Raw genomic sequence first — 41772 nt, 5'->3', positions numbered from 1 at the left:
AAATAAAGGAGGAGGCCGCAGGCCGGGGGACATTCGCGGAGAAAGGTACCCCGTCGGCGGGTGCGCCGCCCTGAACAGCAGCGTTCCTACAACCCAAAAGCTCCTACATCGACGCTTCGAGCATCGCCCTGTAGTCGTCGCGCGTAGCGAGCCGAGGATTGGTCTTGTGGCAATGGTCTGCCATCGCGCCGTCGATGATCTTCTCGAACAACTCGGGCGTCACGCCCACTTCGGCCAGCCCCTTGGGCATGCCCAGCCGCGCATTCATGTCGCGGATGGCCTCAGCCAGATCGCCGGCCGAATCGAGGTGCATGGCCCGGGCCATGCGTTGCAGCCGCTGTTCCTTTTGCACCGACTCGGCACCCGCATTGAAGTGGATCACCGCAGGCAGGAAGAGGGCGTTCAGCGTGCCGTGGTGCAGGCGTGGATCGACGCCGCCCAGGCTGTGGCTCAGCGAATGCACGCAGCCCAGGCCCTTCTGGAAAGCCATCGCGCCTTGCATCGATGCGCTCATCAGGTTAAGTCGCGCTTCGCGGTCGCTGCCGTCCTTGGTGGCGCGCTCGATATGCAGCCAGGCACGCTCCAGTCCGTCGAGCCCGATGCCGTCAGCCGGCGGATTGAAGGCCGCCGACATGAAGGTTTCCATGCAATGCGCAATGGCATCCATGCCGGTCGCAGCCGTGAGGCGGGGCGGCAGGCCGAGCGTGAGCTCGGGGTCGCAGATGGCCGCCTTCGGCATGAGAAACCAGCTGTGAAAGCCCAGCTTGCGGTGGTCGTCCACGATGACGATGGCGCCGCGCGCCACCTCGCTGCCGGTGCCGCTGGTGGTGGGCACCGCGATGATCGGCACCACGCGCTCGGTGATCTTGGGCGAGCCGCCTTCGATGGTGGCGTAGGTCTTGAGCGGACCTTCGTGCGTGGCCGCGATCGCCACGCCCTTGGCGCAGTCGATGGCGGAACCTCCGCCCACGGCAATGAGCCCGTCGCACCGGCCGCTGCGGTACAGCTCGACCGCCGCGCGCACGGCGGCCTCGGTCGGGTTGGAAGGCGTCTGGTCGAACACCGCCACCTCGAGATCGGCCACGGCGTCGAACGCCTTCTGCAACACGCCGGCGGCGCGCACGCCCGCATCGGTCACGATCAGCGGGCGGGTGATGCCTATGCGCGCGCATTCGCTGGACAGCAGCTTGATGGCGCCGAACTCGAACTGGATCTGGGTGAGGTATTGGATGAGGGCCATGGGCGTTGATGCTTGGGGCGGTACGATTGCCGACCATTCGAATCTAACAAGAGCAAACAGTCTTGCACATGAACAAAACCCTTGCCGCTGTCGCGTCGGGCACATTGCTGACGGCCAAGATGGCGAGCGTGGTCGAGCGCATGGCCCGGGCGGGCCATCCGAGCCTGGACCAACTCACGCCCGACGAAGCCAAGGCTTCCTACGAAAAGGGCGCCGGCGTGCTCGAAGTGCCGAAGCCCGAGCTCGCGCGCATCGAAGACTTCAGCATTACAGCGCGCGACGGCTTCGAGATTCCGGCCCGGCTCTACGCGCCGTCGTCGGCCAGGCTGCCGGTGCTGGTGTACTTTCATGGCGGCGGTTTCACGGTCGGCAACATCCGCACGCACGACACGCTGTGCCGCGTGCTCAGCCTGAAGAGCGGCTGCGCCGTGGTGTCGGTTGATTACCGCCTGGCGCCTGCGCACAAGTTTCCGACCGCTTCCGACGACGCCTGGGACGCGTTCGCCTTTGTTGCGAAAGAAGGCGCGCGCCTCGGCCTGGAAACCAGCCGCCTTGCAGTGGGCGGCGACAGCGCCGGCGGCACGCTGGCCGCGGTGTGCGCCATTCTTGCGCGCGACGCGGGCCTGCCGCTCGCGCTGCAGATGCTGATCTACCCCGGCACCACCGGCCACCAGGACACCCCTTCGCACCAGCTGTACGCCAACGGACCGCTGCTGACCAAGGCGCTGATCGACTACTTCTTCGGCCAGTATGTGCGCACGCCGGCTGACCGCGACGATTGGCGCTTTGCGCCGCTGCTGGCGGACGATGTCGAAGGCGTGGCGCCGGCCTGGATCGGGCTGGCCGAATGCGACCCGGTGGTGGACGAAGGCATTGCCTACGCCGACAAGCTGCGTGCCGCGGGCGTGGCGGTCGATCTCGAAATCTATCGCGGCGTGATCCACGAATTTCTGAAAATGGGCCGCGCGATTCCTGAAGCGCTGCAGGCGCAAAACGACGCAGCGCGCGCACTCAAAGAAGCACTGAAGCCATGACCCAAGAAGCCGTACCCCAGAGAAAAGACTTCCGTTTCTTCCATCGCCTGCGCGTGCGCTGGGCCGAGGTCGACATGCAGAAGATCGTGTTCAACGCGCACTACCTGATGTACTTCGACACTGCCATTGCCGACTACTGGCGCGCGCTTGCGCTGCCTTACGAAGAGGCCATGCATACGCTGGGCGGCGACCTGTATGTGCGCAAGGCCACGGTGGACTTTCAGGTCTCCGCCCGCATGGACGACGTGATCGACGTGGGCATGAAATGCGCGCGCATCGGCAATTCGTCCATGGTGTTCCAAGGCGCGCTGTTCCGGCAGGACCAATACCTGGTGGGCTGCGAACTGGTCTATGTGTTTGCAGACCCGGCCACGCAGACCTCCAAGCCGGTGCCGCCACTATTGCGCGAAATTCTCACGGGCTTCGAGGCCGGCGAGCCGATGCGCACCGTGGAAACAGGCGACTGGAAAACCCTGGGCGAAGGGGCGAGTGCGTTGCGGCGCGCCGTCTTCATCGAGGAGCAGAACATTCCCAAGGAACTGGAGTGGGACGAGCACGATGCGGTGGTGCTGCATGCGGTGGCGCGCAACCGGCTCGGCCAGGTGATTGCGACCGGCCGGCTGCTCGATGCCGTCGACGGCACGGCGATGCTCGGCCGCATGGCCGTGCACCGCGCGCTGCGCAGTGGCGGACACGGCGCCGCGGTGATGCAGGCGCTGGAGGCAGCCGCAAAGGCGCGGGGCGATCGCGAGATCGGCCTGCACGCGCAGCGCAGCGCGGAGCGCTTTTATGCGCGGCTGGGCTACACCGTGCATGGCGAGCCGTTCGAGGAAGCCGGCATCCCGCACATCGAGATGCGGCGCGCGCTGAATCAATAACGGGCCGGCGGGTCGGGCACATAGCCCATCTCCGAACCCGGAAAGGCGGACGGGCCTTCGGGACGCGGCCAGCGCGGCGGAGGCGGCACGGGAATGACGCCGGCCGCGATGAGGTTCTCGCGGCTGTCGTAGCGGATGCGAACCACCTCGTCGGGTGTGGACTGCGCGCGCTGGAAGGTGGTGTAGCCCACATGCGATGTCTCTCGCCGGCCATGGCCGGTTCCCAGGCTTGGCGATGGCCGGGCGAGCCCACCCTTGGCCGCTGCGGTGGATTCGGCGCCCAGGGCGCTGTCGGCGGAGCGGGACTGTGCCGCAGGTGCGGCCGGCGCGGCCTCCGCAACGGCGGACGGCGCCTCGCTGCGGCGCTCCATCTCGCGGTTGTTGCCGTAGCCGTCTCGTTGCGGCAACACGATGGGCGGCGCGGGCACCCGCTCGCGGAACAGCGCGACGCCGATCACCCCCACGTCGGCCGGCCGGCCGGTGCGGCTCGCGTACGAATTGCCGATCGACGTGAATTCGAAGGCCGCAATCTGCGAGTCGCTCTTGCGCCAGCCCGTGATGTCGCTGCGCTCGCCGCCTGAAAAAACGTAGCCGTTCTGGAGCACGCCCGCGGTTTCGCCGGTGACGATGTTCACGCCATCGACCGACATCACCGCCATGACGCGCTCGCCCATCGCATTGCGCGCGCGAATTGCGTAGCGCGAGCCGGGCCGGCCAGCCACCCAGTATTCACCGCGGTGGCGATAAATGGGCAGCTCGCGGCCCGTGGCGCGGTCGACCACGCTCACCTGCATGAGCGAGCCGAGGCGGTCGTAGGTCAAGGGCGGCGAGGGCGGCCGTATCGGACTTTCAGCGCAGGCCGAGAGGGTGGCCAATGCGAGGGCTGTTGAAAAGATGAGTCTGCGCTTCATGGTGGTCTTCCTTGCCGGGAGTGGATCGGTAGGGCTTCTACGGAGCAGCACCGAAGGCAGGGTTAAACGCGCGCAAAAAAATAGCGCTGCCTCTTTCGGGGCAGCGCCGGGCGTCCGTCTGCAGGGACGCTGGGGTTGGCGGCAAGACCTAGATGTCTTCGAGCAGCGGATATGGCAGCGGCTCGACCGTGAGTGCCGGGCCGTCGGCGCCGCCCGCGCGCAGGCCGCCGGTTTCGAGCGCCGATATCTGAATGGAGATCAGCGCGGCCCAGCCGCCGCCGGGGGCGGGTGCGGCCTGTGCCACCGTGCCCACGGGTTGATCGGCGTCGCTGGCGGCAAACACTTCCTGGCCTGCGCTCACCGGTGCACCGGCCTGCACAAGGTAGGTGCGGCGCTTCAGCGTGCCGCGAAACTGGCTGCGCGCCACGATCTCCTGGCCCGGGTAGCAGCCCTTCTTGAAATTGACGCCGCCGACCGATTCGTAGTTGATCATCTGCGGCACGAAGGCCTCGATCACCGGGGTGGTCACCGTCACGATGCCGCTGCGGACCTCGCTCCATTGCCAGAGCTCCGCGTCGAGCGACGGTCCAGCGGGGGCTGGGTTGCCTGCGGGGGCAATCCACAGTGCGCGCGGCACGCCGTCGGCCGGGTAGAGCGAAACGGAGCTGATGTCCGTGCCGATGGCGGTGCGCTGGCCGGGCAGGGCGGCGGCATCGAGCCCGTTGCCGGTCAACGCGGTACCGGCAAGGCCGTACAGCGCGAACTGGTCCGTGGCATCGGTGAGCTTGGCCTTGGCGCGCAGCACATACATCGACAGGCGCTTGAGCGTGGCGGCCAGGATGTCCTTGCTGCAGACCAGCAGCACCAGGTCGGGCTGCGGCCGAATACCTATGAAGCTGGCAATCACGCGGCCCTTGGCGGTGCAAAGGGCGGCCAGGCGGGCCTCGGTGGCGCCGAGCAGCGAAAAGTCCTGCGTGAGCTGGCCGTGCAGGAAGCCGGCGGCATCCGGTCCTTCGGCGCGAATCACGCCAAGGTGCGAGAGGGCGGTAACACCATTGAGAACGACAGTAGTCATCGCTGAATTATCATGGTCGAAGCCGTTCCGTCCGGCCTGCAGGGAAACTTGCCGTTGTTCCCGCAGGGCCACCGACTTTTCGCACCGATTCCTCGAGTCGTTTTTCTTTTCTCCGCTATTCCATCGGACCCGTGCGCCGCTTTTTTCTTACGCTCTTTCTGCTCGCCGCCCTGGGTGCGCTCGGCCTCGGCGCCGCCGGGCTGTGGTGGGTGCACCAGCCGCTCAAGCTGCCCGCGCCCAGCCTCGATCTTTCCGTGGAACCGGGCACCACGCCGCGCGGCGTTGCGCAGGCGGTGGCCGATGCCGGCGCCGACGTGCAGCCGCAGTTGCTCTATCTGTGGTTCCGCGTCTCGGGCCAGGACCGCCAGATTCGCGCCGGCAGCTACGAGCTGGAGCGCGGCATCACGCCCAAGATGCTGCTCAACGTGCTGGTGCGCGGCGAAGAAGCCACGCGCAGCCTGGTGCTGGTCGAAGGCTGGAACTTCCGGCAGGTGCGCGCCGCCCTTGCCAAGGCCGAGCAGCTCAAGCCCGAGACCGTCGGGCTGCCAGACGACGCGCTGATGGCCAAGCTCGGCAGGCCCGGCGTGCACCCGGAGGGGCGCTTTTTTCCGGACACGTACACCTATTCGAAGGGCTCCACCGACATCGCGCTGCTGCAGCGCGCCATGCGGGCCATGGACAAGAAGCTCGAAGCAGCCTGGGCAGCCCGGGCGGCCGATTTGCCGATCAAAACGGCCGATGAGGCGCTTATCCTGGCCAGTATTGTCGAAAAGGAGACAGGAAAAGCCAAGGACCGCTCCGAAATTGCCGCGGTGTTCGTCAACCGGCTGCGCACCGGCATGCCCCTGCAGACCGACCCGACCGTGATCTACGGCATGGGCACCACCTTCGACGGCAATCTGCGCAAGAAAGACCTGCAGGCCGATACGCCCTGGAACACCTACACCCGCGGCGGCCTGCCGCCCACGCCTATTGCCATGCCGGGCAAGGCCGCGCTGCTGGCGGCGGTGCAGCCGGCGCAAAGCAAGTCGCTGTACTTTGTCTCGCGCGGCGACGGCACCAGCCAGTTCAGCACCTCGCTCGACGAGCACAACCGCGCGGTGAACCGCTATCAGCGCGGGGGTGGTGGCAGCAATGGCGAACCCAAACCGAAGGTTGCGCAATGAGTGAAGGACTGTTTCTGACGCTAGAGGGCATCGACGGCGCGGGCAAGTCCAGCCATCTGGACGCGATGGAGGCACTCCTGAAAGCGCAGGGCCGCACGGTCGTGCGCACGCGCGAACCCGGCGGCACGCCGCTGGCGGAAACCTTGCGCGGGCTCATCCTCGAGCAGCCGATGGATCCGCTGACCGAATCGCTCCTGGTGTTCGCGGCGCGGCGGGACCACGTCGCGCAGGTGATAGAGCCAGCGCTGGCCCGCGGCGACGTGGTGCTGTGCGACCGCTTCACCGACGCCACGTTTGCCTACCAGGGCTCGGGCCGCGGCTTCGATGCGCAGGTGCTGTCGACGCTGGAGCAGTGGGTGCAAGGGGGCAGGGGAGCGGCAGGGTTGCTGCAGCCCCACATCACGCTGTGGTTCGACCTGGCGCCCGAAATTGCGGCCGAGCGGCTGGCCGGAGCGCGCTTGCCCGACAAGTTCGAAGCCCAGCCGGTCGAGTTCTTCCGGCGTGTGGCGGCGGGCTACGCGGCCCGCGCGGCCGCCGACGCGCAGCGCTTCGTTCGCATCGACGCCAGCCAGACGCGCGACCAGGTCTGGCAGCAGGTGGAAGCGGCGCTTGTCGCGCGTGGCGCATTGGCACCCGCGACTGGAGTCACGCGATGAGCACGCCGCAGCTTTCGCCCTGGCTCCGCCGGCCGCTCGCAGAACTGCTGCGCCAGCGCGGCCATGCATGGCTGCTGCAGGGGCCGTCGGGCCTTGGCCAATACGAACTCGCGCTGGCGCTCGCCGCTGCCTGGCTTTGCGAACAGCCCAAGGTGGAAGAGGGCGGCACCGCCTGCGGCCAATGCCCCAGCTGCCACGCCATCGAGGTTCGAACCCATGCCGACCTTTGCGTGCTGATGCCCGAAGTTGCCATGCAGGAACTCGGCTGGCCGCTCGACGAAAAGGCCCAGGCCGACATCGACGACAAGAAGCGCAAGCCCAGCCGAGAGATCCGCGTCGAGGCCATGCGCGATGCGGTCGGCTTTGCCCAGCGCACCAGCGCCCGCGGCCGCGGCAAGGTGGTGCTGGTGTACCCCGCCGAGCGCATGAACACCATCACAGCCAACGCGCTGCTCAAGACGCTCGAAGAGCCGGTCGGCGACGTTCGCTTTGTGCTGGCCAGCGAGGCGGCGTGGCAGCTGCTGCCGACCATCCGCAGCCGCTGCCTCGGCTTTACGCTGCCGTGGCCCGCAACGGCCGAGGCCGAAGCCTGGCTGGGCGCGCACGACGTGCCCGCGGCCGATGCAACCGCCTTGCTGCGTGCGGCCGGCGGCCGGCCCAGCGATGCGCTGCGGCTCGCGCGCTCTGGCCAGTCGCCCAAGGCCTGGTCACTGCTGCCCAAGGCAGTGTTGCGCGGTGACGTCGCCGCACTGGCAGACCAGGCGCCCTCGCAAGCCATCGGCGCGCTGCAAAAGCTTTGCCACGACCTGATGGCCGTCGGCAGCGGTGCCGAACCCCGGTTCTTCGAGGCGGCAGACCTGCCGGCGGCGGTGCCTTCGCACCTGGCGCTGGCGCGTTGGTCCAAGTCGCTTGCCAATGCGGCAAGAACCGCCGAACACCCCTTCAATGCGGGGCTCATGCTGGAAGCGCTTGTGAGCGAGGCGCGAACCACCCTAAACTCTGCTCCTCGCCGACCATGAACCAACCAGCCGCCCCTGCCGCCGCCGCAACGCCTCAACGGCCGAGCGTGATCCAGCTCGCCATCAAGGAAAAGGGTGCGCTCTACGCCGCCTACATTCCGCTGTTTGCCGAAGGCGGCATCTTCATTCCGACCTCGCGCGAATACCGGCTGGGCGACGATGTCTATGTGCTGCTGACGCTGCCCGAAGACCCGCAGCGTTATCCCGTGGCCGGCAAGGTCGCATGGATCACCCCGCAGCGCGCCGCCGGCAACCGTGCGCCGGGCGTCGGCGTCCGCTTTCCGTCGGACGAAAAGTCGCGCCAGCTCAAGGCGCGCATCGAGGCGGCGCTCGGTGGCTCGATGGCCTCCGACCGCCCCACACAAACCATTTAGCTCGACTGCAGGCTCGCCCCCAGGCTGCGCGCACTTCGCGCCGCTACGCCAACCCCGGGGGCGACACCAGAGGCCCGGCAAACCCGGTTCCTCGGTGTCCCTGGCATCAGCCAGACAATCAGCGCCATGTTCACCGATTCCCACTGCCACCTCACATTCCCCGAGTTCGCGGACCAGATGCCGCAAATCCGCGCCGCCATGGCCGAAGCGCAGGTCGACCGGGCCCTTTGCATCTGCACCAAGCTCGAAGAGTTCGACGACGTGCAGGCCCTGGCGGCCCGCTACGACAACTTCTGGGCCAGCGTGGGCGTGCACCCCGACAACGAGGACATCGCCGAACCCACCCTCGACGACCTGGTGCGCCGTGCCGCCTTGCCCAAGGTAGTGGCCATTGGCGAGACCGGCCTCGACTACTACCAGATGGAAGAGCGAAAGGGCGGACGCAGCATTTCCGACATGGAATGGCAGCGCGACCGTTTTCGCGTGCACATTCGCGCCGCGCAGCAAACCCGCATGCCACTGGTCATTCACACCCGCGAAGCCTCAGCCGATACGCTGGCCATCCTGAAGGAGGAGGGCGAAGACGGCTCCGGCAAGGCCGCAGGCGGCGTGTTCCATTGTTTTACCGAAACCGCCGAAGTCGCCCGTGCGGCGCTCGACCTGGGTTTCTACATTTCGTTTTCGGGCATCCTGACCTTCAAGAAGGCGCAGGACCTGCGCGACGTGGCGGCCTTTGTGCCGCTGGACCGGATGCTGATCGAAACCGACAGCCCGTATCTGGCGCCCGTGCCGTATCGCGGCAAGACCAACAATCCGTCGTACGTGCCGTACGTTGCGAAGCAGATCGCCGAACTGCGCAAACTGCCCGTCGAAGCAGTCGCAGAAGCCACGAGCGAGAACTTCGAAACGCTGTTCAAGGGAGTCAAAATCAAATGAAGAAATACATTAAGAAGTTCGTGTATCTTGCTGTCGTTGCAGCAACTTTTTCTGCACATGCGGGTTCGTTCGAAGATTTTTTCCGGGCCGTGCGCGGAGACAACGCCAGCGGCGTGCGAACCCTGCTGCAGCGCGGCTTCGACCCCAACACGCGCGACGAAAACGGCCAGACCGGCTTGATCATCGCGCTGCGCGAACCGTCGCCCAAGGTCGCCCAGGTGCTGCTCGAGTCGCCGCAAACCGACGTAGACATTGCCAACGCCAAGGACGAAACCCCGCTGATGCTTGCCGCCATCAAAGGCCAGCAGGACATCGTCGCCCAGTTGCTCAAGCGCGACGCCGCCGTCAACAAGACCGGCTGGACACCGCTGCACTATGCCGCCAGCAGCGGCCAGCTGAGCATCATGAAAGTGCTGCTCGACAAGTACGCCTTCATCGATGCGCAGTCGCCCAACGGCACCACGCCGCTCATGATGGCCGCAATGTATGGATCGACCGAAGCCGTGAAGCTGCTGCTGGCCGAAGGCGCCGACACCACGATGAAAAACCAGCTCGGCATGACCGCGGTCGACTTTGCGAACAAGGCCAATCGCCCCGAGGCCGCACAACTCATCGCAGCTTCTGCCGGCGCAAAGCCGACCCCTCAAGCGATTCCCAAAGACGGCAAATGGTGAGCTCCGCGGCCGGGCTGGCTGCGGCTTTCGCAGCTGACACTGAGCAGCTTTCCTTCGACGCGAAGGCCTGAATCCGGCGCTCCGGCACAGGTCCGGCAAAACACCCAAAGAGGCGCCTGCGCAGTCATGCGAGACTCTGCGGAGAAGGAGAAGCAGAGATGAATACATTTCTATTCATGGTCTTTTTGTTGGCCATCGGGCTGCTGGTGTTCGTGGCGGTTGCCAGAAAAAGGTCAGCCCAAGGTAGCAGCGGCTTTGTCGACAAGCCCAAGGCACGGCCGCCGCTCACGGCGCGCGAACAAGCAATGTACAACCGCTTGGTGCAAACGCTGCCGGACTTGTTGGTGCTTCCGCAAGTCAGCTTTGGCGCATTGCTCACGGCCCGCACACGCGCCGCACGGAGCTCGTTCAGCCGGAAGATCGCCGACTTCGTCGTGTGCGACCGTTCGTTCAAGGTCGTGGCCGTGGTCGCACTCGGCGACAAGAACGGCAAAGGCAAGTCGCAACGCGACTCGGACCGGGATGCGCTGCTGGTAGAGGCCGGCTACCGCGTGCTGCGATATCCGCGAGTTCCGGATATTGGTCGTGTCGAAGCCGACTTCGATCCGTCCTTGGCGTCTGTGAGTCCGATGGGCTCTTGAGCGCGTTAGGCCGATTTCGACAAACACAATACGGCTTATATCAAGCGAAAGTGGCTTGAAAATTTGTAATCTTCGTTAAGTTAACATACAAAGCCCCCCCGTTAGAGGCCTTTTTTAATTAACGAAGATTACAAAAGCTTTTCGATCTTCGAAGAAACAATAGCCACAAGTATCGCTGACACGATCCCTGAAAACAAACGCAATAGCGCCATGGGCCGCTGTTTTTTTGATTCCTCGATGATCTTCTCATCGCCTCTATTGAGCTTCAGATACGAGAGTTCGGGATAAGTGTCTATCGCGCGCTCAATCAGACTACCCGACTTACCAGCCAAAACGATCAAGATGTAGCCAGACCCGAGGTATAGGGTGAAAAATTTCGCCCATAGCTCGGGCCCAGAAGCGGCAGAAAAGCTCGCGGGTACCCCTTGGAAAGCGTACCAAGTGAGGACGGCAGCAATGCCGAGTTGCACAAACTCTGGAACAAGATAGGAGCGCTGCCGAAGATGCCGGAGCAACTTGCTCTTTTGGGTGCACTTACAGCCTTTGATCCACTCATCGAACGCTTCTAAAAAGCCCCTTGCAATGACGTAGTCGACATACTCCACCGTAACTTCAGCGGTGTGCGCGAGCACATACCGATGAAATCCGCTGAACAAGAAGCCTGGCCCGTCATCGTCCTCCAACTGCTTCATCGCACCTAGGCGAGAAGTCAAGCGTATTGACACCGTGTATTCCTGTGGCCGCTGACGTCCGTTTGGAATAATCGAAAAGTTGTACTTCAGTAAAACATTGACAGTTGGGCTGGGGGCATTAGCGTTGTAACTTCTGAATTGATCAAAAGAGGTGAATTGCTCCGTGCGCTCTTTTTCGTGAAAAACCGAGATCGATTCCGTGTTAGCAATTACAGAATGAATTCCGCAGAGCTGCATAATTTTATGATGCAATTGCTCTAACTCGGACAAATCCACGAGGATGTTGTCGTTGTATCTCTTTTTTATCTTTTCGGTTTTTCCGGTGATTTGGTTGTAAATGTCCTTGTAGTCCTTCAGGGCAACTACTGTTTGATGCTCGCCCACACGCACCACACGGCCCTCACCTCCGCTCGCTCTGTCTCCATGTTCAACTATCTCTGTCATTGCCTCTCCTCGGTTGATGGTTTTGATCCATCATTTTGCCGTGGGCTTGTCGTTCTGTATCGTCGAGTAACACTTTTGTTGGGCCGCTTGGTGGAGACGACGCGTCCATCGAGGAATCTGCATCGAGCTTTGCTGTCCGGCCGGAGAGAGAGCAGGGGCACGTAACGAGCGCTACGCCAGAGAGCCGAGACCTTCGCCACAAGGGCTACGGCGTTTTGCCTTGCAGTAGTGAAGGCGCCTGCGCAGGGGCACGTTATTGCACCTGATCGGCATCAGGCGCATTTAGCCCAGGTCGTGCCGGCGCCTGAATTTCTTCCAGCCGTCGTAATTGATCCAAGCGAAAACAATCACCACGACCAAGACGAATGCCCACTGAGCCCAATTCATGATCAGCGAGCGGACGCGCGAGCACCGACAGGATCGCGCCAGCCGGGACCATCGATGACCACGAGGGTAGGGGCAGGGCGGTCAGATCGACCCTCAACCGCTTTTTCAGGGCCGGCTAAGGGCGAGGGTGCCTGATCCATCGGGGGCACCTTGTAGGGATCGAACGGCCTGTTGTCCAACCAGCCGCGGCATTCCGCTTCGGTCAGTCCAGCGTTGGTGCCCTGGTGCGTCACGCATTTGCAGCCATTGGCATTGCACAACGCGCCGGTGACGGTCGGCATGGATTTGACTTGGCGCAATGCGTCGTAGACCGGCGCGGACTTTGGCCGGGAATTGACGCGCGGGATCCACGCAGTCGAATCGTCGATCGCCGGCGCACCAGGTGCAAGCTGCGCCAGCCGATTTGCCGGAAGCGGTCGTGCTCGAGCTCGAGGTGGCCGCAATCGCGGCCTGACCTGTGACGCCTCGGTAGGCATCGGGCAACTTCCAGATCAACAGACCGATGGCAATGACGATGAACCACAGCACGCCGGGCATCTTGCGCGGCTGCTTGGTGTGCAGATCTGCGCTGTGGTGGAGCTTGAAAACCTTCTTGTTGTACTTGTAGGGCGATTTGGTGATGGCCTTCGCGAACAGCAGCTGGCGGTTCACGTGGTCCCATGCGTAGACCAGATTTTTTCGACGGTCACGGGTAGCGACCTGGTGCAAATCATTGTGCGAATAATACAATGTGCATTATGTTAAATCATGAATGATCGGATCGGCTACGGAGCTACGACTGCGTCGCGACGCTGCGCCTGAAAAAAGCGGCGCCCGGGATCAAGGGCCCGGCCCGCTGCTCCGTGCCCCGAATTGGTTGCAGAACTACTTGTGGAGCTTCGCGATCTTGTGAACGGCGCTCGGCAAGTCGGCAATGCTGTCTATGACGACGTGGGCGCCTGCCGCAGTTAACCGTTCTTCTGCGCCCTGACGAAGTTCATCGATTTCAGATGTCGTCAGGCGGCCAAGTGCTTGCTCTGTCAAGCCCACTTCATTGCCCGCCAAACTGATCCCAACGCACCACATGCCCGCGTTGCGCCCTTCCTGGATACCTGGAACCGTGTCGTCGACCTTGATGCACTTGCGGACATCACCAATTTTCAGTGCAAGCACGTTTGCCAGTGCCATGTACGGTCCCGGCCGTCCGCCGGCGGGCAGTTCGTCGCCGGCCACCACGTGGTCTGGCACGATGCCCTGCCTCGCCGCCAGCGGCAGCAAAATGTCCAGCACCTGCCGCGGGTAACCCGAGCACGATCCGACTTTCAGCCGTTGAGCGCGTAGCCATGCGAGGACTTCCACGGCGCCCTCGATGGGTTGGGAGTAGTCGCCTACCCTCTCAATCTGCATGGGCATGAAGCGCTCGTAGAGAGCATCGACGTCTGGCGCACCCGGCGACCTGCCGAAGCGCGTTTTCCATTGCGCACGGATCACCGGTTCCTCCAGCAGGGTACGAATGTGGTGCCGCTTCGACAACCCCATGGGACCGCGAGCCTGCGCCAGGGTAATGTCGATCCCGAAGGTGGCGAAGGCTTCCACAAATATCTGGGTGGGCGCCAGCGAACCGAAGTCAACCAGTGTTCCAGCCCAATCGAAGATGACGGCCTCAAGGTGATGCGGTGGGAGCGCGGCAAATGACGTGGACGGATTCATGATCGTTTTGGATACAGGTAGTTTGAATTCAGACGGCGGCTGCGATGAAGTTGCGACCGCGTGCGCCGGCCATTGCTTGCCCGATGCGTTCGTTCCACTCGGCTGCGGCGATGCCGTAGGCGGATGGGTCGATGCTGACGCCCAAGCCTTCCAGGAAAGCGCTCAGCAGGGCCACGGCCTCGTCCATGTCGCGGGCGCCGAACGCCGACAACAGCAGCGCGTCCAGCGCCGGATCTCGACCGGCGGCGAGCTGCATGATGCGCGGCAGGCTGAATGAGCACGCAATGCCATGTGGCGTGCCATGCCTGAGCGTGATGTCGTACGACAGCGAGTGGGCGAGCGCCGTTCGGGTGTTGGAGAAGGCAAGACCGGCCTGCAGCGCCGCCGTCGCCAGGCGCTCGCGCAAATCGGACCTTTGCGGGGCACTGAGCAATTCCGGCAACGTTTCGACGATGCTGCGCACCGCGCTGATTGCCAGACTGGCCGATACGGGATTGCGGTGTATGTTCCAGAGCGATTCGAGCGCATGCGACAGCGCGTCGAGCCCGCTGGCCAGCGTGGTCGCCTGCGGCAGGGTGAGCATCAGGTCAGCATCGACAATGGCGGCTTCGGGCCAGGTCCATGGAAGGTGCAGCGACAGCTTGCGTTTGCGGGCCTGGTCCCAAACGGTTGCCCAGGGCGTCACCTCGCTTCCGGTGCCGGCAGTGGTCGGAATGGCCAGCAGCCTGCGGTGCCCGCCGGCCGACGACACCGGGTGCGCAGTGCCTTCGAGCAGTGCCAGCAGTTCGCCGAAGCCGCCGTCGCCCGAACGGGTGAGCATGACCTTCGCGCAATCGATGACGCTGCCGCCGCCAAGTGCCACGATGCAATCGACATCGGCATGGTCCCGCCAAAGGCGCTCGTACATCGGCGCAAGCCACGACACGTCGGGATTGGGCAGCACATCGGTCTCGACGCCGGCGAGCCGGTCGCCTAGCAGGCCGCGCACGTGATCGACCAGTCCTAGTGCTTGCGCCTCCGGAAAGGTGATGAGGACGGCACGGCGCCGGCCGAGTAGCCTGGGCAGCGTCTCGACGGAGCCGGAGCCGGCATGCACGTCAACGGGGTTGTAGAAGGTCCACATGGTTTCGCTCGGTCAGGCTCGCGCCTCGGCGAAGCCGCCGAGAGGAGCAGAAGAAGAAAAAAAGAAGAAGAACTGGCGCGGCGCAGAGTCGCCGGACGATCAGGTCAGTGCGCGCCCTTGCGCTGGATGCGATGCCTCAGCTGGCTCGACAGCGTGTCGGCGACGACGACCATGAGCGTGATAACGATGATGCAGGTCGCTGTTTCGGGATAACGAAACAGCTTCAGGCTGCTCACCAGCTCGAAGCCGAGCCCACCGGCACCTACCATGCCGAGCACCGTCGCGGAACGGAGGTTGACCTCGAAGCGGTAAAGCACGACGGCGATCCAGGCGGTCACGACCTGGGGCAGCACCCCGAAGACGATCACCTGCAGCGGGCGGGCGCCGGTGGCGCGCAGCGCCTCGAGCGGGCCCTGGTCGATCTCCTCGATGGCATCGGCGAAGAACTTGCCCAGCATGCCCGCGCCGTGCAGCGCCAGCGCAAGTACCCCGGGGAACGGGCCCAGTCCGACCGCCGAGACGAACACCAGGGCAAGGATCAGTTCGTTGATGCTGCGCACGATATTCAGCCCCTGCCGCGTGCTCTGGTACACCCAACGATTGCTCTGGAGATTCCGCGCCGCAAGGAACGACAGGGGAATCGCGGGAAGAACGGCGAGTAGCGTCCCCCAGACTGCGATCTGGATGGTCTCGACGGCTGGGTCGACAAGCCGATTCAGGATGCTCAGGTCTGGCGGCAGCGTGCGGCTCAGGAAGTCGAGTATCTGCGGGATGCCCGCGGCCAGTTCGGCCCAGCTGAGCTGTGCACCGCCGGCGCTCCATTGCAGCGCCCACGCCGCCACGCCCAGGCCGAGGACGAGATTGAACCAGCTTCGCCGGCCCTCGGGCAGCGGGCCTGTCCAGGCGTACTTCGATGTCGGGGAACCCATGCTCATGCCCCTGTATGGGCCATGGCGGCCGTGGAGACTGGCGGCGCAGCGGCGGCGCGCGATGCGTCGGGCAACTGCTGCGGCTGGTAGATGTGGTCAATGTGCGCCTGGCGCATGGCCGCTGGCGCTCCGTCGAACACGACGCGTCCTTGCGCCAGACCGACGATGCGGTCCGCGAACTCGCGCGCGTAGTCGACCTGGTGCAAGTTGCACAGCACGGTGATGCCCAGGTCGCGCGACGCATCGTGCAGGTATTGCAGCACCTTGCGGGAGGTCTGGGGGTCGAGGCTCGCCACAGGTTCGTCCGCAAGAATCACGCGAGGCCGCTGCGCGAGCGCGCGGGCGATGCCGACGCGCTGCATCTGACCACCCGACAGCGAATCGGTACGCTCCAGGGCCTTGTGCGCAAGGCCGACGCGACCCAGGCATTCGTGCGCCAGTGCGATGTCGCTGCGGCTGAAGATGTGCAGCACCGACGCGAGGGTCGATACCGCACCCAGGCGCCCGGTCAACACGTTCTTCACGGCGCTCAGCCGCGGCACCACATTGTGGTGCTGGAAGATCATCGCAACGCGCTGGCGCAGTGCGCGCGTGTCCTCACCCCGGACGGCGTCCATGCCGTCGACATTCAGTTCACCGCCGTCCGCGACGGCAAGCCGGTTCACGCAACGCAGCAGCGTGGACTTGCCCGCCCCCGATTCGCCGAGGACGACGATGAACTCGCCCTTGGCGGCATCGAGGTCGACACCGCGCAGCACGGCGTTCTCGCCGTATCGCTTGGTGAGGTTCCGAATCCGGATCACTTCATGCTCCGCAGGTCGAGCTTGAGCACCTTGGCCGTGTCGCGCACGACGTTGTAGGCCGCGTCGTTGGTGGGCTGAAAGCCGTTGAGCACGCCCTGGTCGCCCCACGGAAGGTCCTTGACGTTGGCCAGCGCTTGCGCGATCTTCGCCTTGAGCGCCGGATCCAGATCCTTGCGCCAGACCATCGGCGACTCGGGGATCGGATTTGATGACCAGACGATCTCCAGGTCGTCCTGCTTGACTTGCCCTTTGGCGATGGCGCTTGCGAGGATGCGGTCTGCCACGGCGGCCGCGTCGACCTTCTTGTTGGCCACGGCCAGGATGCTTGCGTCGTGCGAGCCGGAGAAGATGACCCGCCCGAAGAAGGCATCGGGGTCATGACCGGCCTGGAGCAGGCCGGCCTTCGGGAACAAATGGCCTGAGGCCGAGGTCGGGTCGACAAATGCGAAGGTGCGGCCCTTGAGGTCCGCCGTCTTGGCGAAGCCGCTGTCCTTGCGCGCAATGATCACGCTCTTGTAGGCGCTCTGCCCCGTCTTCTTGGTGACCGCGACGGCGAAGGCTTCCACGTCCGCCACCGAACTGGCGAGAACATAGGAGAACGGGCCGAGATAGGCGACGTCGAGCTTCTTCGAGCGCAGGGCTTCGATGACGCCGTTGTAGTCGGTTGCGACGAAAGGCTTGACCTGCATGCCCAGCTGTTGCTGCAAGCTGTCGAGCACCTGGCGGCTGCTCTCAATCATGGCTTGCGAGTCTTCCGCTGGGATGAGGCCGATTGTGATCGGCGGCGCGGCCGCCGCCGGCGTGGCGGCCATGACGCAAAGAGTCAAGGCGATCAGGCTGCGACGAAGGCGGGACAGAGTGGTCATGCGGTTCTCAATGGGTGTTGAACGATGTCGATCGCGGATCAAGGACGGGGATGCCGAGGGGCAGCCACGAGGTTAAGAACGCTGTGTGACAGCCTCATATCAAATCGATCACGGATTTGTCATCTTTCTATTGAAATACTCTATGGATGTCCGCCGCCAAACTTCGCGCTTTTCTCGCCGTCGCTCAACATGGAAGCTTCAGTGCCGCCGCTCGAGCGGTGGGTCTGAGCCAGCCGACCCTGACCACTCAGGTGCAAGCCCTGGAGCGGCAGCACAACGTGGTGCTCTTCCATCGGCAGGGCCACCGGATCGAGCTCACGAGCGTCGGCGAGCACCTTCTTCCGATCGCGCGGCAGATCGCAGCACTCGAACTCGACGCATGGAATCTTCTGCACGACAGCGGCGACCTGCAGTCGGGTGAACTCAGGCTGGGTGCGGTTGGTCCTTTCCACGTAATCGAGATGGTCGATGCCTACCGGAAGCGCTATCCCCGCCTCGATGTCTCGATCCGCATGGGCAATTCCTCGTCGGTGTTCGCGGACCTCGAAACGTATGCCATCGACATTGGCGTACTGGCCCGCTTCCACGAATCGCCAGGCTTCAGCGCGACACCGTATGCCCGGCATGCGCTGATCTTGTTCGTGCATCTCGAGCATCAGTTCGCAAACCGCGGGCAGATCCGGCTTGAGGAGCTTCACGGGCAACCGCTCCTCCAGCGCGAGAGCGGATCGAGCACCCGTCGCGCCCTTGATGAAGCCCTGGAACGTGCAGGTGTTCGTCCCAAGGTGGCGATGGAGATCGGAAGCCGCGAGGCGATCCGGGAGGCCGCCGCTCGCGGCATCGGGATCGGTGCGGTGTCGGAAGCGGAGTTCATTCCGGATCGCCGCCTGCGCACCGTGCGGATCGAGGGCGATCCGGCAGTGACGCAAACCTACCTCTACTGCCTCCAAGTCCGGCGCGAGAGTCGGGTGCTGGCGTCCTTCTTTGACGTGGCACTCAAGCTTCGCAAGGGTGTGTTCGATGCGGATTCAAGCTGACGACCTGGGGAAGGGACAAGGCACTGGAGGCGATGACTTCCAGTGTTCTCCAACGAACACATTTGTGCAAAATGTGTTCCCAGTCCAGGTTCGGGAGGTCGTGATGTCAGGTTTGGATCGCCCTACTCCCCAGGCGCAAATGATCGAGCCTGTGCGGGTCACTTTCGAGTCGCAGGGCGTCGAATGCGCGGGATGCTTCTACTGGCCCGGGAAGCCGAGGACGCCCTTGCCGTGCGTTGTGCTGTGCAACGGCTTTTCTGGGACCATGGACTGGATGCTGCCGCAATTTGCGGAAAGGTTTGCTTCCGTGGGAATTGCGGCTTTCGTATTCGACTATCGCCATTTTGGTGAAAGCCAGGGTCGCCCGCGGCAGCTCGTCAGCGTCAGTCGGCAGCGGCAGGACATCATGGCCGCTCTTCGCTTTGTCCGCGCCCAGACAAACATCGACGCGCGGCGGATCGCGCTCTGGGGCACATCACTGGGCGGAGGTCACGTTATCGACATTGCCTCTCGCGATCCCGGGATCGTCGCAGTCATCGCGCAGGTTCCCGGAATCGACTTCGTACGCAAGGAGGCGCGCGCGACGATCGAGATTCCGCCCTCGACAGTCGCGAGGCTGCTTGCCGCAGCCGTATGGGACGGGCTGCGGGGATTGCTCGGACTGCCTCCCTGCTATGTAAAAGTGTTCGGCCGACCTGGCGAGCTCGCGATATTCACCGAACCCGCGCTGCAGGAGAAATTTCATGCCCTGGTCCAAGGAAGCCCGACCTGGCGCAACGAATTTACGCCGCGCTTCTATCTCGCGCCGCCCCGCTATCGCGACGGGACTGCCGAACGAATCAAGGCGCCCATGCTCGTCGCCATCGCCGAGGGGGATGTCTATGCCAACCCGAGGTTCCAGGCTTGGGTCGGCGAGCATGCGCCGAGCGGCGAAGTGAAGCGCTATCCCGGCGGTCACTTCGATGTCTACCACGACCTCTTCGAGGAGGTGGTGCGTGATCAGATTGCGTTTTTGGAGCGGTACGTCGCCGGGTAAGGCTCTTGACTTCCTTGGCTGTGTGACATTTGTGAACGTTCTTCACCGTTGAGATGTACGCGGCACCGCATGGCAAGGCGTTGGTTAGGCATCAGGGCTATGTCTTGCCCTCAGGAGTTGAAATGACTTTTTCCCGAGCCGCTTTCAAGTTGGGTGCCGCAGGCTTCGTCGCTGCCGCAGCCTTGTTCACAGCCGCATCGGCCAATGCGGGCACCAGTTGGTCCATTGGTATCAACTTGCCCGGCGTAGCCGTGAGCGAACCCGCACCGGTCTATTACGAGCCGGCGCCTGTCTACTCGAGGCCGGCTCCGACCTACTACCAGCCTGCGCAGCCGGTTTACTCCGTACCGGCGCCTGTCTACTACGAGCCTGGCTGGGAAGAGCGCCGCGCGGAGCGCCGTGAGTGGCGTCGCCAGCAATGGGAGCGCGAGCAGTACCGCCGCCACTACGAAGATCGCGATTGACGTTGGTAATGTCGATCCGTGGAAGTCTTCCGAGAAATCCGTTAGCGATGTGCTGCCAACCTCATTGGCTCCTTCACCTCAGAGGCTACGGCTTCTCCCGTCCATGGATTTGGCGAGCAGGCCGAAAAGAATCGGCACCGTGGTAAGACAAGCGATGGCGGTCCAAAGGCTGATGAAGGTGTACGCGTTGTGGCGGCCTGGATCGACTGCGAGCGCCTGTACCACGTCGGCGTCGTGCAGCGTCCCGAGCCCACGTGCCACCGCGAAGTCGTAGGCCGCGGAGCCCAGGCTTGCAAACGCGACGAGGATCGGCACGACGATCCCCACCAGGACCCAGGCTCCTCGCACCTTGAGCGCCTCGAGAAAAGCCGAAATGACGATCAATCCGCCGCCGATCAGAGTCAGTGCGGTCACGATGTAGTCGCGGGACAGCGGCAGCAGCCAACGCCACACATAGGGCAACGGCCATAGCAGCCACTCGGACCGGGGTGCCAGGGCGATCCTGGGCCGCGTGAAAGCACTCATGCCCATGGACTGCATGGCCGCGCAAACCAAGGCAGACAATGCCGCAACCACCGCAATCAACAGCAAGATGCCTTGGAGGGATGGCGTTCGCATTCGCCGACTTGGCTCCGGTGGCAGTGCAGTGCGCAATTGCACCTGCCGCAATGGCTGTCCCGGGGCACGCCAGATGGTGTGCGTGGTAAGGGTGAAGCGGGGGCCCGGGGGCATCGGTGGAACTGGCTTGGCCATCAGCCAGTGCCCGGTGGTCAAGGTGAGTGCAAAACCGGCCATCGCGGCGAGCCACGCACTGGCGCCCGGCATGTCGAGGAACCCGGCAGGCGTAAGCATCGCAAGATGGCCGTACACGATACCTGCCAGGCCATAGGCGAGCAGGATCGGTACGGCACATGCGAGCGCCAGCCGCACCAGCAAGCGACGGTCGTCATGTGCCGAACTCTCAAAAAGACCGTTTGACGCTCTCGACAACCAGTTCATTGGCAAGGAGCTTATCGCAATCGTTGCCTTGTCGAAGCTTCCCGGGTCGTCTGCCCCCTAAAACCGCGCGCCGCAGATCTACCTGCCGTTGCCTGGCTTGATCAAGCAAGTGCCAGTTCGCGGCGCGCCTCGTCCAACCTGAAGACACCCACCAATTGGGACAGGCTGCCCGCCTGGTCCTGCAGCGAGGCGGCAGCGGCTGCGGCTTCTTCCACCAGCGCGGCGTTCTGCTGGGTGACCTGGTCCATCTGCGTGATGGCCTGGTTGATCTGCTCGATACCGGACGTTTGCTCCTGGCTGGCGGCGGCGATCTCGCCCATGATGTCGGTCACTCGGCGCACGCTGGCGACAATTTCATCCATCGTCTGGCCCGCTTCAGCCACCTTTTGGCTGCCAGCCTCGACCTTGCCGACGGAGTCGTCGATCAAGCCCTTGACTTCCTTGGCCGCCGCGGCCGAGCGCTGCGCAAGATTGCGCACCTCTGCCGCCACCACCGCGAATCCCCTGCCCTGCTCGCCGGCGCGGGCCGCCTCCACTGCGGCGTTCAGCGCCAGGATGTTGGTCTGGAATGCGATGCCGTCGATCACCGCGATGATGTCCACGATCTTGCGCGAGGATGAGTTGATCGATCCCATCGTGTCGACCACCTCGCTCACCACGCTGCCGCCGCGCACCGCCACTTCAGACGCCGAGGCCGCGAGCTGGTTGGCCTGGCGGGCGTTGTCCGCGTTCTGCTTGACGGTAGAGGTCAACTCTTCCATGGAGGCGGCGGTTTGCTGGAGTGAACTTGCCTGCTGCTCGGTGCGCGACGACAAGTCCTGATTGCCGGACGCGATCTGGCCCGACGCGGTGGCAATCGTGTCGGTGCCCTGCCGCACCTCCCCGACCACCTTGGACAGGTTGTCGTTCATCGACTTGAGCGCCGTCAGCAACTGGCCGACCTCGTCGCGCGTGTTGCTGACGATCCGGGTGGTCAGGTCACCCGACGCCACCCGCTCCGCCAATCGGAGCGCATCGCGCATCGGACGCACGATGCCGACGGTCAGCCGCCACGCGCACAAGGCCCCCGCCAGCAGCGCAACGGCGGACAGGCAGATCACGACCCAGCGGCTGCTGCGATGGATCTCCTGGATCTCGCGGGCTTTTGCGTCGATCTGCACCCGCTGGTTTTCTGCGATTTGCTGCACGGCCTTGCCGTAGACCTGAAGCGCGGCCTGGTATTCGGTGTCCGCCAGCTTGCCGGCCGCTTCGCTGTCGCCGGCCGCCTTGAGCTTGTTGATCGTCGCGAGGTGGGCCAGCACGGCCTTGCGGGCCTCGACCACCTCGGCAAACGACTTCTTCTCTTCCGGCGTGATGAGCAGCCTGCCCATCTCCTCCTGGACCGGGTTGATCGACGCGACCCCCTCGGTCAGGTTTTTCTTGAAATAGGCTTCATTCGCACTGTCAGTGGCCTTGGCCATGCCGAAGGAATGAACGATGCTCGGGCCGAGCAGGTTGGCCCACCGGTTTGCGACGCGCTCCTTGACCAGCGCTTCGTCGACCATCACGCGGGCCGAATGAGCCACCGCATTCAGCCGGATCAGGGCGACGCCGGAAACCAGCATCATCAGCAACAAGATGGCGGCAAAGCCTCCGCTGAGGCGGACGCCGATCTTCATGTTTCGCAGGTGCATGGAACTCTTCTTTCACAAGTGATGGCGTGCCCGGTTGGGCAGTGGAACCCCGGCGCTGGGGCCCCAGGGCCGACTACATCTGGTTATCGGCAACTAAGCCGAAAGTTGAAGGGCCGCGGTGCGATGTAGGTCGAAGGCTCGTTCAGTTCGCACCATTGGCTGACGCGCGCTCCGGGATACCATGACAAGCCTGTGAGCATTCCAGACAGGAGACGTCTACATGGGTGAGTCCCGCGCAGCACAGCAGGCCCGCGATCTGCTGAATCCCTTGATTCAGGTGGCTGCGATGCTCGATACGGCTGGGCAGGCGGTCATTGTCAAGGACGAGGCTTCGCGGTTCGTGCATCTCAACCAGAGAGCCTGCGAGCTGCTCAACGTGTCGCTCGATCGCGCGCGCGGAAAGACGGACGGCGATTTCTTGCCCCGTGCGGAAGCCGATCGGATCAGGGCGCTCGATCTCCAGATACTCGCAAGCGACAAGAGCCGCAGTTTCGAGGAAGAGATCACCGCGCAGGACGGATCGACCAGAACCCTGGTCACGGTCAAACAAGCGGTCGATCTTGGCGATTCCAGCGGCAGGCTGCTCGTGGTCGTGATCTCCGACGTGACCGAACTGCGCACGGCCGAGCGGGTGCTCAAGGCCAGCGAAGCCCACTACCGCTCGTTCGTCGAACTGCACCCGCAGATCACCTGGACCGCCGATGCCACCGGCGCGATCACCGAAGTCGGGCCGGGCTGGCCGGCGCTCACCGGCAATTCGGTCGAGAAGACGCTGGGCTCGGGCTGGGAATGCGCCTTGCACACCGACGATCTCGAACGCGTCAAAACGCAGTGGATCGACTCGGTGGCGCGCGGCGTTCCCTTCGATGCCGAATACAGGGTGCTGAGCGCTGCAGACCGAAGATACCGATGGTTCAGGGCCCGGGCGGCCCCGCGTCGCGACGAGAACAATGCCATCGTGCGCTGGTACGGGCTGCTCGAGGACGTTCATCAGCGCCGAATCGCGATGGAAGCGCTGCGCGAAAGCGAGTCTCTGTTCCGCCTCATTGCCGACAGCGTGCCCGTGATGATGTGGCTCACGGACCCGAACGGCGAGGCGACGTACCACAGCCGGCTATGGCTCGAGGTAACGGGCCAGACCGAGACCGAGTCGCTGGGGGCCGGCTGGAGCCGCGCCATCCATCCTGAAGACCGCGCCTCGGTGCTGGAGCTGTTCAGGACGAAAACCGCGGAGCGGGTTCCGGTTCAGCTCGAGTACAGGCTGCGCCGGGCCGACGGCAGCTGGGCCTGGGTCATCGACACAGGTGCGCCCCGGCTCGCGCCCGACGGCGGGCTTCTCGGCTATGCCGGCTCGATACTCGACGTCACCGAGCGACGCCTGGCCGAATCCGCACTGCGCGAGAGCGAAGCCTCGATCCGGAGCATTTTCGACAGCAGCCCCGATTGCATCAGCATGCTCGACCTGTCGGGCAATACGTTGCTGATGAACAAGGCGGCGCGGCGGATGATCGGTCTCGATGTCTCGGAACTTGCGAACCGCGAGGCGCTCGAGACAATCTTTCCCGAAGGCCGCCTTCGGAAACTGAGCGCCATGTTCGACGTGGTGCGCGCCGGCGGCACGTCGAGGCTGGAGGTAGATGCCATCGACGCGGAGGGCGTGCACCGGTGGCTCGACGTCATCGGTGCCCCCGTGCTGGACGCATCGGGCATGCCGATCCGCATGGTGAGCATCTGGCGCGACATCAGCGAGGCCAAGGCCGCGCGCAACGACGCAGTGGTTGCGCAGCGGCAGGCTGAACATGCGGCGATGCGGCTCTCAGCGGTTCTCGAGAACACGATGGACTGCGTGCTGGTCGTCGACCATGCATGGCGCATCACGTACATGAACGAGAACGCCCGCCGGTTCCTGAAGCTCGGCGAAGAGGCCATGAAGGCAAGACTGTGGGACCTCTTCCCCGCCGAGGTCGAAAGCCTGTTCGGCGACTACTTCCGGCAGGCGACCGCGGGCAACAAGGCCGTGTCGTTCGAAGAATTCGTACCCGCAACGCAGGTGTGGCTAGAGGTCCATGCCTCGCCCACCGAAGAAGGCCTGTCGATCTTCTTTCGCGACACCAGCGCTCGCCGCAAGGCCGAGCAGGAGCGCGTGCAGGCCCAGAGCCAGGTCTCCCACATGGCCCGCCACGATGTTCTCACCGGCCTGCCCAACCGCTTGGCATTCCGCGAGATGCTGGAGCGGCACTTGAACGATGCGGTCGAGTACGGGAGTTTGGCAGCCGTGCTGACACTGGACCTCGACGGCTTCAAGGCCGTCAACGACGCCTACGGTCATCCTACGGGCGACATGTTGCTGCAGAAGGTCGCGCAGCGCCTGCGGCTCGGCCTGGCCGGTGACGAGCACACGCTCGCGCGACTCGGCGCTGACGAATTCGCGATCGGCTGCTATGGGCTGCCGCATCCCGACGCGGCAATCGAGGTCGCGCGCCGCCTCATGGGCATCCTGCTCGCGCCCTTCGACCTGGAAGGCAACAAGGTAAGCATCGGGGCGAGCGTCGGCGTGGCCATGGCACCGGAGGACGGCAGCACGGTCGACGAGATCAAGCGTGCCTCGGCCGTGGCACTCCACCGCGCGAAGGCCGCCGGCGGAAGAAGCCTCCAGAGGTACGCCAAGAGCGTGGACGCCCACCTGCAGACGCGCCAGGCCTTGAAGCTCTCAATGCGCGAGGCGCTCGCCCAAGGGGAGTTCGAAGTGCACTTCCAGGCGCTCGTGAGTCTCGCCTCCAATCGCTGCACCACCTTCGAAGCGCTGGTGCGTTGGCGCCATCCGGAACGGGGAATGATCTCGCCGGCCGACTTCATTCCGATCGCCGAGCAGACAGGGCTGATCGTGGAACTCGGCGAATGGGTCCTTGGCGAGGCCTGCCGCGAGGCCGCCACCTGGCCCGATGGCATCGGTGTGGCGGTGAACCTCTCGCCGGTCCAGTTCGGCGCCGGCAACCTGATCGAAGTGATCAGGAACGCGCTCGATGCTTCGGCGCTCTCGCCTTCGCGCCTGCAACTGGAGATCACCGAATCGGTGCTGCTCGGCAGCGACGACAAGAACCTGCGCACCCTGCAGCAGATCCGGCAACTGGGCGTGAAGATCGCGATGGACGATTTCGGGACCGGGTACTCGTCGCTGGGCTATTTGCGCAGCTTTCCGTTCGACAAGATCAAGGTGGACCGCAGCTTCATTGCCGACCTGCCCGACAGGAAGTCGCTAGCGATCATCCGAGCCGTGGCCGGCATCGGCAAGAGCCTGGGCATCGCCACCACTGTGGAGGGGGTCGAAACCGAGGCGCAGCTGCAGACCATCCGGCAGGAAGGCTTCGACGAGGCCCAGGGTTATCTGTTCGCGCGGCCAGTCCCGGCCTCGCAGGTACACGATGTGATCGCCTCGCGCAGGAATTGACTGAAGCACCACATTCGCGAATCGGCCATGCGGGCACAATTGTTCAAACCAACGAACATACTCGCCGCATGCCCATCGAGTTCTCACCCCAAGCCGTCGGCGCAGTCCTCGCAGCCACCATTGCTGGAGGCATGAGCTTTCTCGGGTCTGTGTTCAGCAAGGACCAGAAGACTTCGGAGTTCCGCCAGGCATGGATCGACGGGCTGCGCTCTGAAATCTCGCAGTTGATCGCGCACGCCAACGCGATCCGGGGTGCTGCGGCAGTCGGCTACCCGGCCCGGAGTGAGCTTTACGACGCGGCAAAGGATCACTTCGTGGGGATCACCGTCGCCAAGACCAGCATCCTCCTTCGGCTGAACCCGTCAGAAGAAAACAATGCGAAGTTGATCGGCCACGTCAATGCGCTCGAGAAGCTCATGGACATGAGTCCCATCGACCTTGCGGCTTGCCAGAAGGAAGAAGCGGCGCTTGTTGCGACGGCTCAGGCTGTACTCAAGGGCGAATGGAGCCGCGTCAAGCGAGGCGAGCCGCTCTTCTTCATGACCAAGATCATCGGCCTGTTCGTGTTTCTGGGAGCTCCTCTCACACTTGGTGCCCGCTATTTCGGGTGGTTCTGAGTGGCGCCCCGCATCGTTGATCTTCAAACCCGCGACTTCTCCGCATTCGCCGAGTACTTGAACGATCACATTTCCGACAACGGGACCGAAGGTGAGCCCCTGTTTCAGCCCATCGCCCGAATCGACTGCCACTTTGCAGGCGAGAAAGCAACTGGCTTTCGCCGAGCCTTGGATGTGGCTCCTCCCAATCCAGGATGGCGTCGGGCCTGGGTCGCTCTTTCTGGTGAAGACAGGATCGTCGGCCATGTCGACCTGAGGGCGCATCCGGCCGCCTGCATGGAGCATCGGTGCCTGCTGGGAATGGGCGTGCATCGCGAATGGCGACGCTCGGGCCTCGGACAGCGCCTCCTGGACGCCGCAGTCGAATGGGCCAAGGCCGATCAGCAGATGGCGTGGATCGACCTGCAAGTCATCGCATCCAACGATGCCGCCGTCAGGCTCTATGAGCGTGCCGGGTTCACGGGGACCGGCCTCGTTCAAGACTGCTTCCGTGTGGACGGGCGCCAGGTGGACTATCTGTCCATGGCGCTACCAGTTCAGGCGCGTTAGGCCCGTCAGCGCATCGCGCCCAAGCAGGCGTGATGCGGCCCCAAACCCATCACCCGACAACGGGAGCAGCCACGCGGTCCAGCGCTTCGATCGCATCGGCCGGCAATTCGAGCTTCCCGGCTGCCAGGTTTTCACGCAGGTGCCCAACTGACGAGGTGCCTGGAATCAGCAGGATGTTGGGCGAGCGTCGCAGGAGCCATGCCAACGCCACCTGCATCGGCGTGGCGCCCAGACGCTGCGCGACTTCGGAAAGCCCTGCAGACTGCAGCGGCGTAAAGCCGCCGAGCGGAAAAAACGGAACGTACGGAATGCCGTCGCGCGCCAGGTCGTCAATCAGCGCGTCGTCGTTGCGATGCACGAGGTTGTACTGGTTCTGCACGCAGGCGATGCGGCAGATGCTGCGCCCCTCCGCGACCTGTGCCGGCGTCACGTTGCTCAGGCCGATGTGGCGCACGAGGCCCTGGCGCTGAAGCTCGGCCAATGCCGCGAGCGGCGCTTCGATCGATCCCTCAGCCGGGCCGTGCACGTCGAACATGATGCGCAGGTTCACCACTTCCAGCACGTCCAGCCCGAGGTTGCGCAGGTTGTCGTGCACCGCCTGCGTCAGTTCCTCCGGCGAAAACGCAGGCAGCCACCCGCCTGTGTCGGAGCGCCGCGCCCCGATCTTGGTGACGATGACGAGGTCCTTCGCATAAGGCGCGAGTGCCTCGCGGATGAGTTGATTGGTGATGTGCGGGCCGTAGAAGTCGCTGGTGTCGATGTGATCGACGCCGCTAGTGACCGCTTCGCGCAACACAGCGAGCGCCGCTTCGCGATCTTTCGGCGGGCCGAAGACGCCGGGGCCGGCGAGCTGCATGGCGCCGTAGCCGAGGCGGTGGACCGAACGGTCGCCGAGGGTGTAAGTGCTGGGGGTCTGCGTGCTGGACATGATGTTTTTTCCTGAGTTTGGAGAGGTAGATGAAGTCGTGAAGCCAGTCTAGGCAGCCCGTCTCTGTTTGATAAGCCGCCATAATCGGCACGGGCTGTGCAGGATTCAGAACAATGAAAGTCGATCTCGAGGATCTCAACGCCTTCGTGGCCGTGGCCGGCGCCAAGGGCTTTCGCGACGGCGCGCGCCTGACCGGCGGCAGCGCATCGGGCCTGAGCGAGGCGGTGCGCCGGCTGGAAGCTCAACTCGGCGTACGCCTGCTCCATCGCACAACCCGCAGCGTGCGGCCGACAGAAGCGGGAGAACGCCTGCTCGAGCGGCTGAGACCCGCGCTCAGCGAGGTGGAGGCGGCGCTCGACGTGGTGAACGGCTTTCGCGACCGGCCCGCCGGCACGCTCAAGCTGAACGTGCCGATCAGCGCCGCGCGGCTCGTGCTGCCATCGATCGTGCCGGGCTTCCTTGCCGCCTATCCCGACATTTCTCTCGAAGTGATTGCCGAGGACGAGTTCGTCGATGTGCTGGCCACCGGTTGCGACGCCGGCATCCGCTATGACGAGCGGCTCGAGCAGGACATGGTGGCCGTGCCCATCGGCCCCCGCTTCCAGCGTTTTGCCGCGGCGGCCGCCCCCTCCTACCTCGACCGCCATGGCCGGCCCGAGCATCCGCGCGACCTGCTCGGCCACAACTGTTTGCGTGGCCGTTTCGCGAGCGGATCGATGCCGCCGTGGGAGTTCGAGCGCGACGGCGAAACCTTGCGCATCGACGTGACCGGGCAGTTGACCGTGCGGATCGGTGCGGCGGCAGATCTCTCGGTCGATGCGGCGCTGGCCGGTGCCGGCGTGGTCTACCTGTTCGAAGACTGGCTGCGGCCGCACCTCGACAGCGGCGCACTCGAGCCGATTCTCGAGCCCTGGTGGCCGCGGTTTTCCGGCCCCTTTCTTTACTACCCGGGCCGCCGCTTGCTGCCGGCGCCGCTCAGGGCTTTTGTGGATTTCATACAGCGCGCGCCCTGACTATGGCCGCACGCCCGGCGTTGAGGGACGCCGGACAGCAGCCGCTATAGACGATCAGCGCGCGCGTTGTCTTTGAAAAGACCGATGAAGAGATTCCGCATCCAATGGTGCGCGGGATCCGACTCGAACCTGCGGCTCCAGTGCAGCGACACGGTGAAGGCGCTGCGGGGAAGCTCCGCCGGAAGCACCGCATAGCGCTTCGGCTCGATGAACCTGCGCGCGATGGCCTGCGGCATGACGACAGCGAAATCGGTGCGCGCAATGATCGCCGGCAGCGCAAGAAAATGCGCCGAGTTGAGCACCAGCCTTCCATCGAGTCCGAGCTGCTGCAGGATGCGGAAGGTCTCCGAGTGCGAGCGCACGGCCACGTACTCCAGCCGCCGCAGGTCCTGGATTGTCATGCGGACATCCGACGCCTTCGAAGCCTTGGCCATCGGATGCCCCGCCCGAACCACCACCGCGTAGCGATCGCGCAGCAGTTCGACGCGCTCCGTTCCGCTGACCGAGGGCAAAAACCCGAGTGCGAAATGGATGGCTCCGGTTTCGAGGGCATCGGTGATCTCCCCGTGCGGCAGCGGAGTCGTGTGCACCCGTATGCCGGGTGCCTGGCGGTGCAAGGCTTCCATCAGCTCCGGCAGCAGCCGGGCCTCGCCGATGTCGTTCATATGCAGCCGAACGGTCATTCGCGAGCGAGACGGGTCGAAGGTGTCTTCGTCCCGCAGCACATCCTCGATGGCGGCCACGGCCGGCTGAACGACGCTTGCCAGCCGCTCCGCGCGCAGCGTCGGGCGCATGCGCCCGTTGGCGCGCACGAAGAGCGCATCGCCGAGCGCGAGCCGCAATCGCGTCAGGCCTTGGCTGGCAGCCGGTTGCGACAGCCCCAGCGCATCGGCGGCATGGCTGACGCTGCCGAGGCGGTACACCGCCTCGAACAGCCGAAGCAGGTTCATGTCCAGCTTTTCAGTATGCATACAGCTTATTTTGTTCTAGACATTTCATTGTATTGATGAATACCGGATGAAGCGCAAAACTGCGGACCTCATCTAGGAGCATTCATGGATCGACAGGTCGAACTTCCCGCGCAAGCGCCCTTCCCGGCCAGCAGCACCCTGACCGTGCGGGACGCGGTTTTCAGGCTGCTGCGCGCATTGGGCATGACCAGTGTGTTCGGCAACCCGGGGTCGACGGAACTGCCCATGTTCATCGACTTTCCGGAAGACTTCCGCTACGTACTCGGACTGCAGGAGTCCGTGGTCGTGGGCATGGCGGACGGCTACGCGCAGGCCACGCACAACGCGGCGTTCATCAACCTGCATTCCGCGGCAGGGGTTGGCCATGCAATGGGCAACATCTTCACGGCGTTCCGCAACCGCACGCCGCTGGTGATCACGGCCGGCCAGCAGGCGCGCTCGATCTTGCCCTTCGAACCCTTTCTGGGCTCCACGCAGGCGCCCGAACTGCCGAGGCCTTACGTCAAATGGAGCGTCGAGCCGGCGCGGGCCGAGGACGTTCCGCTTGCGATTGCGCGGGCCTACTACATCGCGATGACGCCGCCGCGCGGCCCGGTGCTGGTCTCGATCCCGTCGGACGACTGGGACGTTCAGACCCTGCCCGTCGATGCACGGGAGGTCAGCCGCCATGTGCGTACGGACCCCGACCTTCTCGCGCGCATTGCCGCAGCCCTCGATGGCGCCCGCTCCCCCGCCTTCGTGGTCGGTGCCGCGGTCGATCGCGACGAGGCCTGGAAGGAAGCGGTTGAACTGGCCGAGCGGCACAACGCCCGTGTGTATGTCGCGCCCATGTCGGGCCGATGCAGCTTTCCGGAAGATCACCCCCTGTGGGGAGGCTTCCTGCCACCGATGCGCGAGCGCATCGTCGAACGGCTCGCCGGCCACGACCTCGTATTTGCGCTTGGCGCGCCGGCGTTCACCTACCATGTCCCGGGCCATGGCCCGCACCTGCCCGAAGGGACGGAGCTGGTGCAGCTCACGGACGATCCTCAGGTCGCAGCCTGGGCGCCGACAGGAACCTCCGTGGTCGGCAGCATCCGCCTGGGATTGCTCGACCTGCTCGAGTGCAGCACGCCGAGCAGTCGTCCGGCACCACCTGCCCACGTGCGGCCGCCGCGCGTTGCAGACCCCGAGCCCGGCGAACGCCTGCCGGTTGCGTGGGTCCTGCAGACGCTGGCCGACGTGCGCGCGCGGGGCAGCATCCTGGTTGAGGAAGCACCGAGCGCACGGCCCGTGATGCATGGCCACCTGCCGGTCTTCGAGTCGGAAACCTTCTACACCATGTGCAGCGGCGGCCTGGGCTACGGCCTGCCGGCCGCAGTAGGCGTGGCACTTGGCAAACCGGGCGCGCGGGTCATTGCTTTGGTGGGCGACGGCTCTGCGATGTACGCCATCCAGGCGCTGTGGAGCGCTGCCCAACTGGCGCTCCCGGTCACGGTGCTGATCCTGAAGAACCGTCGCTACGCCGCGTTGTATGAGTTCGCGCGCATCTTCGGCTACCGGCCCGACGCGCATGTTCCGGGCACCGACCTGCCCGACCTCGATTTCGTCGCGCTGGCTGGCGCGCAAGGCATGAAGGGGCTGCGCGTCGACGCCGCGGAGCAACTGCGTGCCGCGTTGCACCAGGCGCTGCAATCGACCGCTCCGATGCTGGTCGAGATCGAAGTGGCCTGACGGTTTTTTTGCTTTTCCAAATCTACAAGGAGACAAGACGATGGGCACGATATCGATGTTGATCAACGGCGAGAGCCGGCAGGCCGCAGACGGGGCCACCTTCGAGCGGCGCAATCCGCTCGATGGCGCAGTAGCGACCGTTGCGCCGGCCGCCACTAAGGCCGATGCGGTGGCAGCGGTGGAAGCAGCAGCCGCCGCCTTTCCGGCCTGGTCGCGCACCGGCCCGGGCGAACGCAGGGCGTTGCTGCTGAAGGCCGCGCAGGCCATTGAAGCCAAGGCCCAGGCCCTGACGGATGCCATGGCATCCGAGACCGGTGCCGGCGCCCCGTGGGCCGGTTTCAACGTGCACCTGGCCGCCGGCATGCTGCAGGAAGCGGCCGGCCTGACGACCCAGATCAGCGGTGAGGTCATTCCCTCCGACGTGCCCGGCAGCCTGGCCATGGGCCTGCGCCGCCCGGCTGGCGTGGTGCTGGGCATTGCGCCTTGGAACGCACCGGTGATCCTCGGCGTGCGTGCGATTGCCACGCCGCTGGCCTGCGGCAACACGGTGGTGTTCAAGGGCTCGGAACTCAGCCCGGCCACGCACGGCCTGATCGTCGAAGCATTCAAGGATGCAGGTTTTCCGCCGGGCGTCGTCAACTTCGTGACCAATGCGCCGGCCGATGCAGCCGAGGTGGTTGAAGCGATCGTGTCCCATCCGGCCCTGCGGCGGGTGAACTTCACCGGCTCCACCCGCGTCGGCAGGTTGATCGCGCAGACCTGCGCGAAGTACCTGAAACCGGCGGTGCTCGAGCTTGGCGGCAAGGCTCCGCTGGTGGTGCTGGACGATGCCGACCTCGACGCCGCCGTCAACGGCGCGGCCTTCGGCGCCTTCGCCAACAGCGGACAGATCTGCATGAGCACCGAGCGCATCATCGTCGACCGCAAGATCGCAGACGCCTTCGTCGAGAAGCTCGCAGCCAAGGCCGTGCAACTGCCGCTGGGCGATCCGCGCAACGGACCGGTGGTGCTGGGATCGGTCGTCGATGCGAGCACCGTCGAGCGCTGCAACGCGCTGATCGACGATGCGCTCGCCAAGGGCGCGAAGCTCGTATGCGGCGGCAAGGCCGACAGCACCTTGATGCCCGCGACGCTGCTCGACCACGTGACGCCGCAAATGCGCATCTACCACGAAGAGAGCTTCGGTCCCGTGAAGCCGGTGGTGCGTGTAAACGGTGTCGACGAAGCGGTGCGCGTGGCCAACGACAACCCTTACGGTCTGTCCGCAGCGGTGTTCGGGCGCGACATCGCACGTGCCTGGGATGTGGCCAACCGCATCGACTCCGGCATCTGCCACGTGAACGGCCCCACCGTGCACGACGAGGCGCAGATGCCCTTCGGCGGCGTGAAGGACTCGGGCTACGGCCGCTTCGGCGGCAAGGCCGGCATCGACGCCTTCACCGAGTTGCGCTGGCTCACGGTGCAGACCACCGAACGCCACTATCCGTTCTGATGAAAAGCAGGAGACAACTCATGAAATCCCTGCTTGCAACCGCGGCGCTGGCGCTCGGCCTCGGCCCGTGCGGCAACGCCCACGCCCAGGACTGGCCCCGGCAGCCGATCAAGATCGTCGCCAACTTCGCGCCCGGCGGCGCGGCCGACCAGCTGGCCCGCGTGATCAGTGCACCGCTGCAGGAAGCCCTCGGCCAGCCGGTGGTCGTCGAGAACAAGGGCGGCGCGGGCGGCAACCTGGGCGGCGAATTCGTCGCCAGGTCGTCTGCCGATGGCTATACCTTCCTGATGAGTTCCGGCGGCATGGTGTCGATCAATCCGCACATCTACGCAAAGATGTCGTTCGACCCTGCGAAGGATCTCGTCCCGGTCGCATCCGTTGCACGCGTGCCCTTCTACCTGGTGGTTCGTGCCGACAGCCCGGTCAAGGACTTCAAGGGCCTGGTCGCCGACCTCAAGGCGAACCCCGGCAAGCGCTCGTTCGGATCGCCCGGCAACGGGAGCTCGCCTCACCTTGCGGCGGAAATGATGACGGGCCAGACAGGCACCACGGCCATCCATGTGCCCTACCGCGGCGCGGCGCCCGCGCTGACCGACCTGCTGGGCGGCCAGATCGACTTCCTGTTCGATCCCGGCATCAGCATCCAGCACGTCAAGACCGGCAAGCTGCGCATGCTGGCGGTCGCAAGCCTCAAGCGCGCGCCGCAGATGCCCGAAGTACCGACGCTCGACGAACTCGGGCTCAAGGGCTTCGACGCCGATGCGGTGTTCGGCCTCTACGCGCCTGCCGGCACGCGGCCGGCCGTGGTCCAGCGGATCAATGCCGAGGTAAACCGCGCGCTCGCCCTGCCGGCTGTCAGGGCAACCATCGAAACCCTCGGCAACGTGCCGGAGCCTCTCACGCCCGCGGCCTTCGGCGACAAGGGCGCGGCCGACTTCAAGCGGTTGGGCGCCGTGATCCGGGAGCGCGGCATCCGCGCCGACTGATGCATGAAGAAGAAAGACAGCCGATGACCGCCACGCCCCGGCCTGCAGCCGGCCAGCCTCCCCTCATCGCCACGGATGTGCTGATCGCCGGCGGCGGCCCTTGCGGGCTGATGCTCGCCAACGAACTCGGCCGCCGCGGCATCCGCTGCCTGCTGGTCGACGCCAAGCCGGGCACGGCCTTCAACCCGCAGGCCAACGCGACACAGGCCCGCACGATGGAGCACTTCCGCCGCCTTGGCTTCGCGCACGAGATCCGCGCGCTGGGCCTGCCCGCCGATCATCCGACGGACATTGCCTACTTCACACGCTTCGCCGGACATGAGCTGGCACGCATCAGCTTGCCCACAGCCGCCGAGGCCGCGGTCAAGGTCAAGACGATGACGGGGTCCTGGAGCGCCGCCGAGCTGCCGCATCGCGTGTCGCAGAAATTCGTCGAGCAAGCCCTGCGCCGCCACGCTCAGGGCTGGCCTTCCGCGGATGTGCGCTACGGCTGGCGGCTGGAGCGGTTCAGCGACGACGGTGGATCGGTGAGTGCCACGGTGCGGCCGAGCGAAGGCGGCCCTGCGCAGGAGGTTGTTGCAAAGTTCCTGATCGGTGCCGACGGCGCGCGCAGTCTGGTTCGCCAACAGTTGGGCATCGAATGGGGCGGCGTGAGCGGCATCCAGCGCGAGTTCATGGGCGGCAAGATGTTCGCCATCTACCTGCGCGCGCCCCGGTTCCTCGATGCGCTGCAATCGTCCAAGGCCTGGATGTACGTGGCCGTCAACCACGAAAGGCGTGCCTTCATGGCCTCGGTGGACGGCGTATCGGAGTACGCCTTCCATGCGGCGCTGCGCCCCGGCGAAGACGCCGACGGTTGGACCGAGGTCGATGCGCGCCGCGTCTTCGCAGAGGCGGTGGGCGCCGAAGTGCCTGTCGAGATTCTCTCCATGGGCACCTGGCTCGCGGGGCACGCGCTGGTGGCACAGCGCTTCCACAAGGGCCGGGTCTTCATTGCGGGCGATGCGGCACACCTGTTCACGCCCACCGGCGGGCTGGGCTACAACACGGCCGTCGAAGACGCGGTCAACCTGGGCTGGAAGCTCGCGAGCGTGATCCGCGGCCAGGCACCGCTAGCGCTGCTCGACAGCTACGAGGCCGAGCGCAGGCCGCTGGCCGAGCGCAACACGGGCTACGCGCGCAAGTTCGCCGACTCGGTGGGGCTCTTCGCGGCAAAGCCCGAACTGGAAGAAACCTCCCCGCGGGGCGACGCCGAGCGCAAGCTTGCGGGCGAGCACTTCGATGCGCATGCCCGGCTCGAATTCAATATTCCGGGCGTGACCTTCGGCGGGCGCTACGACGGTTCGCCGATCATCTTCGGCGACGGGGCCGTGCTGCCCCCGGACGAGCCGAATGCCTACACACCCACCGCCAGTCCGGGCGGCCGGCCGCCACACGCGTGGCTCGACGACGGCCGCTCGCTGTTCGACCTCTTTCACGCCGAGTGGACATTGCTGGCCTTGGGGCCCGATTCCCCCGCTACCCAGGCCTTCGAAGCCGCGGCGTGGAATCTTGAAATGGACCTGCGTGTCGTGCGGCTGGCGCAGCCATTCCTGCGCGAACTCTATGAAGCGCCGCTTGCGCTGATCCGGCCGGACCAGATCGTGGCATGGCGCGGTGCAACTGCGAACGATGCAGCCGGTGTGCTGTCTCGCGTCACGGCCCGGCCTTGCCCCGCACTACCTCACGCCATCTCGACACCCTCAACAACAATCTCCGTCGATGCGGCGAGAGGAACTCTGTCATGAAAGCCAGCACCCCGCTTCTTCGCCTCACCGTCCTGGCGACGGCCTTGGCAATCGCTCCTTCGGCATTTGCGCAGGCTTGGCCAACCAGGCCGGTCCGACTGGTGGCGGCCTTTCCGCCGGGCACTCCGGGCGACGTGATCGCGCGGTTGATACAGCCAGCGCTTCAGGCCGCCTGGAACCAGCCGGTCATCATCGAGAACAAGACAGGCGCCGGAGGCAACCTGGCCGCCGGGGAAGTCGCGCAAGCCAAGGACGGCCACACCCTGCTCGTTGGACCCGACACGATCCTCACCATCAATCCCCATCTGTACAAGAAGCTGGGCTTCGATCCGAGGGCGTCGCTCAAACCCGTCACCTACTTCGCGAGCTTCAACCAGTTGCTGGTGTGCAATCCAGCCGCCGAAGTCCCGACGCTCGCAAAGTTCATCCAGTTGCCTTCCACGCGGCTGTATGCCTCCGGCGGCGCGGGCACGCCAAGCCACATGGCCATGGAGATGCTGCTGGCCACCACCGGAACCAAGCTCACCCATGTGCCCTACAAAGGGCCCGGCCCTGCCGCGCAGGACGTGATGGGCGGCCATGTGGACTGCGGCTTCATCGTCTCCTCCGTCGTCCTGCCGCATGTTCAGAGCGGCCGGCTGCGCGCGATTGCCGTCTCCGGAAAGGAAAGATCGGGCCTGCTGCCCGGGGTTCCGACAGTTGCCGAGAGCGGACATCCGGGCTTCGATGCCACCTTCTTCGAGACCCTGGCCGCGCCGTCGAGCTTGCCAGCCGCTACCGTCGAAAAGATCCAGGGCGACGTGCGTGCCGCGCTCCAGGCTCCGGCCGTCAAAGCGCGCTTGGCGGAGATGGACCTGCGTGTGGAGGGCTACAGCACCCAGGAAGCGCAACGGCGCAGTCAGGAAGACTTTGCCAAGTGGGGTACGGTCGCGCAGCGGACCCAACTGCAGCTGGACTGAAGGAAAGTAACCATCATGCGCAACCTGAACCATCACACCATCACAGACGCCGTGCTTGCGCGGCAGGCAGAGGCGCCGGACCCGCGGTTCAAGCGCATCATGGACAGTCTGGTGCAGCACCTGCATGCTTTTGCACGCGAGGTGGAGCTGACCGAAGAAGAATGGTTCAGGGGCATCGAGTTCCTGACCCGCTGCGGCCACATCACCGACGACAAGCGACAGGAGTTCATCCTCCTGTCGGACGTGTTGGGCCTGTCGATGCTGACGGTGGCGCAGAACAATGACAAGCCTGCCGGATGCACCGAGGCGACCGTCTTCGGCCCGTTCCACGTGGAAGGCGCGCCCTGCTACGAACTCGGCGCGGACATCTCCAACGGTGCGCCCGGCGTTCCGTGCCTGGTGCGCGGCACGGTGCGCGGCATCGGCGGCGAGCCGGTCGGCAACGCCCGCATGGACGTGTGGCAATCGGACGAAGACGGCCTGTACGACGTGCAGCATCCGGATATCGACCATGCGCAGGCGCGCGGCATCGTGCACGCCGACGGCGAGGGCCGCTACCACTTCCGCTCGATCCTGGCCGTTCCCTACGCCATTCCGCACGATGGCCCCGTGGGCGATCTCCTGAAAGCGACCGGCCGGCATCCCTGGCGGCCCGCGCACCTGCACTTCCTGATCGAGGCCGACGGCTACGAGAAGCTGATCACGCACGTGTTCCGCAGCGACGACCGCTACCTGGATTCGGATGCGGTGTTCGGCGTGCGCCAGTCGCTGATCGCCGATTGGAAGCAGCAGCCGGATGGCTCCTACCTCGTCGAGTACGACTTCGTGCTGAAGCCCGCCCAACAGATTGCTGCGAATGCCTGACATCCTACCAATGCCGAGCATGAAGGACTTCGTCTACAACGGCCAGCCCTCGCGGGTGGTGTTCGGCGCCGGCTCCCTGGCGCACCTGGAGCGCGAGATCGAGATCCTCGGAGCGCGCCGTGCGCTGGTGCTGTGCACGCACGAGCAGCAGGGGCAGGCGCAGATGGTTGCCGAGCGTCTCGGCGCTCGCGCCGCGGGCATTTTTGCGCGCGCAGTCATGCATGTGCCCATTGAGACCGCGCGCGAGGCCCGAGACGAAGCGCGCCGGCTGGGCGCCGACTGCGCAGTTGCCATCGGCGGTGGCTCGACCACCGGTTTGGGCAAGGCCATCTCGCTGGAATCCGGCTTGCCGATTCTTGCGATCCCCACGACCTATGCGGGCAGCGAGATGACGCCGATCTACGGCATCACCGAGAGCGGCTTGAAGAAGACCGGCAAGGACGCGCGCGTGCTGCCCCGCACCGTAATTTACGACCCGGAGTTGACGCTGACGCTGCCGGTTTCCTTGAGCGTGACGAGCGGCCTGAATGCGATTGCACACGCGGCCGAAGGCCTGTATGCGCGCGACGGCAATCCTGTGATGAGCCTGATGGCCGAGGAAGGCATTCGCGCCCTCGCCAGGGCGTTGCCGGCCATCCGCCAGCGCAGCGGCGATGTCGATGCCCGCGCAGACGCGCTGTACGGTGCGTGGCTGTGCGGTACGGTACTTGGCAGCGTGGGCATGGCGCTGCACCACAAGCTGTGCCACACCCTGGGCGGTAGCTTCAACCTGCCGCATGCCGAGGTGCACACGGTAGTGCTGCCTCAGGCCATTGCCTTCAACTCGCAGACCGAGCCTGGAGCCATATCCCGCATCGAGCGCGCACTCGGGTCGGCAGAGCCGTGCAGCGCCGCGGCCGGCCTTTTCGACCTGGCACGAGACAACGGCGCGCCGGTGGCGCTGCGTGATCTCGGCATGAAGGAGACCGACCTCGACCGCGCTGCAGATCTCGCCGTGAACAGCCCCTACTGGAACCCGCGGAAGGCAGGACCGGCACAACGCGGCGAAATCAGGCAACTGCTGCAGAACGCTTTCGACGGTATCCGACCCGAATAGGAATGGCGGCAGCCAAGTCGCTGTAGACCCATGGAGATAAAAACGTCAACGTTTCTATTTCCCCGCCCAACGCTCCCGCGCCCGATGCGCCGGACAAAAGCCAATTGCGTCGCGCGTGTCTATACAGCCAATGCCCCGGACAAGGCCTGCGCCAGATCTTCTCGCAGATCGTCCGCGCTCTCCAGCCCAATCGAGAACCGGAGCAGATGCCCGGCATAGCTCTGCTTGCCACTGCGGATGCTTCCCATGTCATAGGGCATGACCAGACTCATGGGGCCGCCCCATGACAGGCCAATGCCGAACAATTGCAGACGGTCGCAGAAGGCATCGACTTGTGCGAGGGTATGGGACCCGTCGATGAGCACCGAGAAAAGGCCGGCGGCTGCGCTGCAGTGCGTCGCCCAATGTTCGTGCCCGGGACAAGATTCCAGCGCCGGGTGCAGGACCTGGCGAATTCCCTTTTGCCTGGCCAACCATGAGGCGAGCGCCCGGGCCGTGGCGTCGTGCAGGTCGTAGCGAGCCTTGATGGACGCCAATCCCCGTAGCACCAGTTCTGCATCATTGGCGCCTACGCCCATGCCCAAGTCCAGGTAGGCGACTCGGAGCTTGTCATGCAGTTTGTCGTCGTTCGTGACGATCGAGCCCATCAGGACATCGGCGCCGCCCGAGGGGTACTTGGTCAGCGCATGAACGCTGATGTCCACGCCCGTCTCGAAAGGCGCGAAGGCGATGCCCGCCCCCCAGGTGTTGTCGAGCCCGACAATTGCGCCGGCGTTCTTGGCCGTTGCCACCAATGTGCGAAGGTCCGGGAATTCCATGGTGATCGATCCTGGCGCCTCGACCCAGACGAGCTTGGTGCGCACGCTGAGCTTGGCCTGCAGATCGGCAACGTCCAGGGGGTTGTAGCACTGATGGGTGATGCCCAGTTGCGAGAGTGTCGCGCGTGCATGGCGCAGCGAGGGGCCGTAGACGTTGGTGGGCAGAAGTACCTCGTCGCCGGTCGACAGCAAGCCGAGGTTGACCAGGGCGATGGCCGCCTGCCCGCTCGGGCTGAGCAGGCAGTGCCGACCGCCTTCGAGCGTGCACAGACGCTGTTCAAGGGTGTACGTCGTCGGCGTGCCGTAGAGGCCGTAGCTGTATCCGTCGCGGTGGCCAAATGCCCTGGCACGTTCGCGCACCGTTGCCGCGTTGGGGAACAACACCGTCGAGCCCTTGAACACACCCGGAGGAACCGCCTGGTAACCGGTCGGTGGGACGTAGGCGTGGTGAATCAGTTGGGTGCTGATGTCTTGAGACATGGCGGAGAGCTCTTGTGCAGGATCAGGAGCTTCAATGTATCGGAACATCAAGCTGCCGCCTGTGTCGCCCCCTGGGCAAAACCGCACATCGGGTTGCGCCGATGCGGCAAGGCGTTCTCACGTGCGCATGTCGGCTAGCCGCGCGGCTGCGCATCGGCGGGGCCGTTGAGCCATTGTTGCTTCGACTCGAAGAGCCGATGAAGATAGTCGGTGACTGCGCGGATGCGGGCCGAGTACTGAAGGTCATGGTGCACGCTGACCCAGAGCGTCCGCGTCACCTTCGCCGTATCGGCAAGCACCGGCACCAGCGTGTCCTCCTTCACCACGGAGAACTTGGGAAGCAGCACCAGGCCTAGCCCGGACGCTGCCGCGGCCATCTGCGCCAGCATGCTGTTCGATTGGAAGCTCATCGGAGGCCTTGCAACCAGCTCATCGAGCCAGCGCACTGCGTCAAGTTGGATCAGGTCGTCCAGATACCCAACGAACTGATGCTTGGGAAGCTCGGACAGGCTCGCCGGCACCCCATAGTTCTCGATATAGCTCAGCGAGCCATAAAGGTACAACGCGAACGAACCCGCTGGCTCGCACGCCAGGCCTTGGCCGATCGGCTTGAAGAAGCTGACAAAAACGTCGGCTTCCCTGCGGCTCACGTTGACGATGGAGGAAGACGTCACCAGTTCCACGCGCAGCTTGGGGTGCTTGCGCAACAGCGGCTCGAGGTGGCGCGTCACGAAGGTGGTGCCGATCCCCTCCATCATGGCAATCCGCACGCTGCCCGATGGCTCCGTGTCGGTTCCACCGAGCTCCTCCTGCAGCGACAGGACGGCGCGCTCCATGTTCTCGGCCTGCAGCGCGAGAACGTGCGCCAGCTCAGTGGGTCTGAGTCCTGCGCGGTGGCGTTCGAAAAGCGGGCCGCCCAAGCAGAGTTCCAACTGCGAAAGCCGGCGGCTGACCGTGGAGTGATCGATGCGGAGCTGCCTGGCCGCCTGGGAGAGACTCCCCGTACGGTTGATATGCAGGAACAGGCGCACATCGTCCCAATCGAGGTTGGCGAGGGGTACCTTCTTGGTCGTCATGCGGCCTTCTTGTGCATCGTCGTGTGCAATCTTGATCCTTCGGGCTTGATCGGCCCGTGGTTCCTTGATAGCACTTCGGTCCCCGATGCGCAATACCGGGGACCGTGCGGCCGGGCGCGGCCGCTTCCCAGTCCCGGCGCAGTGACCCTATATGAAGAGTCCCCTGGGTGAACTCAGCCCGTAGGCTGCTCCACATGCGCCTGGCGCCGATATAGAAAGTCCATCAGTG

Annotated in this window: 40 protein-coding genes (1 of these 40 running past the window's edge); 23 read left to right on the top strand and 17 right to left on the bottom strand. The window is 64.8% G+C overall.

Going from position 1 to position 41772, the window contains the following annotated elements; translation table 11 throughout:
- Positions 1 to 103: 103 nt before the first annotated feature.
- A complete protein-coding gene (locus V9L21_RS15580) occupies positions 104 to 1240 on the bottom strand; it encodes an iron-containing alcohol dehydrogenase (RefSeq protein WP_337313308.1) in 1137 nt (378 codons plus the stop codon).
- Positions 1241 to 1308: 68 nt separating this feature from the next.
- On the opposite strand from V9L21_RS15580, the gene V9L21_RS15575 reads away from it, so the two are divergent.
- Positions 1309 to 2274, top strand: coding sequence for an alpha/beta hydrolase (locus tag V9L21_RS15575; RefSeq protein WP_337313306.1), 966 nt, complete (start codon positions 1309 to 1311; stop codon positions 2272 to 2274).
- Entirely contained in the window at positions 2271 to 3152 is an 882-nt protein-coding gene (locus V9L21_RS15570; protein WP_337313304.1) for a YbgC/FadM family acyl-CoA thioesterase, read from the top strand. Before V9L21_RS15575 ends, V9L21_RS15570 begins: the two co-directional genes overlap by 4 nt.
- Here V9L21_RS15570 and V9L21_RS15565 read toward each other — a convergent pair.
- Complete coding sequence (locus V9L21_RS15565; RefSeq protein ID WP_337313302.1) at positions 3146 to 4063, bottom strand: hypothetical protein; 918 nt, start codon at positions 4061 to 4063, stop codon at positions 3146 to 3148. The genes V9L21_RS15570 and V9L21_RS15565 overlap by 7 nt on opposite strands.
- A gap of 148 nt (positions 4064 to 4211) precedes the next feature.
- Positions 4212 to 5138 carry a CAF17-like 4Fe-4S cluster assembly/insertion protein YgfZ gene (gene ygfZ / locus V9L21_RS15560; RefSeq protein ID WP_337313300.1) on the bottom strand — a complete coding sequence of 309 codons (927 nt, stop codon included), beginning with the start codon at positions 5136 to 5138 and terminating at the stop codon, positions 4212 to 4214.
- A gap of 131 nt (positions 5139 to 5269) precedes the next feature.
- Between ygfZ and mltG the strand changes: the two genes are divergently transcribed.
- The 7 genes from mltG (at position 5270) to V9L21_RS15525 (ending at position 10604) form a co-directional block, all read left to right on the top strand.
- Positions 5270 to 6304: an endolytic transglycosylase MltG gene (mltG, locus tag V9L21_RS15555; RefSeq protein WP_337313298.1), complete on the top strand. Its 1035-nt coding sequence runs from the start codon at positions 5270 to 5272 to the stop codon at positions 6302 to 6304.
- Positions 6301 to 6960: a dTMP kinase gene (tmk, locus tag V9L21_RS15550; protein ID WP_337313296.1), complete on the top strand. Its 660-nt coding sequence runs from the start codon at positions 6301 to 6303 to the stop codon at positions 6958 to 6960. Before mltG ends, tmk begins: the two co-directional genes overlap by 4 nt.
- Entirely contained in the window at positions 6957 to 7979 is a 1023-nt protein-coding gene (locus tag V9L21_RS15545; RefSeq protein WP_337313294.1) for a DNA polymerase III subunit delta', read from the top strand. The genes tmk and V9L21_RS15545 overlap by 4 nt, the downstream gene beginning before the upstream one ends.
- The gene (locus V9L21_RS15540) at positions 7976 to 8353 is read left to right on the top strand and encodes a PilZ domain-containing protein (protein ID WP_157613836.1); all 378 of its coding nucleotides are present in this window, start codon (positions 7976 to 7978) and stop codon (positions 8351 to 8353) included. Before V9L21_RS15545 ends, V9L21_RS15540 begins: the two co-directional genes overlap by 4 nt.
- Before the next feature lie 126 nt (positions 8354 to 8479).
- Positions 8480 to 9289 carry a TatD family hydrolase gene (locus V9L21_RS15535; RefSeq protein ID WP_337313290.1) on the top strand — a complete coding sequence of 270 codons (810 nt, stop codon included), beginning with the start codon at positions 8480 to 8482 and terminating at the stop codon, positions 9287 to 9289.
- Positions 9286 to 9963: an ankyrin repeat domain-containing protein gene (locus V9L21_RS15530; protein ID WP_337313289.1), complete on the top strand. Its 678-nt coding sequence runs from the start codon at positions 9286 to 9288 to the stop codon at positions 9961 to 9963. Before V9L21_RS15535 ends, V9L21_RS15530 begins: the two co-directional genes overlap by 4 nt.
- A gap of 158 nt (positions 9964 to 10121) precedes the next feature.
- A complete protein-coding gene (locus tag V9L21_RS15525; protein ID WP_337313286.1) occupies positions 10122 to 10604 on the top strand; it encodes a DUF2726 domain-containing protein in 483 nt (160 codons plus the stop codon).
- A gap of 128 nt (positions 10605 to 10732) precedes the next feature.
- Here V9L21_RS15525 and V9L21_RS15520 read toward each other — a convergent pair whose 3' ends face one another.
- The 7 genes from V9L21_RS15520 to phnD all read right to left on the bottom strand — a co-directional run bounded on the left by V9L21_RS15520 (position 10733) and on the right by phnD (position 17537).
- Positions 10733 to 11740: a hypothetical protein gene (locus V9L21_RS15520; RefSeq protein ID WP_337313284.1), complete on the bottom strand. Its 1008-nt coding sequence runs from the start codon at positions 11738 to 11740 to the stop codon at positions 10733 to 10735.
- 492 nt (positions 11741 to 12232) lie between these two features.
- Positions 12233 to 12778 carry a hypothetical protein gene (locus tag V9L21_RS15515; protein WP_337313283.1) on the bottom strand — a complete coding sequence of 182 codons (546 nt, stop codon included), beginning with the start codon at positions 12776 to 12778 and terminating at the stop codon, positions 12233 to 12235.
- A 213-nt stretch (positions 12779 to 12991) separates the two neighbouring features.
- On the bottom strand, positions 12992 to 13816 hold the full coding sequence (gene phnX, locus V9L21_RS15510; protein WP_337313281.1) for a phosphonoacetaldehyde hydrolase: 825 nt from the start codon (positions 13814 to 13816) through the stop codon (positions 12992 to 12994).
- A 28-nt stretch (positions 13817 to 13844) separates the two neighbouring features.
- Complete coding sequence (gene psrA / locus V9L21_RS15505; protein WP_337313279.1) at positions 13845 to 14939, bottom strand: iron-containing alcohol dehydrogenase PsrA; 1095 nt, start codon at positions 14937 to 14939, stop codon at positions 13845 to 13847.
- 104 nt (positions 14940 to 15043) lie between these two features.
- Complete coding sequence (gene phnE / locus V9L21_RS15500) at positions 15044 to 15874, bottom strand: phosphonate ABC transporter, permease protein PhnE (protein WP_337313277.1); 831 nt, start codon at positions 15872 to 15874, stop codon at positions 15044 to 15046.
- The gene (phnC, locus tag V9L21_RS15495; RefSeq protein WP_337313275.1) at positions 15871 to 16671 is read right to left on the bottom strand and encodes a phosphonate ABC transporter ATP-binding protein; all 801 of its coding nucleotides are present in this window, start codon (positions 16669 to 16671) and stop codon (positions 15871 to 15873) included. The genes phnE and phnC overlap by 4 nt, the downstream gene beginning before the upstream one ends.
- The gene (phnD, locus tag V9L21_RS15490) at positions 16668 to 17537 is read right to left on the bottom strand and encodes a phosphonate ABC transporter substrate-binding protein (protein WP_337313274.1); all 870 of its coding nucleotides are present in this window, start codon (positions 17535 to 17537) and stop codon (positions 16668 to 16670) included. Before phnD ends, phnC begins: the two co-directional genes overlap by 4 nt.
- A gap of 146 nt (positions 17538 to 17683) precedes the next feature.
- Between phnD and V9L21_RS15485 the strand changes: the two genes are divergently transcribed.
- The 3 genes from V9L21_RS15485 (at position 17684) to V9L21_RS15475 (ending at position 20074) form a co-directional block, all read left to right on the top strand.
- Positions 17684 to 18574, top strand: coding sequence for a LysR substrate-binding domain-containing protein (locus V9L21_RS15485; RefSeq protein WP_337313272.1), 891 nt, complete (start codon positions 17684 to 17686; stop codon positions 18572 to 18574).
- A complete protein-coding gene (locus V9L21_RS15480) occupies positions 18558 to 19610 on the top strand; it encodes an alpha/beta hydrolase (RefSeq protein WP_337313270.1) in 1053 nt (350 codons plus the stop codon). Before V9L21_RS15485 ends, V9L21_RS15480 begins: the two co-directional genes overlap by 17 nt.
- A 122-nt stretch (positions 19611 to 19732) precedes the next feature.
- Positions 19733 to 20074 carry a hypothetical protein gene (locus V9L21_RS15475; RefSeq protein ID WP_337313268.1) on the top strand — a complete coding sequence of 114 codons (342 nt, stop codon included), beginning with the start codon at positions 19733 to 19735 and terminating at the stop codon, positions 20072 to 20074.
- A gap of 78 nt (positions 20075 to 20152) precedes the next feature.
- Here the strand turns inward: V9L21_RS15475 and V9L21_RS15470 are convergent, their stop codons facing one another.
- Positions 20153 to 21073 carry a hypothetical protein gene (locus tag V9L21_RS15470; RefSeq protein ID WP_337313266.1) on the bottom strand — a complete coding sequence of 307 codons (921 nt, stop codon included), beginning with the start codon at positions 21071 to 21073 and terminating at the stop codon, positions 20153 to 20155.
- A 101-nt stretch (positions 21074 to 21174) separates the two neighbouring features.
- Positions 21175 to 22746: a methyl-accepting chemotaxis protein gene (locus tag V9L21_RS15465; RefSeq protein WP_337313264.1), complete on the bottom strand. Its 1572-nt coding sequence runs from the start codon at positions 22744 to 22746 to the stop codon at positions 21175 to 21177.
- A gap of 220 nt (positions 22747 to 22966) precedes the next feature.
- Here V9L21_RS15465 and V9L21_RS15460 point away from each other — a divergent pair, with 220 nt between their 5' ends.
- From V9L21_RS15460 to V9L21_RS15450, 3 genes are all read left to right on the top strand, one after another.
- Complete coding sequence (locus V9L21_RS15460; protein ID WP_337313262.1) at positions 22967 to 26194, top strand: sensor domain-containing protein; 3228 nt, start codon at positions 22967 to 22969, stop codon at positions 26192 to 26194.
- Positions 26195 to 26262: 68 nt separating this feature from the next.
- Positions 26263 to 26811 (top strand): hypothetical protein, encoded by a 549-nt coding sequence (locus V9L21_RS15455; RefSeq protein ID WP_258506256.1) that lies wholly within the window; start codon positions 26263 to 26265, stop codon positions 26809 to 26811.
- On the top strand, positions 26812 to 27360 hold the full coding sequence (locus V9L21_RS15450; RefSeq protein WP_337313260.1) for a GNAT family N-acetyltransferase: 549 nt from the start codon (positions 26812 to 26814) through the stop codon (positions 27358 to 27360). It abuts the gene before it with no gap.
- 49 nt (positions 27361 to 27409) lie between these two features.
- Here the strand turns inward: V9L21_RS15450 and V9L21_RS15445 are convergent, their stop codons facing one another.
- Positions 27410 to 28288 (bottom strand): aldo/keto reductase family oxidoreductase, encoded by an 879-nt coding sequence (locus V9L21_RS15445; protein ID WP_337313258.1) that lies wholly within the window; start codon positions 28286 to 28288, stop codon positions 27410 to 27412.
- A gap of 113 nt (positions 28289 to 28401) precedes the next feature.
- On the opposite strand from V9L21_RS15445, the gene V9L21_RS15440 reads away from it, so the two are divergent.
- On the top strand, positions 28402 to 29301 hold the full coding sequence (locus V9L21_RS15440; RefSeq protein ID WP_337313256.1) for a LysR family transcriptional regulator: 900 nt from the start codon (positions 28402 to 28404) through the stop codon (positions 29299 to 29301).
- Between the two features lie 44 nt (positions 29302 to 29345).
- Here the strand turns inward: V9L21_RS15440 and V9L21_RS15435 are convergent, their stop codons facing one another.
- Positions 29346 to 30272: a LysR family transcriptional regulator gene (locus V9L21_RS15435; RefSeq protein ID WP_337313254.1), complete on the bottom strand. Its 927-nt coding sequence runs from the start codon at positions 30270 to 30272 to the stop codon at positions 29346 to 29348.
- 84 nt (positions 30273 to 30356) lie between these two features.
- Here V9L21_RS15435 and mdlC point away from each other — a divergent pair, with 84 nt between their 5' ends.
- Genes mdlC through V9L21_RS15400 form a run of 7 tightly spaced genes read left to right on the top strand, consistent with a single transcriptional unit; the run spans position 30357 to position 39169 of the window.
- Positions 30357 to 31985 (top strand): benzoylformate decarboxylase, encoded by a 1629-nt coding sequence (gene mdlC / locus V9L21_RS15430; RefSeq protein WP_337313252.1) that lies wholly within the window; start codon positions 30357 to 30359, stop codon positions 31983 to 31985.
- Positions 31986 to 32025: 40 nt separating this feature from the next.
- Positions 32026 to 33477, top strand: coding sequence for an aldehyde dehydrogenase (locus V9L21_RS15425; RefSeq protein ID WP_337313250.1), 1452 nt, complete (start codon positions 32026 to 32028; stop codon positions 33475 to 33477).
- 20 nt (positions 33478 to 33497) lie between these two features.
- Positions 33498 to 34463 carry a Bug family tripartite tricarboxylate transporter substrate binding protein gene (locus V9L21_RS15420; RefSeq protein WP_337313248.1) on the top strand — a complete coding sequence of 322 codons (966 nt, stop codon included), beginning with the start codon at positions 33498 to 33500 and terminating at the stop codon, positions 34461 to 34463.
- 23 nt (positions 34464 to 34486) lie between these two features.
- Positions 34487 to 36250: an FAD-dependent oxidoreductase gene (locus tag V9L21_RS15415; protein WP_337313246.1), complete on the top strand. Its 1764-nt coding sequence runs from the start codon at positions 34487 to 34489 to the stop codon at positions 36248 to 36250.
- Positions 36247 to 37209 (top strand): Bug family tripartite tricarboxylate transporter substrate binding protein, encoded by a 963-nt coding sequence (locus tag V9L21_RS15410; RefSeq protein WP_337313244.1) that lies wholly within the window; start codon positions 36247 to 36249, stop codon positions 37207 to 37209. Before V9L21_RS15415 ends, V9L21_RS15410 begins: the two co-directional genes overlap by 4 nt.
- A gap of 15 nt (positions 37210 to 37224) precedes the next feature.
- Positions 37225 to 38073: an intradiol ring-cleavage dioxygenase gene (locus V9L21_RS15405; protein WP_337313242.1), complete on the top strand. Its 849-nt coding sequence runs from the start codon at positions 37225 to 37227 to the stop codon at positions 38071 to 38073.
- A gap of 19 nt (positions 38074 to 38092) precedes the next feature.
- Positions 38093 to 39169: a maleylacetate reductase gene (locus V9L21_RS15400; RefSeq protein ID WP_337313316.1), complete on the top strand. Its 1077-nt coding sequence runs from the start codon at positions 38093 to 38095 to the stop codon at positions 39167 to 39169.
- A gap of 119 nt (positions 39170 to 39288) precedes the next feature.
- On the opposite strand, the gene V9L21_RS15395 is transcribed toward V9L21_RS15400, so the two are convergent.
- The 3 genes from V9L21_RS15395 to V9L21_RS15385 form a co-directional block, all read right to left on the bottom strand.
- Positions 39289 to 40467 carry a PLP-dependent transferase gene (locus V9L21_RS15395; RefSeq protein ID WP_337313240.1) on the bottom strand — a complete coding sequence of 393 codons (1179 nt, stop codon included), beginning with the start codon at positions 40465 to 40467 and terminating at the stop codon, positions 39289 to 39291.
- Between the two features lie 134 nt (positions 40468 to 40601).
- Positions 40602 to 41543 carry a LysR family transcriptional regulator gene (locus tag V9L21_RS15390; RefSeq protein ID WP_337313238.1) on the bottom strand — a complete coding sequence of 314 codons (942 nt, stop codon included), beginning with the start codon at positions 41541 to 41543 and terminating at the stop codon, positions 40602 to 40604.
- 173 nt (positions 41544 to 41716) lie between these two features.
- Positions 41717 to 41772 carry the end of an ABC transporter ATP-binding protein gene (locus V9L21_RS15385; RefSeq protein ID WP_337313236.1) on the bottom strand. The gene runs 787 nt beyond the window's last position, so only the last 56 of its 843 coding nucleotides appear in the window; the start codon falls outside the window, past its right edge — the gene reads right to left on this strand; its stop codon occupies positions 41717 to 41719.

Origin of the sequence: Variovorax sp. CCNWLW235, assembly GCF_037204085.1 — a bacterium.
Classification (GTDB): domain Bacteria; phylum Pseudomonadota; class Gammaproteobacteria; order Burkholderiales; family Burkholderiaceae_C; genus Variovorax.
This window is presented reverse-complemented; position numbering and strand designations above follow the sequence as displayed.

What these genes read in the sequence shown, in the direction of transcription:
- V9L21_RS15580 (WP_337313308.1), bottom strand. Translation starts at nt 1,240, where the DNA reads ATGGCCCTCATCCAATACCTCACCCAGATCCAGTTCGAGTTCGGCGCC.
- V9L21_RS15575 (WP_337313306.1), top strand. Translation starts at nt 1,309, where the DNA reads ATGAACAAAACCCTTGCCGCTGTCGCGTCGGGCACATTGCTGACGGCC.
- V9L21_RS15570 (WP_337313304.1), top strand. Translation starts at nt 2,271, where the DNA reads ATGACCCAAGAAGCCGTACCCCAGAGAAAAGACTTCCGTTTCTTCCAT.
- V9L21_RS15565 (WP_337313302.1), bottom strand. Translation starts at nt 4,063, where the DNA reads ATGAAGCGCAGACTCATCTTTTCAACAGCCCTCGCATTGGCCACCCTC.
- ygfZ (WP_337313300.1), bottom strand. Translation starts at nt 5,138, where the DNA reads ATGACTACTGTCGTTCTCAATGGTGTTACCGCCCTCTCGCACCTTGGC.
- tmk (WP_337313296.1), top strand. Translation starts at nt 6,301, where the DNA reads ATGAGTGAAGGACTGTTTCTGACGCTAGAGGGCATCGACGGCGCGGGC.
- V9L21_RS15545 (WP_337313294.1), top strand. Translation starts at nt 6,957, where the DNA reads ATGAGCACGCCGCAGCTTTCGCCCTGGCTCCGCCGGCCGCTCGCAGAA.
- V9L21_RS15540 (WP_157613836.1), top strand. Translation starts at nt 7,976, where the DNA reads ATGAACCAACCAGCCGCCCCTGCCGCCGCCGCAACGCCTCAACGGCCG.
- V9L21_RS15535 (WP_337313290.1), top strand. Translation starts at nt 8,480, where the DNA reads ATGTTCACCGATTCCCACTGCCACCTCACATTCCCCGAGTTCGCGGAC.
- V9L21_RS15530 (WP_337313289.1), top strand. Translation starts at nt 9,286, where the DNA reads ATGAAGAAATACATTAAGAAGTTCGTGTATCTTGCTGTCGTTGCAGCA.
- V9L21_RS15525 (WP_337313286.1), top strand. Translation starts at nt 10,122, where the DNA reads ATGAATACATTTCTATTCATGGTCTTTTTGTTGGCCATCGGGCTGCTG.
- V9L21_RS15520 (WP_337313284.1), bottom strand. Translation starts at nt 11,740, where the DNA reads ATGACAGAGATAGTTGAACATGGAGACAGAGCGAGCGGAGGTGAGGGC.
- phnX (WP_337313281.1), bottom strand. Translation starts at nt 13,816, where the DNA reads ATGAATCCGTCCACGTCATTTGCCGCGCTCCCACCGCATCACCTTGAG.
- psrA (WP_337313279.1), bottom strand. Translation starts at nt 14,939, where the DNA reads ATGTGGACCTTCTACAACCCCGTTGACGTGCATGCCGGCTCCGGCTCC.
- phnE (WP_337313277.1), bottom strand. Translation starts at nt 15,874, where the DNA reads ATGAGCATGGGTTCCCCGACATCGAAGTACGCCTGGACAGGCCCGCTG.
- phnD (WP_337313274.1), bottom strand. Translation starts at nt 17,537, where the DNA reads ATGACCACTCTGTCCCGCCTTCGTCGCAGCCTGATCGCCTTGACTCTT.
- V9L21_RS15485 (WP_337313272.1), top strand. Translation starts at nt 17,684, where the DNA reads ATGTCCGCCGCCAAACTTCGCGCTTTTCTCGCCGTCGCTCAACATGGA.
- V9L21_RS15480 (WP_337313270.1), top strand. Translation starts at nt 18,558, where the DNA reads ATGCGGATTCAAGCTGACGACCTGGGGAAGGGACAAGGCACTGGAGGC.
- V9L21_RS15475 (WP_337313268.1), top strand. Translation starts at nt 19,733, where the DNA reads ATGACTTTTTCCCGAGCCGCTTTCAAGTTGGGTGCCGCAGGCTTCGTC.
- V9L21_RS15470 (WP_337313266.1), bottom strand. Translation starts at nt 21,073, where the DNA reads ATGAACTGGTTGTCGAGAGCGTCAAACGGTCTTTTTGAGAGTTCGGCA.
- V9L21_RS15465 (WP_337313264.1), bottom strand. Translation starts at nt 22,746, where the DNA reads ATGCACCTGCGAAACATGAAGATCGGCGTCCGCCTCAGCGGAGGCTTT.
- V9L21_RS15460 (WP_337313262.1), top strand. Translation starts at nt 22,967, where the DNA reads ATGGGTGAGTCCCGCGCAGCACAGCAGGCCCGCGATCTGCTGAATCCC.
- V9L21_RS15455 (WP_258506256.1), top strand. Translation starts at nt 26,263, where the DNA reads ATGCCCATCGAGTTCTCACCCCAAGCCGTCGGCGCAGTCCTCGCAGCC.
- V9L21_RS15445 (WP_337313258.1), bottom strand. Translation starts at nt 28,288, where the DNA reads ATGTCCAGCACGCAGACCCCCAGCACTTACACCCTCGGCGACCGTTCG.
- V9L21_RS15440 (WP_337313256.1), top strand. Translation starts at nt 28,402, where the DNA reads ATGAAAGTCGATCTCGAGGATCTCAACGCCTTCGTGGCCGTGGCCGGC.
- V9L21_RS15435 (WP_337313254.1), bottom strand. Translation starts at nt 30,272, where the DNA reads ATGCATACTGAAAAGCTGGACATGAACCTGCTTCGGCTGTTCGAGGCG.
- mdlC (WP_337313252.1), top strand. Translation starts at nt 30,357, where the DNA reads ATGGATCGACAGGTCGAACTTCCCGCGCAAGCGCCCTTCCCGGCCAGC.
- V9L21_RS15425 (WP_337313250.1), top strand. Translation starts at nt 32,026, where the DNA reads ATGGGCACGATATCGATGTTGATCAACGGCGAGAGCCGGCAGGCCGCA.
- V9L21_RS15420 (WP_337313248.1), top strand. Translation starts at nt 33,498, where the DNA reads ATGAAATCCCTGCTTGCAACCGCGGCGCTGGCGCTCGGCCTCGGCCCG.
- V9L21_RS15415 (WP_337313246.1), top strand. Translation starts at nt 34,487, where the DNA reads ATGACCGCCACGCCCCGGCCTGCAGCCGGCCAGCCTCCCCTCATCGCC.
- V9L21_RS15410 (WP_337313244.1), top strand. Translation starts at nt 36,247, where the DNA reads ATGAAAGCCAGCACCCCGCTTCTTCGCCTCACCGTCCTGGCGACGGCC.
- V9L21_RS15405 (WP_337313242.1), top strand. Translation starts at nt 37,225, where the DNA reads ATGCGCAACCTGAACCATCACACCATCACAGACGCCGTGCTTGCGCGG.
- V9L21_RS15400 (WP_337313316.1), top strand. Translation starts at nt 38,093, where the DNA reads ATGAAGGACTTCGTCTACAACGGCCAGCCCTCGCGGGTGGTGTTCGGC.
- V9L21_RS15395 (WP_337313240.1), bottom strand. Translation starts at nt 40,467, where the DNA reads ATGTCTCAAGACATCAGCACCCAACTGATTCACCACGCCTACGTCCCA.
- V9L21_RS15390 (WP_337313238.1), bottom strand. Translation starts at nt 41,543, where the DNA reads ATGACGACCAAGAAGGTACCCCTCGCCAACCTCGATTGGGACGATGTG.